Raw genomic sequence first — 54,443 nt, forward strand, 5'->3', positions numbered from 1 at the left:
GAGGCCGCCGCCCACGGCATTGGTATGGTTCACCAGGAGCTGAACCTGTTTGAAAATCTTAGCGTCGCGGAAAATATCTTTCTTGGCCGCGAGCTACAGCGCGGGCTTACGCCGATTAACGAAGCAGAGCAGGAACGACAAGCCGCGGAGCTGTTGCAGCGACTCGACCAGCCGATCTCGCCGCGGGAGCTGGTGGGTAACCTGAAGGTCGGTCAGCAGCAGTTGGTCGAGATAGCCAAAGCGCTGGCGGAAAATGCGGACATTCTGATCCTTGATGAGCCCACCTCCGCCTTAAGCAAAACCGAGGTGGATATCCTGTTTCGGGTCATCCGCGAACTGACGCGTCAGGGGGTGTCCATCATCTACATCTCACACCGTCTGGAGGAGCTGATGGCCATCGGCGACGTCATTACCATACTGCGTGACGGCAAATTCCAGGCGGAGGCCAGGGTGAGTGAAATTGATGTGCCATGGATCGTCCGTGAAATGCTGGGAAGCGATCCGGTAAGCCATTTTCTTCCTCCGGATCGCCGCTTCGGCGCCCCACTGCTGGAAGTGGAAAACCTGACCTGCGTGAATGCCGCGGGCAATACGGTGGTGGATAACGTCAGTTTTAAAGCACATGCCGGTGAAATTATTGGGATCTACGGCCTGATGGGCGCCGGGCGAACCGAGCTGTTTGAATGTCTGCTGGGGACTGCGCGCCACTACTTTGGCAAGATCTGGCTGGACAGCAAACCGGTTCCCCAGCGGTTAACCACGGCCGAACGCATCCGCATGGGCATGAGTCTGGTGCCGGAAGATCGTAAGCGGACCGGGATTTTTCCTATCTCGTCAGTCGCCAGCAATCTGACCATTGCCAGCCTGTGGCGTCGTCTTCAGCGCGGGTTAACCATTGCCAATAAAGAGGAAGAGGCCGTCGTCGCCAGCACGATTGGCAATCTCTCCATTAAGGTCTCATCACCAGAGGTCGAGATCCAGGCGCTCAGCGGCGGCAATCAGCAAAAGGTGGTGATTGGCCGTTCGCTGTTAACCAATCCGAAGGTGCTGTTTCTTGACGAGCCTACGCGTGGAATCGACATCGGCGCCAAGGGGGATGTGTTTCGCATGATGGTGCAATTGTCGCAGCAGGGAATGGCGGTGGTGTTCTCCACCTCCGATTTAAAAGAAATCATGGCGGTCTCTGACCGTATCCTGGTGATGTCAGGCGGCAAACTGACCGCCGATATCGTTCGTGACCAGGCCGAAGAGTCGGCGCTGGTTTCAGCAAGCGCTCAGGGGTTCTAAGATGAAAATGACACAATCGGTCGCACTGGCGCCGCGCGGCGGAGCCTCCCTCTCCCGTGAAAATATCCTGCTGTTGTTATTAAAACTGCGCACCTTTATCGCGCTGTTTCTGATTGTCGGCTTCTTCACGATGACCGTGCCCGGGTTTTTATCCGCTGGCAGCATGGTGATTATGATTAAACACATTGCGATTAACGCCTTTCTGGCGTTGGGGATCACCTTTGTCATTATCACCGCCGGTATCGACCTCTCGATTGGCGCCACGCTCGGTCTCTGCGGAATGATAGCCGGCTGGCTTATCACCAAAGGGATCGTCCTGCCGATGTTCGGCATCGCCATTTTTCCAAGCGTGTGGGTCATTGTGCCCCTGGTGCTGCTGATAGGCGCGCTGATTGGCGCCGTTAATGGCTGGATCATTACCCGCTACAACGTGGCGCCATTTATCTGCACCCTCGGTACCATGTATGTGCTCCGCGGAGCCGCGATGCTGACCTCTGATGGCCAAACCTTCCCCGGGCTCGCGGGCAATCCGCAGCTGGGCAACACGGGTTTCGATGAAATTGGCGCAGGTGCGCTCTTTGGCATCCCGTGGGCCATCTGGCTGATGATCCTCCTGGCGCTGATCATCGCCTATATCGCCCGGCGTTTGCCTTTTGGCCGCCATGTTTATGCGATCGGTGACAACGAGCGCGCCGCCGAGCTTTCCGGCGTGAAAGTGAAGCAAATTAAAGTGCTGGTCTACACGTTGTCCGGTTTTTGCGCCGCCATTGCCGGGATCGTGGTCTCCGCGCAGCTGCTGGCCAGCCACCCGGCTAACGGTACCGCTTTTGAAATGAATGCTATCGCCGCCGTCGTACTGGGCGGAACATCCCTGGCCGGCGGCCGGGGAACCATTCTGGGTACGCTGATTGGTGCGTTTGTCATCGGTTTTCTCGCCGACGGGCTGGTGATGATGGGGGTGAGCGAGTTTTGGCAGATGGTCATCAAAGGGATCGTGATTATTGTGGCGGTCATTATCGATCAGATGCAAAACCGGATGCAGCAGAAAGCGGCGGTGGTCGCTCAGAAGGCGGTCATGGAGAATAAGTAACCGCAAGCCCTCCTGTGGCAACGGCCACAGGAGGTGGCTGCCTGACGCTCGATGCGCCTTTCTCCGAGGCGCTTCGCAAAACCTCATCGAAAAATCCTGCCCGACGGCAAGCGGTGGTAGCATCCCGCCACTCTGCTCTGCCAGGCAAGGAAGCCATGAAAAAACGTCCGCACTCGACCCCGCACGACAGCCTGTTTAAACGCTTTTTGCGCGACAGCGAAACCGCACGCGATTTTCTGGATATTCATCTGCCGCCCGCGCTGCGGCAACTGTGCGACTTAAGCACTCTGCACCTGGAATCCGGGAGCTTTGTTGAGGACAACCTGCGCGCCAGCTATTCCGATATTCTCTACTCTCTGCAGACCAGCAAGGGAGAGGGCTATATCTATGTGGTCATTGAGCATCAGAGCACCCCGGACAGCCATATGGCGTTCAGACTCCTGCGCTATGCCCTCGCGGCCATGCAACAGCATCTTGATCGCGGCCATAAAGCGCTGCCGCTGGTGATCCCCATGCTGTTTTATCATGGCACCATTTCTCCCTATCCCTTTTCACTGTGCTGGCTGGACGAGTTCCCACCTGACTCACCGGCAAAGCAGCTTTATCTCGGAGCTTTTCCGCTCGTCGATGTGACCGATATTCCCGACGACGCCATATTACAGCATCGGCGGATCGCGCTTCTGGAACTGGTCCAGAAACACATCCGTCAACGCGATCTTAGCCATATCCTCCAGCAGTTGGTGGAGGTGGTGCTGATGGGATACACTGACCACCAGCAGTTCAAAACGTTATTTACCTATATGTCGCTGCATGGCAATAGCGCCGACCCGGACAACTTTATCGACCAGCTGGTCGAACGTCTGCCGCAATATGAGGATACCCTGATGACGATTGCCGAGTACCTGAAGCAGAAAGGGCGCGAAGAGGGAAAACAACGCTGGTTACAGCAAGGCCAGCAAGAGGGGCTTCAGGAAGGTTTACAGGCGGGTGAGCATCGCGAAGCCTGCCGCATCGCGCTGATGATGTTAGAGAACGGCATGGACACTGAAACCGTATTGCGGATGACTCGCCTCAGCGCGGACGAACTGGCGACGCTGGCGCGCCAGCCACGCCAGTCTCCCCCCGCTTAGCCCTTAATTAACGCGCGCGCGGTCGGGAAGTCGGTGATCAGGACATCAATATAGTCGCCCTGCAACGCGCCGCGGATGGCGTTCTCTTTGTCCACGCCGCCGGCCAGCGCAATCACCTGCGGACAGCGACGAATTTGCTCAAGCTCCATACCGATCACCGGATCCTCATCCTGGCTCAGTACCGGTTTGCCCGCCGCATCATAGTAATGCAGGCAGATATCCCCCACCGCGCCGCGCGCCGCCAGCAGCTGGAGCATGGTTTCATTATAATAGTTACCGGAGTTTTTCAGCAGCTGCGAAGGCTCCAGTTCACCAATACCGACGATGGCCACATCCACTTCGGCAAATTTCGCCACCACCGCCGCGACGTCCGGGCTGTTTACCAGACGGCTGCGCTCCTCCACGGAGTGCTCAATACTCTGCGACGGCAGCAGCCACGCCGGGCAGCCTAAATGCGCCGCCAGCTGCTGGGTTAAGATGGTGGCCTGCACGTTGCCGTTGGGACCGACGCCGCCCAACAGCTGAATCACCCCGGCGGCGCGAATGTTCTGCGGATGCATCTCATCCACCATACAGCGGATCGTACTGCTCCAGGACGAGATCCCCACGAGGTCTTCCGGCCGCAGCCGCGTTTCAACATAGTGCGCCGCCGCGCTGCCGATGGCATGCTTTACCTGGCTGTAACTGGCGTTCTCGCCCACATCCACGACTATCGCCTGTAGAATGCCAAAACGCTCCTCAATCGCCTTTTCCAGATCGACAAAAATGTTTGTCGGCTGGACCACGGTAATTTTCACCAGCCCCTCTTTCTGACAGCGGGTTAGCGCCCGTGAAACAAAAGACTGGGACAGATGCAGCAGCGAGGCGATCTCGGACTGCTTTTTATTTTCGCTGTAGTAAAGCGTGGCGATCTTCACCAGCAACCGCTGTTCATCCTGCTTCGACATGGCATTCCCCTCTGTTTTCTGCTCGTTATTTTTATGCATCATTGAATAGATAACAAGCGCAGCGCCCTTTTCCCGACGATCCAAATGTGATCATTTTCTCCTTTTTTAGAAAATAGGCCGTACAAATCGTGGACAAACCCCGTCACAGGGCATATCTTACCTATGTGAATAATAAATCAGCAGTGAATATATATTCAATCACTTATTAATACCTTGTTTTGTCGACGATTAAAGGTAGTCAGGATGGGAAGTGTTTTTTTACCCTGCCGGAATATTTATTCATACAAGAATTTACTTTCAAGAGGTGTTTTATGAATCCGTTTTCACTCTCCGTTAAGGAGTTAGAACAAAAAGCACGCGCCATCCGCCGCCGCATCATCGTCTTGAATGCGGAAAGCCCGGCAGGCGGCCACACCGGTGCCGATCTGTCACAAGTCGAACTGCTGACCGCCCTCTACTTTCGCATCCTTAACTGCTCCCCTGCGCGAAAAGAGAGCGACGACCGCGATATCTATATTCAGTCGAAGGGGCATGCTGTCGGCGGTTATTACTGCGTGCTGGCCGAAGCAGGCTTTATTCCCGTTGACTGGCTGGCAACCTATCAACACGCCGACTCGGCGCTGCCAGGACACCCGGTAAAGCACAAGACGCCGGGTATTGAGCTGAATACCGGTGCGCTGGGCCATGGTCTGCCCGTGGCGGTAGGCATTGCGCTGGCAGCGAAACGCGATAACAACCCGCGTCGCGTATTTGTCGTCACCGGCGATGGCGAACTGGCGGAGGGCAGCAACTGGGAGGCCGCGCTGGTCGCCGCCCACTACCAGCTGGATAACCTTATTATTATCAACGACAAAAATAATCTGCAGCTGGCCGGTGCGACCAAAGAGATCATGAATACCGATCCGCTGGATGAAAAATGGCGCGCTTTCGGCATGGAGGTTACGCAGTGCAACGGCAACGATATGGCGGAGGTGGTCGCCACCCTTGAGGGCCTGCAGCCGAACGGGAAACCACACGTCGTGATTGCTAACACCACCAAAGGCGCGGGTATTTCCTTTATTCAGGGACGCCCCGAGTGGCATCACCGGGTACCGAAAGGAGAAGAAATTGAACTGGCGCTGGAGGAACTGAAAGATGAGTAATAGCGAACATCTCGCCACGGTGATGGTGAATGCCTTTATTGATGCCGTAGACCGCGGCGTGGATCTGGTGCCGGTGGTGGCCGACTCCACCTCAACGGCGAAAATTGCTCCGTTTATCAAAAGATTCCCTGACCGGCTGGTCAACGTCGGCATCGCCGAGCAGACGCTGGTTGGCGCTGCCGCCGGTCTGGCGCTGGGGGGGAAAGTGGCCGTGACCTGCAACGCCGCGCCATTCCTCATCTCACGAGCCAATGAGCAGATTAAGGTCGACGTTTGCTACAACAACACCAACGTCAAACTGTTCGGGCTGAACGCGGGCGCCAGCTACGGTCCACTGGCCAGCACCCACCACAGTATTGACGATATCGCCATTCTGCGCGGTTTTGGCAATATTGAAATTTACGCGCCGTCCAGTCCCGGCGAGTGCCGGCAGATTATTGATTATGCCCTTGCCCACGTCGGGCCAGTGTATATCCGCCTCGACGGTAAAGCGCTGCCGGAACTGCATGATGAACATTACCGGTTTGTTCCGGGCAACATTGATGTGCTGCGTCTGGGGCGCGATATTGCGCTGGTTGCCATGGGCTCAACGGTACATGAAATTGTGGAAGCCGCCGCACAACTCGCTGCAGAAGGTATTGACGCCACCGTTATCAGTGTCCCATCTATTCGTCCTTGTGATACCCAGGCGCTACTGGCGGCAATCCAGTCCTGTCCGGCCGCGATCACGGTGGAAGAACACAACGTCAACGGCGGCGTCGGGAGCCTGGTGGCGGAAGTGCTGGCCGAGGCCGGGTGCGCGATCCCGTTGCGGCGCTTAGGTATCCCTGACGGGCAATACGCCATTGCCGCCGATCGCGCTGCCACGCGCGCGCGCCATGAAATCGATGCCGCCGGGGTGGTGAAGCACGCCCGCAAGCTGCACATAAAAAAAGCATCCTGAAAAATAACAAGAACATCTTACTGGAGAGAACGCAATGTCCCGAATTCCTCAACAACTCACCATGGGCGTCATTATTGGCAACCGGGGATTTTTCCCCAGCTATCTGGTCGCCGAAGCGCGCGAACAGGCGGTAGCCCTGTTTAGCCGTCTTGGGATTAACACCATTATGCTTGATCCATCCCAGACGGAACTGGGTGGCGTGGAAACCCGGCAGGATGCCAAAATTTGCGCCGAGCTGTTCCGCAGCCACCGCGACAATATTCACGGTGTCGTGGTGCTGTTACCCAACTTTGGTGATGAGAAAGCCATCGCCGAAACGCTGCGCCTCTCCGGTCTCAACGTCCCGGTGCTTGTTCAGGCCGAAGAGGATAATCTGGATAAAATGGGGTTGTCGACGCGCCGAGATAGCTTCTGCGGCAAAATTTCCCTTTGCAACAACCTGCGCCAGTACGGTATCCCGTTTACGCTGACCACCCAGCACGTCTGCGCGCTCAGTGGCGAGGTGTTTGAGCAGGATCTGCGGCGCTTCACGCAGATATGTCGCGTGGTGAACAGTATGCGCGGCGTGCGCGTTGGCGCGATCGGCGCCCGTCCAGCGGGCTTTAACACCGTGCGCTACAGCGAAAAGCTGCTCGAACGTTTAGGCATCGCGGTGGAAACGTTAGATCTGTCAGAGGTGTTTACCAGGATTAAAGCCCTGCGTGATGACGATATTCGTGTGGATGAGAAGCGCCGCCTGCTGATCGATAATGCCGACGCCAGCGGTATTCCGGCAGATAAGCTGGTCACCATGGCAAAACTGTTTGTGGTCCTGAGCGAGTGGATTGTTGCCAACGACATCGACACCACCGCAATTCAGTGCTGGACCTCGCTGCAGGAAAATCTGGGGATTAACGTCTGCTCCATCATGAGCGTGATGTCCGGACAACTGATGCCAAGCGCCTGTGAGGTCGATGTCATGGGCGCGCTCTCCATGTATGCGCTCGCCAGCAGCAACCTGAGCCCCGCCTCGATCGCGGACTGGAACAATAACTTCGGCGACGATCGCGATAAATGTGTGCTGTTTCATTGCGGGAACTTTGCCTCGGCCAGCCTTGAGTCGCCGCACATGGGAACGGCCGATATTATCGGCACCACCGTCGGCAAAGAAAACACCTGCGGTGCCGTGCATGGTCGCATGAAAAGCGGCGCGCTGACCTATTTTCGCCTCAGCACCGACGACCTGACTGGCGAAATCAAAGCCTACGTTGGCGAAGGTCGGTCGGTTGACGATCCCCTCGATACGGTAGGCTGTCGGGCGGTCATTCAGGTTCCCCACCTGGAAAATCTGCTGTCGTGGATCTGCCGCAACGGCTTTGAGCACCATGTCGCGATGAACCATTCCGCCAGTGCCGCAATTTTGCACGAGGCATTTACGCGCTACCTGGGCGTGTCGACCTATCTCCACCAGTAAGGCCGGAGGCCGCTATGTCGGTAAACAAGGATATTATTATTGCCCTCGATGAGGGCACGACCAATGCCAAAGCCGTTGCCTTCGACAGCCACGGGCGGGTAATTGCGCAATTTTCCCGCGCGCTTGAGATCGCTACGCCGCAGGAAGGATGGGTAGAACAGTCAGCGGAGCTTCTGCTTGCCGCGTCGCTGGAGGTGATTTCTCGCGCAGTGGCCGCCGTTGGCGCGGAGCGTGTAGCCGCCCTGGCGATCAGCAACCAGCGCGAAACCGTCGTGGGCTGGTATCGGGAAACGGGCGAGGCTATAGCTGATTAGACTTGAGATAAATGACAGGGGATAAGTGAGATAATTATGGGAAGTACTGGGTCAACATGGGAAGAGACTGGATGGAATATGCAATAACCTTACAGTATGTGAAAATCAGACCGGCCCGAAAAAAACAGAACTCGCACCAGCCTGATTGCAGATATTACTCCTTTTTCCCTGTATCGGCATCAGGTTCGCCATCAAACAGTTTGCCCTGCATCCGATCCAGTTCTTCTTTTCTGACCCGCTTCACCACGCTGTAAACCCACTGTAGTGAAACACCAAATTTGCGGGCCAGTTCGTGATGGTTGCGCCCGTCAAACTCCAGGAAAATTTCCCGGTCGCGCTGGCTGACCTTCCAGACCATGCCCATCGGAAAATAGACGTTTTGCCCACCCCAGACCTGCATCATGCGGTTCGCGACGGCCTGACCAATCTGGTCGGCAACTGCGGGTTCGATATCAATAATCTCGCGGACAGTCTCAGAGGTATGCTGTGCCAGTTCCACCAACAGTTCCGGCCCTTTACTACGAAACTGATTCAGGTCGCTCATTGCTTCACTCCCGCAGCTCTGCGCTGCCACTTCTTCAGTTTCTCAATCACGCTACTTGCCTGCTCATTGCTGAGCCAGCGTAACGCGCTGATGCCGGTTTCCCGTTTAACCCACAGCGCCAGCGCCTGCTCTGAACTGTCACGGACGATGCCTGCGGCAGCCATTTCAAGCCATAGCGCACGGATTTTCTTTGACTGCGGATGGCTGTCGAGCGGTAAGCCGGACTTGGCTTTCCCGGCAGGCTTAATGCGAAAGCCTTTCTTTTTCATTGATTCCAGCACGCGGTTTAGTTGTGGGGTATCCATCCCTTTGGTTGAGGCTTTGCCGGTCAGCCCCTGTAGCATCTGGCGGTAGGTGTCCTCATCCATCTGGAGGTCGCTGCGGGCAATATGAATGAGTTGAATAAGACGCTGCTTAGTCATCATTGCCACTCCTTTTACCTGCGCCACCGATATAGTCGACATATAAAGGAAGCGCGACAGGCCAGCACAGGAACATAACGGCCCAACTGATCCAGTGTCCGGTACCGCTGTAACGTGAGTAAAACCCTGAACGGCGGTGCAGTTCAGCAGTACACCACCCCACGAGACCATACCAGAACAAGGCACATACAATTGATTCAGCCATCATAAGCCACTCCCCAGCTTCCGCTGTTCCTGCCCGCTGACAGGCTGATGTAGACGGACGTTTTCTCCCTCTCTGTAACCGATGTGGCGGGACATGTCCGCGTCACGGGATTTACCGGCTTTGCGGCCAGAGGTTGTTCCTGAATCAGGGTATTTTTGTTCAAGCCAGAGGTTTGCCAGCTCCCGTTCTTCGCGGGACATAGCAAATAAATGAACCTCGCTACGCACGGCCAGAACCCACCCTTCGGCAAATTTGTCACCACGGCTGGTCTTGGTCGTGTTTTTGATTCTTTTATTCTGCTGTCGAATATAGTTTTTACGGGCCATGATTAACTGTCTGGCCAGTACCTCCCATGTATATGAGGCCAGTTCAACCCGGTCTTTATTACCGTAAAAGCCAACGCCGGGTTTAAAGCCGGAGTGAATAATAGACTTAACGCCAAATGCCACCTGGATAATATCCAGCAGACCCAGCATATAACGCGGCGGATTAACGCTACCTGCAGCCCAGTAGTTACTGACGCTTTCATCAATATCACTGAGTGCGAGGTCAGCCTGGGTGATGTTATAGGCCTGCATCAGTTTCTGGGCGCGTTGCAGTGCCAGTGCCGCTTCATGGGGGTTATCGGATTTAGCCAGCGCAAGTAGCTTTTTTAACTTCTCCAGCAGCTTTTCATTATTCTGCGGCATAAGTCACCCCCAGGCGTTCGGCAAGGCGTTCCAGCTTTTTCTGCTTATGAAAATCAATCATCAGGCCCATCCCGTTTAGGCGGAACTGTTCAATCATGATTTCAACGTCAGCCAGTTCGCCTGCCAGATCAACTTCATTGCCCAGTCCGTTCATGTTGCGGGCAGCAGCAGCGGCCAGTTCGGCAGCTTCTTCCATCAGCTTCAGAGCCTGAGCTTCTGGGCCGAAGGTTTTGAGGGCCAGATTGTAGATCGTCGAACGGTTATATAATTTCATGCCTTTCATCTTATCTTCCCCAAATCAATGGCGTGATACGCCGATAACTTTCACGTGGCCGTCCTCAGTAATTTCCAGCTCGTACAGCGGCGGCATTTTTCTCAGGTGGTCACTGGTGGCGTGAAGAACGTAAATAGCCTGATCTAGGCCATTTGTTGCTACGATGGCGTGTGAAGCCATGCTGATTAATTTGATTAATACCTGCCGATATGGTTGGGATTTTCACAACCACATTCACTGATATATTCCGCGACAATTTCACGGGTCCGTTTTTCGGCTTCTTTTGCAGTAATCATTTCTTTGCCTCACAAGGGATGAATTCCATGGCCGGGACTTCGGTGTAGTAATGCTGGCTACAGTGTGGGCATACCAGCGTGATGAGGACGGCTGGTACGCGGTACTTACCGGAGGAAATGACGCTGGCGTCGCTGAACTTCAGGGTGGTGATACCTTTCTGGCAGTTGATACATTTGATGGACATGATTTATTCCTTAATGCTGTTTTCGGCGTGCAGAAGCCCACGGCACTGACGCCGAAATAAAAAGAAATTGAATTAAAATTAAATGGCAGCGATATCTAACGGAATATTAATTAGCTTCCCGTGTTTATCTTTCTCCCGGAAATTAATATAGGTTTTGGACATTGCCACCTGCAGTGATTCCGATATGGCCTCCATTGCCCGGTTCCAGCGCTCGTCCTGAATCTTGACGCGGCGCAGGGAAAGAATACGTCCGGTATTAAGCTGGCCCTCTTTGTCCACCTGAAAAGCATCGCTGATGATGGCCCGCAGGTTGGCGTTCGCGCCTTCCGACCACTCGGTGACGCACTCGTCTATCAGGTCTTTGGCAATCTGCAGCTCTGGCCCGAAGGTCAGGGTTTCCTGCACGCGGATGGTGATCTGCTGAGCACCGTCGAAGCTGCTGAAGGTCACGTTGCCTTTGGCACCGCCACGCGTTCTGCCGTACTTCTCGGCCACAAGGTCAAGCCAGGCATAGCACTCGTCAAAGGCACGACGCTTGAAGTCACTGAGTTCATCGCGTTTAACCTTCGCGGCGACAACCTGTTCTTTAACGAAAGAGTCCATCGCAAGGTCATAGTCAGACACCTGGTCAACCGGCACCAGACGCCCCTTGCGGTCTTTCATGTAGTTTTCTTTATTTACTTCGCTCATCTCTGTTCACCTTATGGTTAATGTAACGACTCTGACCAGGTAATACGGCAGCCATGCAACTCAAAGACGCCCTGACGGAAGCGCCCTGAGCCGTCATGGCCAACATGGGTATAACTCGCTTTGCCCTGCTCCAGCAGGCGGGCACAGTGCCCGTTGCGGGCGATACGGATAACCGGCTTACTGCCAGCAATCATGACGCTCTGCACGGTAGTGTTCATGGCGTTGAGCGCCATAATGGCGGACTGCACCTTGTTCATCTGCTGGTTGATATCGGCGATGGATTTCATGATTAAACTCCTTTGACGACGTCGGCGTTGACCTGCGGAACCCCGATTTCAGCAGCCAGATTCATGGCGGCTATCACCAGGTTACTGACGGCCAGCGGATACAGCAGGCTGACCATGCTTTTACGGCTACCACCCAGATTGCTCAGACGGGCGCGGATGGCTTCCACTGCGCTGGCGTCCATGATGTCGGCCAGCTGCTTACCGGCACGTTGCAGTTTGAACGTCAGAAACTCTTCGAGGCTGTTGTCCAGCGGCAGCAATTCAACCACCTCGCAGCGCTGGACGACCTCACGGACTTCCATGTTGCGTTCGGACAGTTTGTCCGCCAGTTCAGGCTGGCCAATCAGCACGATGGACAGCAGTTTTTTGAAGCCGGACTCCAGTTCGAAGAAGCGTTTAAGGTGCTTCAGCGTCGGAATGGGAAGGCTGTGGGCCTCCTCAATCACCAGAACGTGGCTGAAACCCGCCTGACTGCTGTCCTTCAGGACGCGGTGCAACTGGCGGAAGCGGGCGTCCTGGCTGCGTTTGATACTCTCCAGCGGCGCGATGGTGCTGATGATGGCCTCGGCGATAGCTGCCGCCTTCAGGGTTTTGCCCTTCACGTCGTTGTCTTCCATGGCGATGATGTATGGCTCAATTACAATCACCGGCGCGTTCTCGCGGTTGACGCGTTCAATCAGGTCGCGGCGCAGCGTGGATTTACCCGCACCGGACTCGCCGATAACCGCCAGAAAGCCACCATGGCGGGCGGTCTGGAACAGCGCCTCACGCACGTAGCGGATATCCGGCGTGGTGAACACATCGTCCGCGCCCTGCATGGCTTCATCGGCGAACGGATCACGGAAAAGGCCAAACGCTTTTTTGGTTGCTGGAAATAACACCTGCTTTTTGAGTAACATGTTCTCTTCCTCACTGAGGTTGGTTTTATCGGTAGTACCCGCTGTACGGGGCGTGACAGCGCCCTGTGCAGCATCAAAACTTTTCGCTGTATCAATCCCCTTACTTTCCAGATACAACGCCAGACGCTGGCGTACCTCTTCGGGGCTGGTGCGTGGCCACTCGTTATGGTTCACAATCTGGGCCAGCGTGGCCTCGGAAACGGCGACGGCTCTTGCCACCACCGCCTGCGGGATGCGGGCCTCTTTCAGTTGTTGCTTCAGTACCAGCATGCCTTCCTCCTCAGTTACCGTTAACGATGCTGATAACGCTGTTGCGGGCCGGAGTGGTCAGGGTAACCATCACCTCATCCAGCGCGGCTTCAGGTACGCCATCCGGGTACTGCGCCGTTAACTGGCGGTAATGTTCCGGCGTCCAGATATGGCCGTTAGCGCCAAACTTCTCGCGCAGGGCTTTCGCCGCCTCCACATGGGTCAGCGGACGCTGCTCAATACGCGGCCCGCGCACGTCTGAAGCCTGACCGCGCTTCGGCATATAGGCAGGAAGCGTGGTGTCGTCGATATGTTTGTACGGGTCAAGTCGCCCGCCGAACGGCAGCGCCTTCGCCTTGCGTGCAGCAGCTGCATCGGTGGCGTTATCGGTGCCCGTAACCAGCTCTTCGATTTCTTTTGCCGCCGTCTGCGCCGGGGTCTCCGGCAGGGCTTTGTAGTTTTCGCCAAATACCGCCGCGCTTTCGGCAAAGCCGAACTCGTTCTTTCTGACCTCCTCGACCAGGAAGAACGTCTCGTGACCGTCCTCACCGGTCAGCACCACCTGCGCCACATCGCTGCGCCACGGGTTACGGGTAATCATCAGTTTTTCGCCGACCAGTACGCCCGGTACCGTCGAAACGTCAAACTCATTGCCCCGGAACGAGACGCGCAGTTTTGGTGTGACCTTACGGAGTTCCGGTGCGGCCACCGCCAGTTCGCGGCAAACCTCAACGGATGGCGCTTTTTTCAGCTGGTCAGCAGTAATCTTCAGCCAGATATCCGTGCGGGTTTTACCGTGGCGGCTGTGGACCGCCGTGGCGTTAAAGTGGCTGCGCCATTTCACCGCCAGCGCGTTCAGTTCGTCCAGGCTATGAACCGGCTGGAATTTGAGACCCGGCTCCAGTTTACGTTCGATAATGTCACGGGCCTTTTCCACCTGCCCGGTGGCGCGGGCGTTATGCGGCTTGTGCGCTATCAGATTGATGCCCAGCGAGCGGCACATGTTTTTCGTCATGCCAGCGGTGTTCGCCGAACCGGGATCAAGGTAGAGTATTTTCGGCACGCCGTGCAGCACGTCCGCGCCGCCGCGCTCCTGCATGGCGTTGATAAGCACAGAACAGAGGTTCTCACCAGATTCCGCACCCATCACGTACTCAACGTAAATCCAGCCGCTGGTATGGTCGGTAATCTCGTAACTCCACACGCGGTCACTGGCGATGCGGGCGATGTTGGCAGGCTTGTTCTTGTAGAACTTCGAGCTGTCCATCACCTGCAACCCTTTATGGCCGTTGCTCAGGTAGTAAAGCGTACAAAGTGAGGCATCAATCTCCCAGACGTGATTGGGATGCAGGCTGGCCATCTCGGACGACGGGGCCGGTGCGTCAAGCTGTTCCGGGTGCAGACCATAGTTCCGCAGGGCGCGGCTGATGGTGTCCTCGGACAGCGGGAAAAACTCGCCTGTGGCCTCGTCCGTTCTGCCAGCAGTGATAAAGCCGTTTGACCGCAGGGTCTCCACCGCATCCGCGATGGAATACAGGCGCTTACCGTTCTTACGGGTGGCCTCGCGCAGCGTGGCAGATATCAGCGCGGCTTCGTCGCGGCTCAGGGCACTGCGCCCGGCATCGGCGCGTTTTTTACGTTTGTCAGTCACTGATACCTCCTTCAGCTTGCGCAGCAGGGTGGCGCGGGAAATGCCCAGTTCGGCGCAGGCGGCATCATATATCGCACCACGCTTACCATGCCCCGCGTCACGTGCCGCGCGGGCAACATAAACCAGTCGTTCAGTCAGGGCGGCACTCATGGGTTATGCCTCCTGCCCGTTAATCTCTGGCGTCGGGTCAGTCAGCCATGAAGGGGCGGCGTTGCCTGTCGGCTCGTCCGGCAGGTCAAATGTGGAGCGCAGGCTACGCGCGGTGCTTTCCAACTGGCAGACCAGACCGGCCATAAAGTCTCTGGGGGTATCAATCATATTTTCAGCACAGTATGCGCACAGGGTCTCAAAGGCGCTGGACAGTCGAACGGCGATGGCAGATTCCGCCTCAACCGCTAACGCTGTAACTTCCGCACGCAGCTTCTTCACCTCTTCGTCAGGCTTGGGCGGTTGGATACGGGATTTCTTCTCCAGTTTTGTGGAGAGCGAGTCGATTTTTTCGTTTTTGTCGGCAAGCACGCGCTGTTGTGCTGCGTTGGTTTCACGCGCTTCGCGTAGGGCCGCTTTCAGTTCGCGGCTTGTCATGCGATCAATATCATCGAGGCTCATACCAGCAATCGTGCCGCCATCGGCTAATTCGACGAGGTCTTCGTCATCTTCCGTCATCAACTCAAACAGCTTTGTTTTACCCAAAAGCGCAAGCGCTTGCGCTTTTGGTTCAAGCTTGGGAGACAAATATTTGAGGGATGCTTGCATCATCACCTGCGCGGTACGTTTGGATAGGGACAACTGAGACTCAACGATGTCGATGAAGTCACCATGTGGTTCATTTTCTTTGAGAATTACCAGTCGTTTACCCGCCTCCAGCATGGCTTCAGCACTCTGAGCCATATAAAAACGTGTTTCATGGACAATACGATCACGTTCATACGGCAGGCCATCACCAAACTGCTGCATGATTTCGAGGCGATGTTCGGACATAGCATTAAGACTGACACTGAGACCATCGGTCAGCGGTGCATCTTCCACTAGTTCAACTGGTTGTGATTTTGTGCGTCCCATTTCAACTCCTTAGCGACTACCAGCCATAACACGCTGGTTAATTTCATTGATACGATCCTGCGCCCGCGCCATTTCGGTACTGTGCGCCATGGCGATTTGTAAGAGCTGGACTCCTGGGGCAAAACGCCCGTTATCCAGTTTCAGGGCCAGTCCTTCTTCGATAAGGGTATTGAGCGCCCGATTGATATTCGCCGGGGACTCGCCCAGAGCTGACGCCAGCTCGCCGTTAGAAACACCGTTCAGAGCGTGACCGCGTAAAGCCTTAAGGACACGCAAAATACGGGTACCTGAGCTTGATGTATTTGGTTTACTCATGACGCCTCCTTGAGGATGCCGGGGGTAACTTCTTTGCCTATTGCGACCGAAAGGTCTCGCAAAATCCGATAAGTCAAACGACCGCGTGGAAGTTCGCTTTTGCCTGCCCAGCGGCTGACAGCCTGGGTGACTGTTCGTGGCTCATAGCCCGCGTTAAGCGCGAACTGGCGCAAGCTACTGCCTCTTTCAACCAGCCGTGCCCGAACTTGTTGTTTGTTCATATGCACCGTGTTCCTGTTGGGTTATGATGTACTCTATTGGGTCTATTGTACGCACCCAAACGGGTATGTCAAATTGAGATATGTTCAAATGAGTATAAAAGAGAGATTGCGCGAAGCGATGGATGCTAAGGGTCTGACAATTAAGGCATTGTCAGACTTGTCAAAAATTCCATATCGCTCACTTCAAAACTATCTGCGTGGAGAGAGAGAACCTAATGCAGAGGCTCTTGTTGCGCTAAGCACCCATTTGAACATATCAATAGATTGGCTACTTACTGGTAAAGGGGAAGCTGTTGGGGTAGAGAAAGCACAGCCAGCTAATCAGGAGCAGCATTTCAACCAGTCTGATCTGAAGTTATTGGAGCTGCTCAACCAACTGGAGCCAGAGGTGCGAAAAGAGTTGCTGCGAGGCGCTGAGGAAAAACAGCGAATGATTGATATGGAAAAACAGCTTAAGGAGCTGTCCGCAGCGTTCGAAAGATTAAAAAATACGGGTTAATCTGTTCCTATTAAGAACATTAGAGGTATAAGGACATGACTATGCGCAAATTATTTTTACCGTTGATATTTGTTTTATCTGGGTGTGGAGATAATACCGATCCTGCTGATACGTCCACCACAGCTAAGGAGCACGCGGTTTTTAGCGTTGAAACAGATAATCCGGTTGTAAATCGCGAATTACCGTTTATTCGCCAACAACTCCCCGGCCTGGATAAGTACGCGGACAGTTTTGAAAAAGTCGAAGTATCCGAGGATAGCGAACGCCCGGTGACAACGGTGCAGTTTCATATTAAAGACGAAAATAATATTCCAAGTGACTACATAGCCTCTGGTCATAATTGTTATTTGTTCATATCAAATAATGCCCACGAAGTGAAAATATCTAAATCAGCATGTCAGGCTGTTTTTTTCGATAAAACGGATGTTCCTGGTGGAGACCTGACCGTGAAACTTGATAAGGAAAAAGTTCCTATGACAGATGATGGTAAGACCCCGCGAGCAGGTTGTTTGAAAGCTTATTCACCAGAGCCAGATAATGATTATTGGACTTGTCCAAGGCAGGATTAAATGTTTAGGTGGTGCTGCAGATGCACCACCACCTTTAACTACCTCTTTCAAAAATTACAAATTACCAGCTCTTTCTTCGGGCTGGGTTTGCCTGTTACCTTAAGGTTGTAGCTGATATCAACCGACTGCATGTTCAGACCGTTGAATACCTGCCGCATTTCCGGGATATCGTTCACTGATATAATCATCTTCCCTTTGATCCTTCGCGCTAAATCTGCCATGTGATCATAGTTTTCCAGCCCGAACTCCACACCATAGCCTTCCGTTCCCCAGTACGGTGGGTCACAGTAGAACAGCGTATGCGGGCGATCATATCGCTCTATGCACTGGTGCCAGTCCAGATGCTCTATCAGCGTTCTCGACAGGCGCAGGTGTGCCATCGACAGTTCTTCCTCAATACGCAGCAAATTGAAGCGCGGCGCACTGGTTGTAGAGGTACCGAATGTGTGATCGGCGACCTTGCCGCCAAATGCCTGTTTCTGCAGGTAGTAGAACCGGGCCGCCCGCTGAATGTCGGTGAGCGTTTCTTCCGGCGTATCCTGCAACCATTTGTAAATCTGACGGCTGACCAGCGCCCATTTGAACTGGCGAATAAATTCTTCCAGATGATGCTTGACCACCCGATAGAGGTTCACCAGTTCCCCGTTGATATCGTTAATGACTTCGGTCTTGCTGGGAGTCTTTAGGAAATAGAGCGCAGCTGCCCCGCAGAACGGCTCCACATAGCAGGTATGGGCCGGAAACAATGGTAAAATATGCTTCGCCAGACGACGTTTACCGCCAATCCATGGGACGATGGGTAAAGATTGTTCTTTCATTATCCGTAAGCCTTTTGCAATCAATGAAAATATGGCAGGCTAGTCTGGTCTCGCGAGACTGACTGAACCCTGGTCGGCTCACAGTGCATACCTGTGGGTTGATGACCAGCCTGGTGTTACCGCACCGGGCTGGTCGTTCTTTCAAAGCCATCATGCGGTTCACGTCTGCATCCTCACTATTAACGCTGTTTAAAATCCCTTTCCCCGACCATTTGTGATGCTGTCTCCACTACACAAGGAGACGCTCATGAAAAACCTGAAAAAATTCATTCCCCCTGTTAAAAAGCCACGTCTCAGCGGCTGGCTGCTGACCGCTGTGCTGCTGCTCGGCACCATCGGTCTGGTATCGCCCCAGCAGCTGCCGGTGGTTGTCTACAAGCTATCACTCATCACGCTGGCGGCAGTATTGGGCTACTGGCTTGACCGTTCGCTTTTCCCCAAAGCCCGTCCCGGTCAGTACCTGAAGCATGATGACAGGCTGATGGCTGATGGTCGCTTCCCTGTCCAGACTGGCCTTCACCTGGTCTTTTCTGCTGCGCTAATCCGCCGTGCGCTGATTGTTGCTGCAGTCTGTCTGGCCGTAGCGATGGGGCTTTAATGATGACCCTCTATATGTACTGGCCTCAGGTTGTCTGGGCCGTGCTGGTACTGCTGGGGCTGGGCATCGAACTGGCCCGCCACGGGCAGGCCCGAACGGGTAAGCACAGTTTCTGGTGGCAGCTCTTTGGTTCAGTAACGGTAGCCTGGCTGCTCTGGTGTGGCGGCTTCTTCAGTCAGGCCCGCGCTGCCCAGCCACCGCAGACCGCGCTGCAGTATCGCGACGATGTGATCCGTAATGCCCGGCTTGAATGGGGAATGTCTGCGCCGGTGGCCGACTTCGCCGCGCAGCTGCATCAGGAAAGCGGCTGGCGACCTGATGCGGTCTCGCCGGTTGGCGCTCAGGGACTGGCGCAGTTTATGCCCACCACCGCTGACTGGATAAGTCAGCTGATGCCGGGGCTTAACAGCCGTGAACCGTTTAATCCGTCTTGGGCCATCCGGGCGCTGGTCAGCTATGACCGCTGGCTGTGGCAACGCGTCAGCGCCGTCAATGACTGCGAGCGTATGGCCATGACGCTGTCAGGCTATAACGGTGGTCTGGGCTGGGTACAGCGGGACAAACGGCTGGCCTCGCAGCAGGGGCTGGACAGCACCCGCTGGTTTGGTCATGTCGCCACGGTGAATGCCGGACGCAGCACTGCCAACTGGCGGGAGAACCGTCATTATCCGCAGCGCATCCTGCACGAACTGGCCCCGCGTTATCTCACCTGGGGAGGCGGCAGCTGTGTGGACTAACCTGCTAAAAAATCTGCCGTGGCGCAGTCTGCTGCTGGCGGTGGTCATAAATGCTTTTCTGATTGGGCTTTATTACCTGGGCTACAAAAGCGGGCATGAAAACGCCACGCGCGACGGCGATAAGGCGGTCAGTGAGTTGCAGTCAGCATTCGACACGTACAAAACGGAGCAGGCAACGCTTGAGAACGCTGCGTTGCGGGCTTGGGCGAAACGGTATCAGGAACAGGTAGCCGCCGGGCAGCAGGCTGAAGCCAGTTACCTTGAGCAGATTGCTCAACTGGAGAGCCAGAACAAACAACTACAGGGGCAAATTAACGATGTCACACAGCGCTGGATTGATGAAAAAGGTAAGAGCCATCCCATTGAGTGCGTGTTTACTCGCGGTTTCGTGCGCCAGTACAACGCCGCGCTCGGATATGACAACGCATCCGTCGACACCGGTCATTCAGACGCAACTGCCGCCGCTGGCACCGGCACTGGCGCAGCGTCCGGGCAACCTGAAGCCGCTGACGCCTGGCTACGCAACTCAGGCGTCTCCCAGCGTGATGTCCTCGCCAACATCATCGACAACGCGAAGCAGTGCCGCATCTGGCGCAGCCAGATAAACGGGCTGCTGGACGAACGGGAAGGATTACAGAAATGACGTTGCAGGTTGAATTCTGGACGGTGGTGGGCTTTCTCATCACCTTCATGAGCTTTGTCGGCGGTATGGCCAAGTGGCTGTTCAGTAAAGCGGAGGAGCGCCAGGCGGCGCGGTTCGCCTCTCTTGAGCAGTCGCTGCAACAGTCCGCTTCCAACTGGGGCGAGCTGGAAAAAGAATTTATGCGGTTTAAGGCGGATTTACCGCTGAACTACGTCCGCCGCGAGGATTACATCCGTGGGCAGACGGTCATCGAGGCCAAGCTGGACGCACTCTACAACAAACTGGAAGTGGTACAGCAGTATCGTCATACAGGAGGTCACCATGGTTGATATCGCCCGCGTGCGCCGGGAATCCCTGCGCTGGAGTCTGCTGGTTGCTCTGAACAAAACCCGCCCGTACACCGCCAGCGAGACGCTGCTGCTGGACGTGTCCCGCGCCATCTACCCGGACACCACTCCGCTGGAGCTGCGCCGTGAGCTGGATTATCTGTCCGACCGCAAGATGGTTGATCTGGAGAAAAAACCCTCCGGCGACTGGTTTGCCGACCTGACCCGCCTCGGCGTTGACCTGGTGGAATATACCGTGGAATGCGGCCCCGGTATCGCCCGCCCGGAAAAGTACTGGAGTGAATGATGGCCAGACGCAGCACGATAGAAAAGCTGCCGGAAGACGTGCGTCGCTGGCTTGAGCGGGCGCTGACTGAATCCGGCTTCAGCGGGTATAACGAGCTGGAGTCCCTGCTGCGTGAGCAGGGTTATGTCATCAGCAAATCGGCTATCCATCGCTATGGCCAGAAGATTGAGCGCCGCTATGGCGCTATCCGTGCAGCCACTGAAGCGGCCCGGATGCTGACCGAAGGTGCGGCTGACGATCAGGATGCACGTTCGGAGGCGGTGATCGCCCTGATTCAGACCGAGCTGTTCGAGAGCATCGTCCAGCTGCAGGAAGCGGAAGAAGGCGAAGTCGACCCCAAAGAGCGCGTGGCGCTGTTGTCGAAGGTGGCAAAGAACGTGGCCACGCTGTCCCGCGCTTCCGTCAACCTCAAGAAGTTCCAGTCTGAAGTCCGGGCCAGAGCGCAGCAGGCGGCCAGCAACGCCGAGAAAATTGCCCGTAAGGGTGGACTGTCAACCGATGCGGTACAGGCGCTGCGTCGTGAAATTCTGGGGATTGCCTCATGAGCCAGCTTGCTCCTGTTTTGCCTGACACCTCGGCGCTGGATATCCCCGCCGTTCTGATGCCCTACCAGCAGCGCTGGGTGGCTGACACGTCTCCGCTCAAGGTGATTGAGAAGAGCCGCCGAACCGGTATCACCTGGGCTGAGGCGTCCGATGACGTGCTGACCGCAGCCTCTTCAGCCCCTGCGGGTGGGATGAACGTGTATTACATCGCCTATAACCAGGACATGACCGTCGAATATATCCAGGCGTGTGCGATGTGGGCGCGGGCATTCAACTATGCCGCCAGTGAAATCGAAGAGGGTTTCTGGGAAGAGGACGAAGACGACAAGCATATCAAGACCTACACCATCAAATTCCCTGACTCCGGCTTCCGCGTTGTCGCGCTCTCCAGCCGTCCGTCTAACCTGCGTGGCCGTCAGGGCATCATCGTTATCGACGAAGCGGCGTTCCATGAGCAACTGGACGAACTGCTGAAGGCGGCGCTGGCGATGCTTATCTGGGGCGGTAAAGTGCGCGTTATCTCCACCCATGACGGTGACGATAACCCGTTCAATACGCTTATCGGTGATATCCGGGCCGGGCGTCAGGGGGGCAGCGTACATCGCATTACTTTTCAGGAGGCTGTGTCCCAAGGGCTGTTCCACCGCGTCTGCCTGCGTACCGGGAAAGAATGGTCGGAAGCATCCGAGCAGGCGTGGATGGCATCGGTGTACAAATTCTACGGTGCCGGTGCATCGGAGGAGCTTGACTGTGTTCCGGCCAACGGTGGCGGAGCCTGGCTGTCCCGCGCCCTGATTGAGTCCCGTATGTCGGCTGGCACGCCGGTGTTGCGTCTGACCTGCCCGGAGGGTTACGAGCTGAAGCCCGATGATGTCCGCTGGAGCGAGACGCAGGAGTGGCTTGATACACATCTGAAACCGTTGCTGGAGGCGCTCCCCGCTGACGCACGTTCTTTCCTGGGTCGCGACTTTGGCCGCAGCGGTGACCTGTCGGTGGACTATCCCCTGCTGCAGGAGAAGAACCTGGTTCGCCGCGTGCCGTTCGTGCTGGAGCTGCGCAACGTGCCGTTCAAACAGCAGGAGCAAATCGCCTGGTACCTGATGGATGGCCTGCCAAACCTGATGGGCGCGGCGCTTGATGCCCGTGGTAACGGCTCTTACCTCGCCGAATACGCCATGCAGCGCTACGGCTCCAGCCGGGTTAAGCAGGTGATGCCAACTGAAAACTGGTATCGCGAGCATATGCCGCCGGTCAAGGCTGCGCTGGAAGATGGCAACCTGGTGGATTTACCGAAGGATGAAGATACGCTGGATGACCTGCGGGCCGTTCAGGTGGTAAACGGCGTTCCCCGCGTGCCGGAACAGCGCTCAAAAGCGAAGTCTGACAGTGGCAAGCGTCACGGGGATTCAGCCATCGCACTGGCGCTGGCGTACTTCGCCAGTCGTGAAATTAACAAAGGGCCGGTGAAGGCAAGCTCACGCCGTCGTCGTCAGGCGGCCCGTATGCTGGAGGATTACTGATGGCCCGTGGACTCTGGGTTTCACCCAGTGAGTTCGTCAAATTTGCCGAACCTAATAAAACACTGACGGAGCAGATCGCCTCGCGCAGCCGTTCCATCGACTTCTTCGGGCTGGGGATGTACCTGCCTAACCCTGACCCCATTCTGAAATCTCAGGGCCGGGATATCCGCATCTATCGCGAGCTGCGTACCGACCCGCTGGTCGGTGGCTGCATCCGCAGGCGTAAGGCGGCGGTCAAATCGCTGGAGCGCGGTCTTGAACGTGGTCATGCCCCGGCGCGGGTATTCAGCTTCATCCGGGATATGCTCGACGATCTGGATCTGTCCCGCATCATCGGCGAGATGACCGACGCCGTTCTCTACGGGTATCAGCCCTGTGAGATCATGTGGGGACGCTCTGTTAAATCCTGGGCCATTGCCGATATCGTAGGTAAACCCCCTGAGTGGTTCCAGTTCGACAACGACAACCTGCTGCGCTTTCGCGCCAAGGACGCCGGGCTGGAAGGCGAGCCGGTACCGCTGAACAAGTTTGTGGTACCGCGTCAGGACGCGACCTACGATAACCCGTATGGCTTCCCTGACCTGTCGATGTGCTTCTGGCCCGTGACCTTCAAAAAAGGCGGCATGAAGTTCTGGGTGCGCTTTGCCGAGAAATATGGCTCACCGTGGGTTATCGGCAAGCATCCGCGCGGTACCGCTCAGGGTGAGATTGACCTGCTGCTGGATTCCATGGAGGCAATGGTGGAAGACGCGGTGGCCGCTATCCCCGACGATTCCTCCATTGAAATTAAGGAGGCCGCAGGCAAGGCCGACAGCAGCGATATTTATCAGAACCTGATAACGCTTGCCCGCAGTGAAATCTCCATCGCCCTGCTGGGGCAGAACCAGACCACCGAGGCCAACAGTAACCGCGCCTCCGCGCAGGCCGGACTGGAGGTTACTGATGATATCCGTGACGCTGACGCTGATATCGTGGAAAGCGCGGTGAATCAGGCCATCAGGATGGCGGTATCAATGAACTTTGGCGACGTGGCCAGCCCCGTCTGGAAGATGTGGGAACAGGGAACGGTCGACGATACCCAGGCAACCCGCGACGAGAAACTCAGCCGCGCCGGTGTGGTCTTCACCCCGCAATACTTCAAGCGTGAGTACCAGCTGCAGGACGGTGATATTGACGAGACACCACCGTCAGAACGCCAGAAGAACATGCTGCCGCTGTCATTTGCCGAAGCTATTGATGCCGATATTCAGGCACAGCAGGCCCTGGACGACGCGCTGGATATTCTGATGAACGGAGGCGCGTTAAATGGCACGCTGGAACCCGTACTGGCTCCTTTGTTTAAGCGGGTTGAAGATGGCGTCAATCCGTCTGAGCTGCTGGGCGAACTGGCCGAGCTGTACCCGCAGATGAACGCTGAAGACCTGCAGGAACGGCTGGCACGGATTATGTTTGTTGCAACTGTCTGGGGGCGTCTGCATGAGCGTGACAACGGCTGAACTGGCGTACTGCATGACGTTGCCCCCCAAACGGGCTATCAGTTACCTGAAGTCCAAAGGGTATAGCTTCACGTGGGACTGGGAGGAGATGTGGCAGGATGCCCATGCCCGCGCCTTTACCGTCGCCAAAGTGACCCGCCTTGATATCCTGGAAGATATTCGCGGGGCACTGCAGCAGGCTGTCGATGAAGGAAAAACAGGCCGCTGGTTCCGGCAGGAGCTGGAGCCGGAGCTGCAGCGCAAGGGATGGTGGGGGTCACGTGACACCACCGACCCGGTAACGGGCGAGCCGGTCACCATCCAGCAGGGCAGCCCATGGCGTCTCGACACCATCTTTCGCACAAATATGTCCGTACTCTACAGCGCCGGTCGCTGGGCTGAGCAGATGGAGAACGTCGACGACAGGCCGTACTGGATGTATACCGGCATCAACGACAGCCATACCCGCAAGAGCCATCTGGCGCTGCATGGTCTGGTGCTGCGCTATGATGACCCGTTCTGGCAGGCGTTCTATCCGCCGAACGGCTGGCGCTGCCGTTGTGGCGTGATTGCCCTGAGCGCGGCGGATGTGCGTGCCCGTGGCCTGAAGGTGTCAGGTTCTGGCGCAGCTCTGGGATGGGAGCTGAAGCTGGTCTCAGAGAAAACCGGCGAGATGCAGAACGTCGCCACCTTCAATACCGGCACCACGAAGGTGGCTACCGACGTCGGCTGGTCTTATGCGCCGGGGGCAGCATACCGTCCCGACCTTGCCCGCTATCAGGGGACGCTTCAACCGCTGGCACAGCAGGAACTGAGAGGATAACGATGGCTTCCGATAACCTGGTCAATGTCACCATTAACGATGAATCCCTGCGCCGGAGCCTCCGTGCGCTGGATCTTGCTGCCACAGACCTGGAACCCGCGATGCGCAAAATCGCCGGAACCCTGCTGGCGGAAACGCAGTTTAACTTTCTCGATGAGGGGCGTCCGGGGTGGACTCCCTCGCTGGCAGCGCAGGAGCGCGACGGGCAAACGCTGCAGGATACCGGGCGTCTGATGGGGTCGGTATCAACCGACCATGACGACCGGCAGGCAGCGGTTGGCACTAATGTCGTTTATGGGCCGATTCACCAGTTTGGGGGTAAAACGGGGCGTAATGAGTCCGTTGAACTTCCTGCCCGTCCGTTCCTGCCGCTGACGGGGGACGGTGAGCTGCAGCCTGAAGTGGTTGTCCCTATCCTCGATACGATTGTCCGCCATCTTGAAGCAGCGGCCCGTCGCTGAGTTTTGTCTCTGCAGGCGGGTGATTTATCATTGCCAGCCGCTGAGGGGCTGTATTACCTTTATAAAGGCTTTACAGCCCCCGCTTTGCACCACTATTCGCCCGCAGCGTGACATTCCCCGTACTGATACCCCCGATTTTTTCTAAAGCAGATTAAAAGCGCTGCTGACGCTTTTTCCACAGACTGTCCCCGACAACGTAACGCGGGACAGCAAAATGCCAGCCATTCACATTTTTAAAGCCGGTACTCATACCGATATGCACGGCACGAAACTGCCGTTCACGCAAAGCGATCTTGCCGCCTGCGTGAAAGCCTATGACCCGTCCGTCCATGAAGCACCACTCGTTATTGGCCACCCCAAAACGGAAGACCCGGCGTGGGGCTGGGTGAAATCCCTGTCGCTTAACGGCGGCGATCTGCTGGCTGAGCCTGACCAGCTCGACCCGCAGTTTGCCGAACTGGTGGGCAACGGGCGCTTCAAGAAGGTCTCAGCCTCGTTCTATCTCCCGGACTCACCGAACAACCCGAAGCCCGGCACGCTTTACCTGCGTCATGTCGGCTTTCTGGGGGCGCAGCCACCGTCCATTAAGGGGCTTAAGCAGGTTTCGTTTGGTGAGAAAGAAGAAGGCGTCGTGGAGTTTGCCGACTGGAGTGATATCACCAATGCCTCTTTATGGGGCCGTCTGCGCGATTTTCTGATCGCCCAGTTCGGGCTGGACGAGACCGACAAGGTGCTTCCTTCATGGCAGGTGGACTCCCTGCGTGAAGAGGCTTACCGCGACACCGGGAAGTCTGAACCGGACTTCAGTGAACACAATCCCACCCCTCAAAAAGAGAACAGCACCATGACTGAAGACGAAATCAAAGCGCTTCAGGCGGAAAACACGCGTCTGAAAGCGGAAGCCACCCAGCGGGCGGAACAGGAAGCGAAGGCTAAGCAGGACAAACTGCACGCGGACAACGTCTCCTTTGCCGAGAAGCTGGTTGGCGATGGCCGACTGGCTCCTAAAGCGAAGTCGGTTGTCGTGGCCATTCTGGACGCGGTCTCTGCAGGCGACAAGCCGGTTGAGTTTGCCGAAGGCGATATCCGCACCCCTCTGGCCACGGCGTTTAAGACGCTGCTGGACAGCACTGAGCCGGTACTGAATTTCAGTGAGCACGCGACCAAAGACCGCGTGAACACGGAGATCAAAACGACGTCAGCAGAGTTCGCTGAAGCCGACCCGGAACGTCTGGCGCTGCATCAGAAAGCGCTGGAACTGTCGAAAAAAGAAGGCATCAGCTACGACGCTGCTGTCTCCCGCTGCCTGTAATTAAGGAGAGAACATGTCTGACTATTTAAAGGGTAAGCGCGTTGTTGACCCGGTGCTGACCAGCATCGCTCGCGGTTATAAAAATGCCGCATTTATCGGCGAACGCATCTTCCCCATTGTCCAGACCGATAAGGAAGGTGTGACCGTCCCGACCTTCGGTAAATCCGCCTTTGTTGAGTACGACACCGAGCGTGCCGTGGGGGCTGACAGTAACGTCCTGGTACGTGAGAAGACCGGCAAACTGGATCTGGTTCTTAACGAGCACGATCTGGCCGCGCCGGTGGACTACCGCGAGCAGGCGGAGTCGATGTTCAACGAAGAGGCCAAGGCCATTCGTCGCGTGACCAGTGGCGTCAACCTGAAGCGCGAACTGTATGCGGCCCGTCTGGCGCAGGACAAAAACGTTTACCCGGCATCGTCCGTTAAAGCACTGGCAGCTGCTGAACGCTGGGTCGGTGGTAAAGGTGATCCAATTGGCATCATTGAAGGTGGCATTGAGGCGGTACGTAACAAAACCGGCCTGCGCCCAAACCTGATGACCATGGGGGCCAGCGTCATGTCGCTGCTGAAGTTCCACCCGGCGATTCAGGCCGCGATTGGAGCCAACGAGCGCAAGCGTATCACCATCGAAATTCTGAAAGACCTTTTCCAGTTGGAAGATGTGGTGATCGGCGAGCCGGTCTCTATGGCCTCCATGAAAGATGCGCAGAACAAGGACAAAGTCCCGGCTGATATCTGGGGCGACAACCTGATGCTGCATTACGTCGGCAAACCCCAGCCGGGCACCGACAGCGCCGACGAAAACGAGCCGTCCTTCGGCTACACCCTGCGCCGTAAAGGGATGCCGGTGGCGGATAAATACGACGGCGTCGGCGGCAAGGTGAAGTACTGCCGTTATACCGATATCTACAAAGTCGCCGTGGTCGGTGGCGATGCCGGGTATCTCGTCACCAACATCGTGAAATAAGGAGACGGTCATGGGTACAACACAGCAGGTCATTCTGACCACTACCGTGACGGCCAGTGCGGCGCTGACGCAACAGCGCTTTGTCGGTGCCGATAACGCCCCCTGTCAGGCCGGAGCCGTCGCGCTCGGCGTGGCAGAGGTGGATGCCGCAGCCGGTGATGTAACCCCGGTCAACGTACTGGGCATTGTTGCCGTCGAGGCCGGTGCCGCGATTGCCAGGGGGCTGAACGTTCAGTCGGATGCAAATGCCTGCGCCGTTCCCCAGACAGCAGCATCAGGCGACACCCCGGCAGGTATTTCAGCCGGGATTGCGCTGGATGAAGCACTGGCCGAAGGCGATGTTATCCGCATCCTGCGCGGGGTGTGACATGTACTGCACCCTGGCGGATTTACAGGAACAAGTGCCTGAGTCAACGCTGATTCAGCTCACTAACGAGGTCGTGGATTTCGACACCCCTGCCACGGTGAATGTGACGGTTGTGGACAGCTGTGTTCGCTACGCCGGGGAGTTGATTGATGCGCACCTTCGTGGCCGCTATACCCTGCCGCTGGCAGAAGTGCCTACCGTTCTGCGGGATATTGCCATCACGCTGGTGCGTTACCGCCTGTATGTCCGTCGTCCTGAAGGTGATCTGCCTGACACCGTCAAAGACGACAACAAAGAGGCCCGGCGTCAGCTTGAGGCTATCCGCGACGGGAAGCTGACGCTGGGGCTGCAGTCCACTCAAAAAGACGTACCTGAGTCCGGTGAAATCCGGGCGCGGGCACGTCGCCCCACCTTTGGCGGGCGCGACGGCTTACTGGAGAAATACTGATGAACGTTCTGCCCGTCCTCGATGCTGTGCTGGCCCGGTTGCGCGAGAAGCTGCCCCAGCTGCAGGTGGAGTACTTCCCGGAAAAGCCGTCCGAATACCGTCTGAATCATCCTGTCGGGGCGTTGCTGCTGAGCTATGCCGGTTCACGCTTCGACAAACCCGATGATATTGGTGCGGTGATCCAGCCTCAGACTATCCAGCTCTGCGTCACGGTGGTCTTCCGCCAGCTCAACGGTAAAAGAGGTGCGATTGACGTTCTGGATGCAGTCCGCCGCATACTCGGCGGCTACACCCCGCCGAACTGCCGCCGCCGTATCTGGCTGACCCGTGAGGTGTTTATCGGTGAGGCCAAGGGGCTGTGGCAGTACGCTCTCGACTTCGCAACCGAAAGCGTCTTTATCGAAGACAGCGATTTACCGTCCGGCCCGCTGTTAACCGAAGTGAACTATGAGGAAAGCGAGTGATGAAAGAATACCGCTATTCCGGCCCGGCCAGCGGCGTCACGCTGTCGGACGGAACCGAAATCCTGCTCTGGCCGGGGAAGAATGTTTCCCTGCCGGAGGAGCATGACTATGTGAAGGTACTGGTGGCGCTGAAGCATCTGACGCCGGTATCTGAAGAGACTAAACCCGCCAGCATACCGGCTGTGCAGTCACCAAAGCGCAGGAACGGCGGCGACAGCGATGTGAAAACGGAGGACTCCCATGTCAGCTAACTATCTGCATGGCGTCGAAACCATTGAGGTGGAAAACGGTGCCCGCCCGGTTAAAACGGTGAAATCCGCCGTCATTGGCCTGATTGGTACCGCCCCAATGGGAGACGTCAATACGCTGGTGCAGTGCCTGTCTGAGAAAGATGCAGCGGCGTTTGGCAGCCAGCTCACTGGCTTTACCATTCCGCAGGCACTGGATGCGATCTACGACCATGGGGCAGGCACCGTTCTGGTCATTAACGTGCTTGATCCGGCTGTGCATAAAACCGCTGTGGCCGATGAAGACGTAACATTCGAAAAGGCGACGGGCAAGGCACAGCTGGCTAATCCGGTGATCGCGCAGCTGGTACTGAAACCGGACAGCGACGGTCAGCCTTATGTGGAAGGTCAGGACTACTCGCTTGATGCGCAGACCGGGGTGATTACTAATCTTGGTAAAAGCATTGCTGCAGATGCAACGGTGAAGGCCAGCTATAACTATGCCGATCCGACCAAAGTCACCCCGGCTGATATCATCGGTACCGTTAACGCGGCAGGCAACCGTACCGGCATGAAGTTGCTTAACGACAGCTTCAACCTGTTTGGCTACTTCGCCAAAATTCTGATTGCCCCGGTATTCTGCACCCAGAACAGCGTCTCGGTTGAGCTTATCGCCATGGCTGAGAAGCTGGGCGCGGTGACCTACATCGACGCGCCGATTGGTACCACTTTTGCGCAGGCTCTGGCGGGGCGTGGCCCGGAAGGCACCATTAACTTCAATACCAGCTCCGACCGCGTCCGTCTGTGCTATCCGCACGTCAAGGTGTACGACGCGGCCACCAACAGCGAACGGCTGGAGCCGCTGAGCCAGCGTGCTGCAGGTCTGCGTGCCAAGGTCGACCTGGACAAGGGCTACTGGTGGTCGTCCTCCAACCAGGAGATTCTGGGTATCACCGGCGTGGAGCGCCAGCTGTCGGCAATGATTGATGACCCGCAGAGCGAGGTGAACCTGCTCAACGAACAGGGCATCACTACGGTCTTCAGCAGCTACGGCAGCGGCCTGCGTCTGTGGGGCAACCGGACGGCAGCATGGCCAACGGTCACCCATATGCGCAACTTTGAGAACGTTCGCCGCACCGGTGATGTTATCAACGAGTCCCTGCGTTATTTCAGCCAGCAGTACATCGACATGCCGATTACCCAGGCACTGATTGATGCGCTGACGGAGTCGGTCAACGCCTACGGTCGCAAGCTGATTGGCGACGGTGCACTGCTGGGCTTCAGTTGCTGGTTTGATCCGGCCCGTAATGAAGAGATGGAGCTGGCCGCCGGTCATCTGTTGCTGAGCTACAAATACACGCCGCCACCGCCGCTGGAGCGACTGACGTTTGAGACCGAGATCACCTCGGAATACCTGTTAACCCTGAAGGGGAATAGCTGATGGCAAAGATTGAGATCAACCGCATCACGAATGCCAACATCTACCTGGATGGCGCTAACCTGCTGGGCCGGGCCGAGGAGGTCAAACTGCCTGACGTCTCCATGACCATGCAGGAGCATAAGGCGCTGGGGATGGTGGGCAAGGTGGAACTCCCTGCTGGCTTCGACAAGCTTGAGGGCGAGATCAAGTGGAACAGCTTTTACCGCGACGCGATGCTGTCTGCCGCGAACCCGTATAAGTCGCTGGCGCTGCAGTGCCGTTCCAGCGTTCAGCGCTACAGCTCGCAGGGGCTGATTGACGAAATTCCGCTGGTCACTTTCCTGACGATCATGTTTAAGAAGAACCCGCTGGGGACGTTCAAACAGCATGAGAACGCCGAGTTCTCCAGTAGCTTCACCTGCACGTACATCAAGCAGGTACTGGATGGTGAAGAGTTGCTGGAGCTGGACTATCTGGCCAACATCTTCCGCGTCGGCGGCATTGACCAGTTGACCGACTACCGCATCAACATCGGGGGCTGACGGTGACCGTCGAGATTGAAGATAAAGGCGGGAACTGTGGTTCGATTGGCATGGGGAATGGTACGTGGTTTACCATCCTTGATATTTCAGGGGTGGAAAACCTTTTTAATACCCAGAAAACCAATGACCCGATTGACTGCACACGCTCCAAAGCACGAAAGCTCGCTGACCTGATTGAGGCATGGGAGCCACCTGACCACTGGTTCACCGGCATCGGCAAATCTGAAGGAAAGGTACTTCTTATCGCCTTCCTGCGTAACTGCAAAGGCTTTCGCACTCACTGATATCACAGGGGCTTCGGCCCCTTTCTTCTTAATCCCCTTTAATATCTGCCAGTCCCACCACCAGACATACTGCTCTGAACTTACACAGGAGCACGATCATGTCACAAACCCAATCCGATACTTTTAAGCTGTCTTACCCCTTCACCACCGCTGCTGGCACCAGAGTTGAGCAGGTTGAACTGAAACGCCTGACGGTCAAAGACCTGAAGCAGGTGCGCAAAATCAGTAAAGACCCGGCTGACTGGGACGAGCCGCTGATTGCCCGTAGCACCGGTATTCTTCCGGAAGACCTCGATAATATGGATCTTGCCGACTACATGGAGCTGCAGAAACGATTTCAGCAAGTCACTGGGCTGGGCAAGAGCGACGAAAACGCTGATGCAGGCGCAGGGGCTGCTGGCGAGGTGGTTTAGATTTCAGCCGGGGGAGATTGATGCCCTCGATACTGACGATCTGGAGATGTGGCTGGAGCAGGCTGAAGTGCAAATCAGAAGCGAGTTCGGCGATAATCATTAACTCCTCATCACTTAACAGCCGCTACTCGCGGCTGTTCTGCATGGCTCTCAGACATTTTCCTTCCGTTTTTCCGCTTTCAGAGGATAACCACCGTGGCCAGTGAATTTTCAGTCGGCGTCATTATTGGCGGCATTGTCGGGAGTAGCTTCCGCTCAGCCGTCAGCGGTACCCGACGCGCCCTTGATTCCCTGGGCGATACATCGCGCCGCCTGCAGGAACGCCAAAACGCCTTAACCCGTGCAACAGAACGCTATGGTCAGTTGGGTTCTTCCCGGATGCAGCGCCTCAACAGCGACCTGCTGCGGGTAAGCCGCACAATGGAGCAAATTGAGCGCCAGCAGCGCCGTCTGTCGGCGGTGTCGGCCACCAGTGATGCGCTGAAGTCCAACCGTATGGCGCTCTATGGTCAGGGAGCAGAGACTTACGGCATCGCCCGAACGCTGGGTGCACCGGTCATGGCCTCAGTCAAACAATATGCCTCGTTTGAATCGCAGTTGCGGGATATCAGTGTCACTGGTGATCTGGATTCAAGGCAGGAACGTGCAATTGGCCTGGCTATCAGACAGGCCTCGCTGAAGGTTAACCAACTGCAGGAGTCTCTGTTAGGGGGAGTCGGACAATTAGTTGCTGATGGTATGGCCCCCGAACGGGCAGCAACGTTTGCAGAGATGCTTGGAAAGACCGCTACAGCAACCAAAGCCGATATGACCGACCTTGCCAAAATGACTTATGCCTTCAGCGATGCACTCAGAATCACTGATGCGAAAGAACTTGAACAGGCATTTGGTATTGCGGCAACAGGAGCCAAACTTGGGTCATTTGAGCTGAAGGATATGGCAAAAGCATTACCCGGTATGGCTAAAGCCTTCGCTGCTCGTGGTATTTATGGAAAAGATGCGATTACCCAGATCGTCGCCAGTCTGGAAGTTGGTAAAGGCAGCGGCTCAGCGGAAGAGGCCGTCACCAATATGTCAAACTGGCTGGCGGCGATGGGGCGCGGAGATACCATCCAGAAATATGCTAAAGCCGGGGTGGATTACCAGGGGTCAATGCAGAATTACGTCGCTCAGGGCTTCTCACAGTATGAAGCCTCACTGATGATTGCCAACCGTTTTATCGACGGTAAAGGTAAGGCGTTTTTACAGCAATGGAAAGCAGCAGGCTCAAGAGGCGATCAGGAAGGCCAGCAGAAGCTAATGGAGTCATTTGGTCTGGCAGAAGTCTTCACTGATATTCAGACCGTTAACCATTTACTGTCAATGCGTCAGGGCTGGGATAAATACCTTTCCAGCAAGCAGGAAATGAATACCCCGTCAGCAATGTCTACGCTGGATAAGGATGCTGCAAAACAAAATAATACGCTCGAAGGTCGTTGGCGCAGAACTCAGATTGGTTTTAACGAGGCAGCCATCAGCATTGGTGAGTCACTACGCCCGGCCTTGATCCAACTGGGTGAGACTTTTATTCCTTTAATGGACAGTGTCGGCAAATGGATAGCGGCAAACCCGCAAATCGTCAGCGGCACCATAAAGGTTGTAGGAGCATTACTCGCTTTCAAGATGGCCACTATCGGTCTCAAGCTGGGGCTGAATCTCCTTATTTCCCCCTTTGTTAACGTCTGGAAAAATGCCGTTTTACTGCGGGCCAACTGGCTTCGACTGTCGCTTGCACTCGGTGAAGGCGGTAAGCTCCGCTGGCTGGTGACCGGCTTCAGCGCCGTCGCCAGAGGAGCCAGAACACTGGGTGGTGTGCTGTCAGGTGGGCTGGTTCGCGGCATTATGATCGCCGGGCGGGCCGTTCTCTGGATTGGCCGGGCGCTGCTGATGAATCCCATTGGTCTCGCCATCACCGCCGTCGCGGCAGCAGCTTACCTTATTTATCGCAACTGGGGCGCAGTCAGTAGCTGGTTTAAACAGCGCTGGGCTGACATTAAAGAGGCGTTTAATGGCGGTGTCGTGGGGATTGGTAAGCTGCTGATTAACTGGTCGCCGGTTGGTCTGCTCTATAAAGCCTTTGCGGCTGCGCTGAAATACCTCGGTGTTGATCTGCCAGCGAAGTTCACCGACTTCGGTGGCCATCTTATCGACGGGTTAATAAACGGCATCAAAAACAAATGGGAGTCGCTCAAAACTACCGTCACAGACATGGGCGACAGTGTTGGCGGCTGGTTTAAGGAAAAGCTGGGCATTCATTCGCCGAGCCGTGTGTTTATAGGCTTTGGTGACAACATTGCGCAGGGGGCCGCTATCGGCCTGCAGCGCACCACACCACTTGCTGCACTGGCCGGGCAGCGTCTGGCCACTGAAATGACACCGGATGTTCCCCGTATCCCGTCGCCGGAAATCATGGCGGCGGGATATTCAGGTCGTGGCGCAGCTGCAACTGGCAGCGGAACATCTGGCGGTATCCAGGTCAGCTTTAATCCTCAGTTTTTCCTCAATGGCAAAGAAACCGCAGCGCCTGACGGGTTGACCGGCGTACTGAATATGAGCCTGCATGAGCTGGAGAAAATGCTGGAGCGTCTGCTGGCTCAGCAACAACGCAGGAGGTACAGCTGATGTTTGCAGTATTGGGTGATATTGAGTTTGAACTGATTACCTACTGGGACGGCTTCGAGGTCACGTTCGGCGTCGATTATGCGGAGCATCCCCGTATCGAGGGTAAGCCCGGCCTGCAGTTCGTTGGCGATAAGCTGGACGAAATCCAGATAAGCCTGGTCTTCCATCAGCACTATTGTGTGCCCGACGTGGAGCTGGCGAGACTGCGAACGGCCATGAAGGCCCATCAAGCGCTGGCGCTGGTCTTCGGCAACGGTGACTATCGCGGCTGGTTCGTGATTACCGATGTTACTGCGACCAGCGAGCAGACCGACAGCACCGGCAACGTGCTGGCCGTCAATGCCACCGCGTCTCTCCGGGAGTACATCGGCGACCCGAAAAACCCGCTACAGCCACCCGCAATACGCACGCAGGTTCCCGGCGTCGGGGCGGTCTCCGGTGCCGTTCCTTCACCTTCCGGGGTAGCGCAGTACGTCCGCGACGGCGTCAACTACGCCAAACAGGCGCAGTCTGTTCTCCAGACCACCATCAGTGCCGTTCGGGTGGCGCAGAAAATGAAGGATAACCCCGCCGTTGCACTGACCCGCGTACCGGGGTTGATGAGCGGGCTGGGCAACGTGTCCGGGGCGTTGGGTCAAAGCGTTCCGGCATTTAATGCGCTTTCTGAATCCATGCCTGATGCCATCAGTCTGGCCAGAGCCACCAGTGATGCGGCCACGTATGTACAACAGGCACAGTCTTCACTGAGCGGCGTGGACGGCAGCAATATCGCAGCGGCGCTGGATGCCGTTTCCGGGCAGCTTAACTCCGCCAGCACCACCTTCACCCGTATGTCGCCGGGGTTAAGCACCATGGCAGCCAAAATTCTGGCGAGGAGTGTGTGATGTTTCTTGAACATGTCACCCGTGACGGAGAGCGCTGGGACTCTCTCGCATGGCAGTACTACGGCGACCCGCTGGGCTATCCCCGGATAATTGCCGCCAATCCACACGTGGCCATCACGCCGGTGCTGCCCTCCGGGCTGTTGTTACTGATTCCGGTTATCGAGGCTGAAGAAGCCAGTACAGAAGAGGATATTGCCCCATGGCTGAGATAAACAGCCCTGCACAAGCCGCATCAGCGTTAACCGGCGTCAGCGATGTTCTGAGTCCGGTGTTCACGCTATGGTATCTGCAGAAGAACATCACCACCGATATCGCCCCCTATGTCACCCGCGTAACCTACAGCGATAACATCAAAAGCGAGTCCGATACCATTGAGGTGGAACTGGACGACACCGATGGCCGCTGGCTGGATAAGTGGTATCCGGGCAAGGGTGACACGCTGACGCTGAAAATGGGTTATCAGGGCGAGAAGCTGCTGTCCTGCGGTACGTTCTCTATAGACGAGATCGAGGTGAGTTCGCCCGCGTCCGTTGTCGCTATCCGGGGCGTGGCCACGTCGGTCAACAACGCCCTGCGGACAAAATCCAGTCGTGGTTTCGAGAGCACCACGCTGGCGGCCATCGCCGGACGGATTGCCAAAAAGCATCAGCTGAAGCTGGTTGGCAGTATTGAGTCCATCAAAATTGACCGGGTGACCCAGTATGCTGAAACGGACGTGGGCTTCCTGCGCCGACTGGCCAGCGAGTATGGTTATGCCGTGAAAGTGGTCAGCGACCAGCTGGTTTTTTCTCATCTTGCCACGTTACGCGGTCAGGAGCCGATCAGGCAGTTAAAGCCGCAGGATGTGGACAGCTTTTCCCTGCGTGACACCATCAACCGCGTCTACAAATCCGCGAAGGTAAAACACCAGAAGAGCAGCGATAAAAAGCTGATCGTTTATGAAGCTGATGGCGGTACCAGCGAAAGCGACAAACAAACCAAAGGCGGTAAGGTCACCAGTGCCGACTCACTGAAGGTCAACAGCCGCGTCAGTGATCCGGACAGCGCCCGGATTAAAGCAGATTCGGCGCTGGCCAGGCATAACGAATACCAGCAGAACGGCTCGCTGACGCTGATGGGGACGCCTCAGTTGACTGCAGGCAACAAAATTGAACTGGTGGGTTTTGGTCAGTTATCCGGGCCATGGCTGATAACTACTGCCCGCCATGCGTTTGACCGTAACAGCGGCTACATCACCGAACTGGAAGTGGCACGAGGGCCGGTTACGCAGGGCAAAGCGAAGAAAGGTAAAAAGACCGGAAAAACCCAGACGCTGACCGTCTATAAACCGGACGGCAGCACGTCCACGGTAATAAAGGAGAAAAAATAATGACAGGCGTCACTCGTCAGGTCGGTACGGTCAGCGCCGTCGATGCCGACAAGGTTCAGGCCCGCGTTCGTCTGCCGGAATGCGATAACCTGCGCACTAACTGGCTTAACGTGCTGCAGCGCAATACCCAGGATAACAAGGATTACTGGCTCCCTGACGTGGGGGAGCAGGTTGAAGTGCTGCTCGATGCCAACGGCGAGGATGGTGTCATTCTGGGCGCGGTGTACTCAGAAGTCGATAAACCGCCGTTCAGCGACAAACATGTCCGGGGCACGAAATACGCGGATGGCGCAGAGTTCAGCTATAACCGTGCGACCCATACGCTGACAGTCAAAGGTGGTATCGAGCATGTGGTGATCGAGGTTGCAGTGGGTATCAGCCTGAAGGGGAAAACCATTGATTTGACCGCTGACACCACCACGGTGAACGGCAACCTTGAAATCAACGGCAATGCCCACTCGACAGGCAGCATGCTCTCTGACGGCCCGAACTCTAATCACCATTCCCACTGACCTTCTTAAACGCCTTTAATATCGGCGTTCCCGCACAGGGGCAATACTGCCCCCATGAAAACAACCTCAGTATTCTGGCAACCGGCTCTGCAGGCCCCTGGCGAAATCGTCCGGGGGCTGGATGATATCTGGCAGGCCATTCAAATCATCCTGCGTACTCCTCGCGGCAGCGACCCGCATCGCCCGGAGTTCGGCAGCAATCTGCACCTTTATATCGACTGGCCTATTGACCGGGCTATTCCGCATGTGGTGCGCGAATCCGTCGATGCCATTCGCCGCTGGGAGCCTCGCTGCCAGCTTATGTCGGTTAAACCCGCCGTCGACGGCGAACATCTTACGCTCCGGGTGAGCTGGAAAGGCTCTGACGGACAACCCCGGACTCAGGAGTTGCTATGGCGCTGACAGAACCCGATTTTATTGAACGTGATGCTGACAAAATCACGGCTGAAATGATTGCACAGTACGAAGCCGCAACTGGCAAGACGCTATACCCCGCTCAGGCTGAGCGCCTGTTGATTGACCTGTGGGCATACCGCGAAATGCTGGTCAGGGTGGCGGCGCAGGAAGCGGCCAAACAGAATCTGGTCGCCTTTGCCCGTGAGCCGATGATTGATTACCTCGGTGAACTGGTTGGTGTATACCGACTGGCCGCGCAGCCTGCCACCACCACGCTCCAGTTCTCCGTGGATGAGGAACTGGCCATTGATGTGCTGATTCCGGCAGGTACCCGCGTCAGCGCTTCCGACAGCATTATTTTTGCAACCGATACGGACGTAGTGCTGAAAGCCGGATTGCTGCTTGTCAATGCCACGGCCACCTGTACCGAGCCGGGAGCCGCAGGCAACGGCTGGCAGCCTGCGCAGGTCCGTCAGTTGCTCGATGAGATTGATAACGTCGACCTGCAGGTGACCAATATGGCGGCCAGTTCTGGCGGTTCTGAGCAGGAAGACAATGACAGGCTCCGCGAGCGTATCAAACTGGCCCCGGAATCATTCACCAACGCCGGAAGCCGTATGGCATACCGCTTTCATGCCATGCAGGCCCATCCCAATATTGTCGATGTTGCCGTGCTTTCCCCGGTTCCCGGCACTGTAGAACTGTATCCGCTGCTCAGCACCGGCTTGCCGGACGACAGCATCCTTACGCTTGTAGAGAGTTTATGCTCGGACGAAAAAGTCAGGCCGCTCACTGATACCGTGCGGGCTAAAACACCTGTGCAGGTGGATTACGCCATTGAAGCCAACATCACTATCTATCGTGACCAGGATGCTAACTCTATAAAGGACAACGCCAACAGCGCCATACAGAACTGGGTAGCGTCCCGTACCGCCACGCTGGGGCGCGATATTGTCCCCAGCCAGATTATCAGCGTGCTGTCCGTTGCCGGGGTCTACCAGGTCGAACTGGTGACACCGGTGCTGAAGGTGGTGGCAGAAAACGAATGGGCAAACTGCACGGCGATCACTCTTAACATGACCGGGGTGTCCGATGGCTGAGCCGCTACAACTCCCGCCGCCGCTTGAGGGTGATATCAGCCTCAGAACGCTGGGAAAACTGGCCGGGCGGCTGGATAACATCGACCTGAGCGTACTGATGGTCTATCTCGTCGATATCGTCGACAGTTCCGCGCTGCCATGGCTGGGCGAGCAGTTCTCGCTGTTTGGCGATGGCTGGGAGCTGGCGGAATCGGACGATGTACGCCGCATGCTTATCAAATCTGCTATCGAGCTGCACCGCTATAAAGGGACGCCGTGGTCAATCCGGGAAATTATCCGCCGTTTCGGCTTCGGCGAAGTGGATCTGATTGAAGGCACTGGCCAGATTGGCTACGACGGCAAACACACGTACAACGGGCTTTTCGTCCATGGCGATGCAGAAGCCTGGGCGGTCTATCGCGTCATCCTTCAGCAGCCCATTACTAACGATCAGGCAGCACTTTTACGCCAGACGCTCGCTGCCTTTGCTCCGGCCCGCTGCCATCTGGCGAGCCTTGAGTATCAGTCTGTCGCCATTCGCTACAACAACACCGTCAACTATGACGGTAGCTATAACCACGGGAGCAGTTAATTATGGCAAACCTACCTGAAACCCCGCAGTGGGAAGAAGGCATCTACCAGATTGAGGTCTCTGACCCCGTTCTGGGTGGGCCTGACGGAATTTCTAACCGTCAGGGTAAACAACTGGCCAGCCGCACGCTGTACCTGAAGCAACAGGTTGAAAAAGGCGGTTCTGATCTTGCGAAACACATCGCGGCAGCAGACCCGCATACCCAGTACGCACCGAAAGCCAGCCCGACATTCACCGGCACGCCAACAGCGCCCACGCCTGCAAATAGCGATAACAGCAAGAAGCTGGCGACGACTGAGTTTGTGGCCAAAGCACTTGCAGCGCTTGCAGGCAGCGCCCCTGAGACGCTGGATACGCTTAAAGAGCTGGCGGATGCCCTCGGTAACGATCCGAATTTTGCGACCACGGTGCTTAACAAACTGGCGGAGAAGCTGGCCAAAGACCAGAACGGCGCAGATATTCCTGACCCGGCGCTCTTTGTCAAAAACCTTGGTTTGGGAGATGCGAGCGGATACGTTGGTAGGCTGCTAAAAATACAGGTATTCACTGCCAGCGGGACAGTGACAAAAACGCCAGGCGCAAAAAAATGGCGAATTAAATGTCTCGGTGGGGGGGGCGGCAGTTCAGCTGCACCGGCAACGGGTAGTAACGAGGTTTCCGTGAGTAACGGGGGCGGCGCAGGGGCATATGCTGAGGGCATTTATGACGTATCGTCAATAACAACGGCGTCAGTCGTCATCGGTTCAGGCGGTGCAGGAGGAACGGCGGATTCAATATACGGCGCTGACGGCGGAGCTAGCTCAGTTGGTTCGTTTATTTCATCGCCCGGCGGGAAAGTTGGATTACCCGCCGGCCCGGCAAACCCACCATTTCAGCCCGTGGCCAATACTAACAGCGATGGCCCGACTGGGTGGAATATTGTCGGCTCATCTGGAGCAGGGGCAGAACCAGCCGTAGCTGTTACATATAGCTATGCCGCTGGCTCGCGTGGTTCAAATAGTATATTTGGGGTAGGCGGATCGATTCCTGCAATTAATGACCCGGCAAATCCCGGTGGGGGCTATGGTTCTGGAGCATCCGGCTGTTCGAATGGCTCATCCCAACCAGCTAAATCAGGCGCAGCGGGACGCCCGGGAATCGTAATCATTGAGGAGCTGGCATAATGAGTAATTATGCGCTAGTTAAAAATGGCGTCGTTGAAAATGTTGTTGTATGGGATGGCACTGGAGACATTTTCGATGATTATATTACTGTGAATATTGACGACATATCGGCTGGTATCGACTGGACATATGACGGAGAGGCATTTGCCCCTCCGCCAGAAATTACTCCGCAGGAGGCGTAGGCCATTCAATATCTGGCGCACCGGAAGTATCGACCAGCTCCAGTGCGTCCAGATAATCCAGCCACAAATTATATTGCACCAGTTCCTCACCTTTCAGGCGACCAATCGCCGCTTTACCAGGCCATTGCTTACTGTTTATGTATTCGTTGACCTGATTAATCAATTGCTGCTTTTTCAGTTCGGCTGCGGCAATTTGTTCCTCATGAGTTGGCGGTGGAATATCAATCCATGCAGGCATTCCGTCGATGACACCTCTGTATTTTCCTTCTGGTGCTTCCTTCATAAATTCGGCAGCAACAGTGTCGTCAATTTCGATTCCATCATCGGGCCATTCGCCGGATTCCTGATAAGCGATTTTAAGCTCCACAGGGAAAAACGCATTTTTATCGGCACTGAAAATATATTTCTGCATTTCTACCGTCCTATCGAAATATAACTGAATCTGTATTGCTGTGAGATATCACTGGTTGCCACACGCCACGCTGAATTACTGATATGTTCAAAATTTACAGACAAAACCTGCGGGGCAGGAATCGACGGGTCTGACTGAACGGCATCAGACATAACACTGACTGAAACCATCGGCTGATTAGGGAATGGTATAGGGAAGTGTCCACTGATAAAGCGGGTCGTGTTTCCTGCAAAAGTGCCAAACTGAACAATATATCCACCTGGTAGCCTGAACCATCCCGAACCAGAAGCGAATGCTCCCATATCCGGTATCTGATTATCTCCTGTGCCCACATCCCTTTTCGCCGCTTCTCCCAAACCAAGGTTTTTGGAAAAGCAGTTACACATAGTGAAATCTGTAAAAATCCTCCCACCGCGACATAGAGGAGGAGAATTGATGGCCGTCATTGGTTATATCCGCGTATCAACAATCGACCAGAACAGCGATTTACAGCGTAATGCACTCATAAGTGCAAACTGTGACCGCATTTTTGAAGACCGTATGAGTGGAAAAGTTGCCAGCCGTCCCGGTCTGAAACGCGCTTTAAAGTGCGTTAATAGCGGAGACACCCTGGTCGTGTGGAAACTGGACAGGCTGGGGCGCAGCGTTAAGAACCTGATCGCACTGATATCAGAGTTACATGAACGCGGTGCCCACTTCCGCTCTTTAACAGACAGTATTGATACCAGCACTTCCATGGGGCGCTTCTTTTTCCACGTGATGTCGGCACTGGCGGAGATGGAACGCGAGCTAATCGTCGAACGAACAGTGGCCGGGCTGGCAGCAGCCAGAGCACAAGGACGCGTAGGTGGAAGGCCCAACGCATTAAAACTGCATGAACGAGAGCAGATTGGGCGGCTATTGGCGAAGGGGCACACCCGCCAGCAGTTGGCCATTATCTATGGTGTAGGGTTATCGACGCTTTACCGATACTTTCCGGTGGATGGTCAGAGGAAGGATAACGCAGTAGGAATGTAATTCTTTTGCGAATATTGAAACGCCGCAGCGATGCCATTTATCTCACGGAAATGGGCGCATTTATCGCGCGGCGCATCATCATGGGTATGGGACAGAAACCGCTCCAGCTCGTCATCGTGCTCCACCAGCATCATCAGATGATGGTGATAGGCCAGCCGGAGGCCATAGTCGCGCAGCAGCAGGTCGGCAAAGGTATTTAGCTTGTGGCAATACGCCGCCAGGCTGACACGGCTTAACGGCGGCGAGAGTGAAATAGGCTCATCAAGCGGGGTTTCACCCGGCAGTTGCCCGCACTCGCCGTAAACCATCACCCTCGCGCCGAGCTGCCGGAGGAGTTGCGCGTGCTCCCGCACCGCCTCCAGCTCCGCTTCCACGCTGCGGTCGGCCAGCAAGCCGCTGTACCAGCCGGACGCCAGGCGCAGGTCGGCCGCCGCCAGCAGCGGGCCCAGCTTCTCTGCCTGGCGGGGAAATTTCCGTCCTAATTCAATGCCCTGATAGCCCGCCTCCCGCGCCTCGCGCAGGCAGGTATCCAGGGGAATATCACCGCCTAAATCTTCCAGCACATCGTTAGTCCAGCACAGGGGGCTTACGCCCCACTGCAGATGCTCTGTCGCCATCTTGTTCTCCTTTCCACTCTGTGGTCTTGTCTGGCGTCACTATAAGCAGGCGACGACCGACGATGAAAACGGAGAAATGATGGAAATCCATCATTACGCTGGCGGTATATTCGCTATTTCAGGTAACCCTGAAAAATAAATGGAAATAATGCTTGCCGCCGGCTTATTTTGCGGATAAAAATTACTGGCTTAATAACCCGCTTTCGAGGTTATCCCTTTCATTCGAAATATGATGATAGCAATATGAAAAAAACTCAACACCGCACCGGCGCGGGCTTTTGCCGTGCACCCAGGCCAGGCCTGCTGTTATTTGCCTGAATGACAAATAACCACTTTTAAAACATCAAATAATTAACATTCTCTCTGCAATAATATGACAAGCAGCGGGAAGGTCGGCCTGTAAAATAAGCATTCGGCCTTGATGTTTTACCAATAAATAACCCTTCAGCGTCCTGTTTATTATTTTCAGGAAGGGCTGAGGTTATTTTATTATGACGCCAACGGGAGAATACAACGATGTATATCACTCTCTTTGACCCTGCACGCCGCTATCGCGATGAGAAACAAGAAGATGAATAAGACCTGGCTTTTCACCACCCTGACCCTGACGCTGATCGCCGCCGCGCCGGCCCATGCCATTAGCGCGAAATACCGGGAACAGCTTGAACGTTCCGGCTGCACGCAGATGACCGACGGGACCACCTGCGATATTCATAAATCCAAAGCTGAGAATGCCGCCGCCGCGCAGCACGCCAGCAGCGGCTTCGGCCCTTGGGTGGGCACCTGGTATGTTTATACGGAGTATGGCAATAAAATTGATGAGATTGTCGTCACCGCTAAAACGGTGAAAACCCGCGGCCATCTGGTTGAGGACGCGAAAGCCAGCCAGGGCAAATTGACCTTCCGGGTGCAAAACTCAGCGTTTACCCTCAACGACGCCTTTAACGGCGTCTGGAAAAACGGCAGCCAGCGCGGCACGTTGCAAAAAGTATTGTAATCGCATCGCCCCTGCCGGCCGGCGGGGGCGGAAAGCCGGGTGCGCTAAGGCTTAAAATCCAGTAGCGGATGGTTAAAGATCTGGTAGACCCCTTCGCTGGCAAAAGGCGGGAAGGTTGTGCGCAGTACCGCATCGCTCACTACCGCGCAGAACGCCGGATCGCCCCCCTCCTGCTGCAGTCCGGTCAGTTTTGCACTGCGGTTAAGCGACAGCCGCACGGAGCATATTTTCCCCTGGTAGCGCGCGCTGTTGGGCAATTGAACCATAACCGCCTCTCTGAGCGCGAAGGCGTAGCGCATCAGTTGCTCCTGCGTGGCTTTGCCCGGCGGCAGTGGGTGCGTATCCGGGGCCGCGGCCCGCTGCTGCATCTGGCGGATCAGTTCCTCCTGCGTCGGATGCTTCTCCTTCGCTGCCTGGCAGCCGCTCAGCAGGCTAATAGCCGCCGCGGTCATGAGGGCAATACCGAATTTGCTCATAGCGTCTCCTTGCGAAATGGCCCCTATTGTCGCGCGTCTGGCCACGGCAAAACATCCCGATAAATAGCGGTTAGCGGTTCATAAAGCAGGGAAAACGACAGGAAGGAAATAATGCACACAGGCCCTCCCGGCGCAGGCCGGGAGAGCGTGTAACGGATTACTTCTGCGGACGCATGGCCGGGAAGAGGATCACGTCGCGGATAGTATGGCTGTTGGTAAACAGCATCACCATGCGGTCGATACCGATACCCAGACCGGCGGTCGGCGGCAGGCCGTACTCGAGGGCGGTCACGTAGTCTTCGTCGTAGAACATCGCTTCGTCATCGCCCGCCGCTTTGGCGTTCACCTGATCCTGGAAGCGCTGCGCCTGGTCTTCGGCATCGTTCAGCTCGCTGAAACCGTTACCGATTTCGCGGCCGCCGATGAAGAATTCGAAGCGGTCAGTGATTTCCGGGTTGACGTCGTTGCGGCGCGCCAGCGGGGAAACTTCCGCCGGGTATTCGGTGATAAAGGTTGGCTGGATCAGGTGTGCTTCCGCCACTTCATCGAAGATTTCGGTGACGATACGCCCCAGACCCCAGCTTTTCTCTACCTGAATACCGAGAGATTCCGCCAGCGCTTTCGCTGCGTCGAAGTTATCCAGATCCGCCATGTTGGTTTCCGGACGGTGTTTCTTGATCGCTTCGCGCATGGTCAGTTTTTCAAACGGCTTGCCAAAGTCAAACACCTGGTCGCCATACGGCACTTCGGTTTTGCCCAGCACCGTCTGCGCCAGGGTGCGGAACAGCGACTCGGTCAGTTCGATCAGGTCTTTGTAATCCGCATACGCCATATACAGTTCCATCATGGTGAACTCTGGGTTATGGCGTACGGAGATCCCTTCATTACGGAAGTTACGGTTGATTTCAAACACGCGTTCGAAACCGCCGACCACCAGACGTTTCAGATACAGTTCCGGCGCGATGCGCAGGTACATATCCAGATCCAGGGCGTTGTGATGGGTGATAAACGGACGGGCGGACGCGCCGCCAGGGATCACCTGCATCATCGGGGTTTCCACTTCCATAAAGCCGCGGGCCACCATGAACTGACGCATGGTGGCGAGGATCTGCGAACGGATACGGAACGTATGACGCGACTCTTCGTTGGCGATCAGATCCAGATAACGCTGGCGATAGCGGACCTCCTGATCCTGCAGGCCGTGGAATTTATCCGGCAGCGGGCGCAGGGCTTTGGTCAGCAAACGCAGCTCGGTGCAGTGGATCGAGAGTTCGCCGGTTTGCGTTTTGAACAGTTTGCCGCGGGCGGCGATGATGTCGCCGAGGTCCCATTTTTTAAACTGTTCGTTGTAGACGCCTTCCGGCAGATCATCGCGCGCGACGTACAGCTGAATGCGGCCGCCGACGTCCTGGAGGGTGACGAAGGAGGCTTTGCCCATCACGCGGCGGGTCATCATCCGGCCGGCCACCGCAACCTCAACGTTCAGGGAAGCGAGTTCATCGTTGTCCTTCGCATCGAATTCAGCGTGCAATTGGTCAGAGGTGTGATCGCGACGGAAGTCGTTGGGGAAGGCTACGCCCTGCTCACGCAGCGCAGCCAGTTTTTCGCGACGAGTTTTCAGTTCATTATTAAGGTCAATGGCCTCATCGGCACCTTGTGCTTGTTGTTCAGACATATGGATTCCTCATAACCTTGCTTTCAAACTAGCTTCGATAAATTGAACCAGGTCACCCTTCCGCGCGGCCTGCTCCCGGCCTGACGCCGAAGAACAAGAGTAACGACTCTGGCTTCACTTCAAGCTGATCTCACTCAGCTATGCCTTCACTAACGGTATTTTTTATCGTTGGCTTCCGCGCCTGCCAGAATATCCTCCTCCTGTTCACTACGCTGTGCAAGGAGCGACTTCGCGCTCCGCTGTTGATGTCATGCCCCCGGTCGCGCTGCGCTTACCGGGGCGACGAATCGCGGCCCGGATAAAGCGTTTACGCCACCAGCCGGGACGAGCGTCAGGCGCCGCCGCCGGGAACTTCACCGGCAGCCGCACGGCGTTTGCCGACGCTACAGGCCGCGGCAAAGGCGATAATGACCATCACCGCCACGCAGCCGAGGGTCCATTCGCCCATCTGCGAGAAGAAATGCTGATAGGCGGCAATCGCCGTGTCGCTGATTTGCGATTCGGTGGTTTGTTGGGCGACCACGCCCGCCAGCCAGTTGGCCACCGCGCCGGTGGCCAGCATATAAATGCCGGTTAATACGCCGGTGACGCCGGGCATGTTCAGACGGGTGATTTGCGCCATCGCCACCGGGTCGATAAACAGTTCGGCAAAGCCCATCATCGCCAGCCCGGCGACCATCATGCCCATCGAGGCCTGGCCGTCAGCGGCGCCGTGGCGGGCATTGAGCGCCAGCAGCATAAAGCCGCCGCCCATCAGCAGCAGGCCGAAGGCGAATTTCAGCCAGACACGCAGCACCGAACGCACGCTGCCTTCCGGGCGCATCAGCCACGCCAGCACCACGCCAGCCGCCATCACCGCCACCGCGTTAACCGACTGGAACAGCGCGGTCGGCACGTCCCAGTTCAGCAGGCGACGATTGACGAAGTGGTCGATAAACAGGCTAATTGAGCTGCCGCCCTGCTGCGCCAGCACCCAGAACAGCGTTCCGGCGAGCATCAGCAGGACGATCTGCCACAGCGCGCGACGATGCTCCGGGGCTTTGATCATGATCCGCGCCACCATCTGGGCGGCGAACAGGCAGACGATCGCCAGCAGATAGCCGGACCAGTTGTTTTGCAGGAGCAGCGTGAAGAACACCGGCGCCAGGCACAGCATCACCAGCAGCCAGCCCCAGGTCGGCAGTACGAATTTCACTGCCCGCAGCGCCGGTTTATCGACGCCGCGGGTATGCCGGAAATGGCGACTGCCGCTTAAGAAAATCATCAGGCCGATAAACATACCGATCCCCGCCAGGGCGAAGCCGATATGCCAGCCGTACCACTGCGCCGCCAGTCCGCAGGCGATGGGCGCGGCGATCGACCCGACGTTGCCGGCGGCGTACAGCAGCGAGAAACCGCCGTCGCGACGCGGGTCGTCGTGAGCGTACAGTTCGCCGAGCAGGCAGCTGATATTGGATTTGAACAGGCCGTAGCCGCAGATGATGATCGCCAGCGCGACGTACAGACTCCATGCGGAGGTCGACTCGACGCCCAGCACCACGTGGCCGAGGGTCATTAACAGCGCCCCGGCAATCACCGCCGTGCGGTTGCCGAGCAGGCGGTCGGCAAGCCAGCCGCCGAGAATAGGGGTAACGTAAACTAAAGATGCGTAGGCGCTGAACAGACTGATGGCGTGGCTGTCGTCAAAGCCAAGCTGGTGGGTGAGGTAAAGGATGAGTAAGGCGCGCATGCCGTAAAAGCTGAAGTACTCCCAGATCTGGATCGCTACGATGTAGTAAATCGCGCGCGGCTGTGAGGGTGTTTTCATAGGTTCTCCTTGCAGCGTGAAAAAAGGGAAGTGGCAAGCCACTTCCCTGGTGTGCGTCTATTACTTGTTGTTTTCTTCTTTCAGCACTTTAACGGTGTAACGACCATCCGCCTGACGGTATGCCCCGTGGATATCGGTTTCGAAGCCCGGGTAGTGGGCGCCGATTTCGCACAGCATCTGCAGGAACTCCAGTACCGGGCGGCTTTCTTCGGTGATCATTTCACCCGGCATGACCAGCGGAACTCCCGGAGGATACGGCAGGATCATGTTGGCGTTGACACGGCCGACCATCTCTTCGAGGTAAACCTCTTCCGTCTGACCGTGCAGCTCTTTCTGGAACGCGGCATACGGGGTCATCACCATGGATGGCAGCACTTCAAACGCGCGGAACATCAGGTCCGGCAGGTTGTGATGCTCAACCAGTTTGTGAATGTTCTGCGCCAGGTCCTGAATACGCATGTTTTCATAGAATTCAGGATCTTCACGGTACAGCGACGGCAGCATGTTTTTCACCCGCAGGTTCAGGTCGAACGCGCGTTTGAAGTCGGTCAGCGCACGCAGCAGGCTCAGCGCTTTGGTTTTGTCGATACCGATGCTGAACAGGAACAGCAGGTTGTACGGACCGGTTTTCTCTACCACGATGCCGTGTTCGTCGAGATATTTCGCCACGATGCTTGCCGGAATCCCGAAGTCATCCATGGTGCCGTCTTTCTTCATCCCCGGCGTCAGCAGCGTGACTTTGATCGGGTCGAGGTACATGTGCTCGTTATCGATGTTTTTGAAACCGTGCCATGCGCTGTCGGAACGCAGCGGCCAGCATTCAGCGCCATCGATATGTTCCGGCTGCCATACATCGAAGAACCAGCCGTCAGACTCGCCTTTCAGGCGTTTGATCTCTTTACGGAACTTGATGGAACGTTCGATAGAGCCGTCGATCAGGCGCTTACCGGCGTTGCCTTTCATCATTGCTGCCGCGGTTTCGGTGGAGGCCACGATCCCGTAGTGCGGGGAAGTGGTGGTGTGCATCATGTAGGCTTCGTTGAAGGTCTCTTCATTTACGTCGCCTTTCACGTGGATCATCGACGCCTGGGAGAACGCCGCCAGCAGTTTATGCGTGGACTGGGTTTCGTAGATCACTTTCCCTTCGACGCGGCCGCCGCTCATCCCGCATTTGCCTTCATAGATCGGCGAGAAGTTGGTGTAAGGCACCCATGCGGAGTCAAAGTGGATGGATTTCACATCCAGGGTTTTCTTGATGAAGTCAGTGTTATACAGCAGACCATCATAGGTTGAGTTGGTGATCACCGCGTGTACCGGCCAGGTCGCATTCGGGGTCTCTTTCACGCGCTTGGCGATAGTCGCGTGCTGGAACTCGCTCTGCGGGATGCCGCCGAGGATACCGTAGGCGTTACGGGTCGGACGGAAGTAGATCGGCGTAATGTCGCTCATCATCATCAGGTGAGTCAGCGATTTGTGGCAGTTACGGTCGATCAGCACGGTGCTACCGGCCGGCGCGGAGTACATGCCGACGATTTTGTTAGCGGTAGAAGTGCCGTTGGTGACCATGTAGCTGCGTTCTGCGTTAAAGACGCGAGCGATATACTCTTCCGCTTCTTTGTGCGGGCCGCTGTGGTCCAGCAGAGAACCCAGTTCAGAAACCGAAATGGAGATATCGGATTTCATGGTGTTCGGGCCAAAGAAATCATAGAAGATGCTGCCTACCGGGCTTTTCTGGAACGCGGTACCGCCCATGTGCCCTGGGGTGCAGAAGGTGTATTTGCCTTCACGGACATATTTGAACAGCGCTTTGGTCAGCGGCGGCAGAATGGTGTCGATATATTCGTCAGTGTTCTGTTTGATTTTGTTCGCGATATCTTCCGCGGCGCCCAGCGCATATTCGAAGAAGCGAACCTGCATGCGCAGATCGTTGAGGCTAACGTCCAGGGTAGAGTAGGTGTTAGCGAACGCGTACAGCGGCATGTACTCGTTCATTTTGCTGATTTCTTCGCACAGTTCGAGATTGTATTTATCCCAGTCGAAGATCACGCCGCACAGACGAGAGTTGTTTTCGATCAGTTTTAATAAGTCGTCACGGTCGTTCGGGTAGACAATACGGAAGTCCAGGCGTTCGAGAGCACGATGCAGTTCACGGATGGGTTCTTCTTTGAAGTAAACACCCATGTGATTCATGATTGCAATAACGTTCATAGTCAAATCTCCAGATGTAGAAAGCCCCTCCCGTCGCGTGATGACAGGTGATGGAAGGAGCCTCAGGAAAACGGGTTACTGATTAGTGCGCGTTAGCGGGGCTGTTGTTATCTGATGCGTTGTTCTGGCGCTGGTGCATTTTGCGACCGTAGAACATCAGGATAATCAGGCTAACGATGAAGGTGCCGGCCAGTTCGAAGGAGCTTGCGCCCATCAGCGCGATGAAGCAGAACACGCAACCCAGTACCGAACAAATCAGGCTAACAAAGTTACGGATGTTGATGCCTTCGAAACGAATCAGGTCAACACAGGAGTAGAAGTAAGGCAGCATGGTCAGCAGTACCGCGATACCGGTCAGTTCGCCGAACAGGTCAGAGGCTTTACCACCGGCGGAGTTCATCAGGGTAATCAGCACCATCAGCGCGGTCATTTTCACTGCGGCCAGCAGCAGGCCTTTTTTCGGGATACCGTTGCTATCAACTTCGCCATACACTTTCGGGAAGTTGCCGTCGTTGGCGGCACGTACACCGGCCTGGCCAACCAGCATCATCCACGAGCCCAGAGAAGTCAGGCAAGCGAAGGCGGTGAAAGCGGATACCATCGGCGCAGCCCAGCCGCCGAGGATGGTAGAGGCGCTAATCGCGAACGGCGCACCGGATGCAGCCATCTGAGAAGCAGGATACATCCCGGCGATAACCTGAGTCGCGGCGATATAGACGATACCGGCCATCGCAGTACCCAGCATGGTTGCCAGCGGTACGGTACGTTTCGGGTTTTTCACCATCCCGGTACTCACGGCAGCGGATTCTACGCCAACGAAGGCCCACAGGCAGAGCAGGATACTTTTGATGACCGCGTGGCTATCGGTGGTGCTGGAGGTGTTCCAGTTCGCCTGATAGGTAGCGACATCAAACCAGTGCCAGCCGACAACCGCAGTCATGACTACCGGAATAAGCACCAGTACCAGACCAATGGTGGTCAGACGGCTGACCCAGGTCCCGCCGAGCATATTAACGAAAGTAAAGATCCACACGATGGCAATACAGGCAATACCTGCTGGCACTGGGTTATTTAAAATTGGGAAGAACGTAGAGAGATAAGAAACGGCGGTAATCCCGATGGCCAGGTTACCAATCCAGTTTGCATGATAATAAAGGACACCAGTCTGGAAACCGAATGCCGGAGATATTTCCCCAGCGTAGGCAATAGGGCCGCCCTGCTGCGGGTTTTTAGTCGCCAGTCGGGCATAAACATAAGCCAGCGACATTGCACCAATAATTGAAATTACCCAGCCCCAAATGGCAATACCACCGATGCTGGCCAGGTTCGCAGGTAATAATGCAATACCGCTCCCCATCATATTACCGGCGACGACACCGGTACAGGCAAATAGCCCGATCTTCTTGGCAGAACTCATGGTTGTTTTTCTCCTAAGTTTATTTGGGAGGTACAGATCATGATACAGAACCATTAATTGACCCGACCAACTGCCAACAAGATTACTGATTTGTACGAGATAAGCCCTAAAGATAAAGTGAAATAACAACAAACATCAGACAAATGATATTTTGACCTTTTTCGCTTAACATATAAACATGACAGCAGGGTATCAGAAAAAGATAAACATCGTTTAATTACATGGAGTTAGATGAAGGCGTGAGTGTTACTGAAGTGTTATTTAAAGCCTCCTGAATGCTAAATACAAATAACAACAGGAGACTTCATGAGAAACATAAATTTAACCTCATCATGCCCAAAACCTTGCGCATGATGAGGGTTTACTTATTCTGAAGAGAGAAAATTGTCGAGATACGGTACCACCCGATTAACTGACGTCTGGAAAACACCGTTTTCAATCCAGTACAGGGTATCTTCGCCAGGACGTAAATTAAACGCAGTGATGTAAGAATCGGCAGCCAGTCGGTTCTCTCCTTTCATCTCATAGACTTTGCCTAACAGCACATAATTCAGCCACGACATCTCTAAATCAATCGCGCTGTTAATCGCGGTATTCGCTTCATCGACTTTACCCCTACCCAACGAATCCACCGCTTTTATTTGATAATAAATCGCCATGTCTTTAATACCCGGCATCTCCCCTACCCGCTCAACTTCACTGTAGAGGGCCGCCAGCTGTTTATCGTCCAGCGGCTGTTGCGAATGGCGTAATACATCCACCAGCGTTTTTTCGGCATAGGCGTAAATAAAATCCGGCGCCCGCTTAATCACATCATCCAGCAGGCTACTGGCTTTACTTAATGAATCGACATCGCCCTTCATTAACAGCTGGTGCGACTGGTAGAAATAGGTTAACGCCACGCTCTGCGAAGGCTGATATTGCCTGAGCATCGCCTGCATCCGCGCCGGCCACGGCTGCGCCAGGGCATCCGACAGGCTGTTCATCAGATCGTTCTGGATGGTGAGCTGGTTATCGTTGGTCACAAAGTAGCGTTTATCCAGCATCGTCGAGCTGTCGGCATTGTCCACCAGCTGGACCGACATAAAGCACTGCTGCGCCCGATAGTGGCGCTGATTGACGAACTCGATGGTCAGCGTTTTCCCGGAGCTGCTCGGCTCATTGATGTTGTAGTCCGTTTTGTCATGCACCATAAAGGTCGAGAAGGTGTTCAGCGAGGTGGTGATCAGGCTGGCCAGCCCAACGGCGTAGGAGTGCTGCGACGACCAGTTGGCGCAGGAATTACCATTCACCAGGTGGATATCGATATCGCGCGGATTGAGCAGCAGGCGCGCCTTGTTGACCGGCGGCCGCGACTCCATGCTCGACAGCGCCACCAGCGCCACGCAGGTGCCCAGCGCCAACAGGAACAGCCCCCACACCAGGGCGGTGGTGAGGCGTTTGCGGGCTGACGGCGCGCTGGCGACAGCGGGCGCCGCCGCCGGCGCTGTCACCGGCGCGGTAAGATCGGCGGTGGAGTCGGGGGCTTCTGGCGGCCCGCCGGCAGCCGGTGGCGCGGGGATCGCGGTCGACGGCGCAGCCGCCTGCGTCTCCCCCTGCGGGGCGAGTTCCTCTCCCTCTTCGGTGCACCAGATCACCGGCACCGTGAGTTTATACCCCCGTTTGGGTACCGTCGCGATGTACTCAAGGCTCACGTCGTCGCCGTCTTTGAGCGACTTGCGCAGTTCAGAAATACTCTGCGTGACGACGTGGCTGGTCACAACGTTCCGGGTCCAGACGTTTTCGATAAGCTCGTCCCGGCTTAGCACTTCCCCCGGATGACGGGCAAAAAAGACCAGAAGATCGATTAAACGCGGTTCAAGGGTAAGCTGGCGCCCCTTCCTGCTGATTTGGTTTACAGAGGGGGTTACCAGCCATTCACCGACGCGAACAACAGGTTGTAGCATACAAAAAGCCCCAGACAAAAAGGGAAAGGCGCGATGATAACACATTTGTCCTACCTATTTTTGCCAGGGGTCACTCCCTCAGGCATTAGGTCGGAATCCGCTTTTTAGTGATGAAAAAAGCAATATTTCATTAACATCGTGTTCATGAAATTTATCTATAGCGATAAAAACGCGTTTTCGCTGTTGCCATTGCCAATGGCAATCCCGATCGCAGGAAAAAAAGAAGCCCGGAGGCTTAACGCGCTCCAGGCTCATTGCGTCGCGCGCCGCTATGGCACGCTTTAAAAAAGGTTATTTATACACTTCCGCTGTGGCTTCAAAGTTTGGGCCATGCTCACGCGCAGCGGTGATCACGTAGTACTTTCCGCCTTTCTCATCGGCCAGCTTGGAGAGCTGATCGTGCAGATCGGAAGGCGAAGAGAATTCGCCGCCGGACGGCCCCACCGAGATCGGCCCGACCTTGGTCAGTTTGAAGTGTTTCACTTCTTCTTTGGTGATCAACTGCGCGGCGGACGCGTCAAATGCAACGGCGGAAAGGGCTAACGCGACTATCACTTTTTTCATCCTGCAATCTCCTTGGAATTAGCCTTCAGTCAGGCTCTTTCAGTATAGACGGCGATTTACTGAGCGTGCTACCGATGCGCTTATTTTTTGGTCGAGGCGTTCAGTAACGCGGTGGAACCCCTTCCGGGCGGGTCTTAAAGCGCCGGTGCAGCCACATATATTGCTCGGGTGCCATCAGGATGCATTTTTCAATTATCTGGTTCATCCAGGCCGCCGTAACCTCAGCGCTCGCCAGCGGCGGGGTGCGCTCCGGCGTTAAAGAGATCAATTCATACCCCATGCCGTTGGGCTTGCGCCGCGGAACAAATGGCACAATTGTCGCCCCGGACATTTTCGCCAGCATCCAGGTGCCGGTGGTGGTCGCCGCCTGCTCGACGGCAAACAGCGGCGCAAAGACGCTGCTGGCCGG

66 protein-coding genes and 2 pseudogenes (2 of these 68 only partly in view) are annotated in these 54,443 nt (G+C 55.9%); 42 read left to right on the forward strand and 26 right to left on the reverse strand.

What is annotated here, in order from left to right:
- The 3 genes from B8P98_RS20710 to B8P98_RS20720 all read left to right on the forward strand — a co-directional run.
- On the forward strand, window positions 1–1,287 hold the 3' portion of the coding sequence (locus B8P98_RS20710) for a sugar ABC transporter ATP-binding protein (RefSeq protein WP_004893537.1). 240 nt of this gene lie to the left of the window's left edge; 1,287 of the gene's 1,527 nt are visible here — the last part of the coding sequence; its start codon lies beyond the left edge, outside the window; it ends in the stop codon at window positions 1,285–1,287.
- A gap of 1 nt (window position 1,288) precedes the next feature.
- Window positions 1,289–2,377 carry an ABC transporter permease gene (locus B8P98_RS20715; RefSeq protein WP_004885708.1) on the forward strand — a complete coding sequence of 363 codons (1,089 nt, stop codon included), beginning with the start codon at window positions 1,289–1,291 and terminating at the stop codon, window positions 2,375–2,377.
- Between the two features lie 155 nt (window positions 2,378–2,532).
- Window positions 2,533–3,507, forward strand: coding sequence for an Rpn family recombination-promoting nuclease/putative transposase (locus B8P98_RS20720; protein ID WP_095033389.1), 975 nt, complete (start codon window positions 2,533–2,535; stop codon window positions 3,505–3,507).
- Here B8P98_RS20720 and B8P98_RS20725 read toward each other — a convergent pair.
- A complete protein-coding gene (locus B8P98_RS20725; RefSeq protein WP_095033660.1) occupies window positions 3,504–4,454 on the reverse strand; it encodes a sugar-binding transcriptional regulator in 951 nt (316 codons plus the stop codon). The genes B8P98_RS20720 and B8P98_RS20725 overlap by 4 nt on opposite strands.
- A 311-nt stretch (window positions 4,455–4,765) precedes the next feature.
- Here B8P98_RS20725 and B8P98_RS20730 point away from each other — a divergent pair, with 311 nt between their 5' ends.
- From B8P98_RS20730 to B8P98_RS20745, 4 genes and pseudogenes are all read left to right on the forward strand, one after another.
- Window positions 4,766–5,596 carry a transketolase gene (locus tag B8P98_RS20730; RefSeq protein WP_004893549.1) on the forward strand — a complete coding sequence of 277 codons (831 nt, stop codon included), beginning with the start codon at window positions 4,766–4,768 and terminating at the stop codon, window positions 5,594–5,596.
- Window positions 5,589–6,539, forward strand: a complete 951-nt coding sequence (locus B8P98_RS20735) for a transketolase family protein (RefSeq protein WP_095033390.1) — start codon at window positions 5,589–5,591, stop codon at window positions 6,537–6,539. The genes B8P98_RS20730 and B8P98_RS20735 overlap by 8 nt, the downstream gene beginning before the upstream one ends.
- A 34-nt stretch (window positions 6,540–6,573) precedes the next feature.
- Window positions 6,574–7,992, forward strand: a complete 1,419-nt coding sequence (locus tag B8P98_RS20740; protein WP_095033391.1) for an L-fucose/L-arabinose isomerase family protein — start codon at window positions 6,574–6,576, stop codon at window positions 7,990–7,992.
- A gap of 14 nt (window positions 7,993–8,006) precedes the next feature.
- Window positions 8,007–8,297 (forward strand): annotated as a pseudogene (locus tag B8P98_RS20745) (FGGY family carbohydrate kinase); the annotation flags it as partial.
- Window positions 8,298–8,460: 163 nt separating this feature from the next.
- Here the strand turns inward: B8P98_RS20745 and B8P98_RS20750 are convergent.
- The 13 genes from B8P98_RS20750 to B8P98_RS20815 all read right to left on the reverse strand — a co-directional run bounded on the left by B8P98_RS20750 (window position 8,461) and on the right by B8P98_RS20815 (window position 16,295).
- Window positions 8,461–8,850 carry a Mor transcription activator family protein gene (locus B8P98_RS20750; RefSeq protein ID WP_001281697.1) on the reverse strand — a complete coding sequence of 130 codons (390 nt, stop codon included), beginning with the start codon at window positions 8,848–8,850 and terminating at the stop codon, window positions 8,461–8,463.
- A complete protein-coding gene (locus B8P98_RS20755; RefSeq protein ID WP_000988476.1) occupies window positions 8,847–9,275 on the reverse strand; it encodes a gp16 family protein in 429 nt (142 codons plus the stop codon). The genes B8P98_RS20750 and B8P98_RS20755 overlap by 4 nt, the downstream gene beginning before the upstream one ends.
- Window positions 9,265–9,480, reverse strand: coding sequence for a hypothetical protein (locus B8P98_RS31730; RefSeq protein WP_000967768.1), 216 nt, complete (start codon window positions 9,478–9,480; stop codon window positions 9,265–9,267). Before B8P98_RS31730 ends, B8P98_RS20755 begins: the two co-directional genes overlap by 11 nt.
- Window positions 9,477–10,166 (reverse strand): DUF2786 domain-containing protein, encoded by a 690-nt coding sequence (locus B8P98_RS20765; protein WP_001135926.1) that lies wholly within the window; start codon window positions 10,164–10,166, stop codon window positions 9,477–9,479. Before B8P98_RS20765 ends, B8P98_RS31730 begins: the two co-directional genes overlap by 4 nt.
- Entirely contained in the window at window positions 10,153–10,449 is a 297-nt protein-coding gene (locus tag B8P98_RS20770; RefSeq protein ID WP_001569383.1) for a nucleoside triphosphate pyrophosphohydrolase family protein, read from the reverse strand. Before B8P98_RS20770 ends, B8P98_RS20765 begins: the two co-directional genes overlap by 14 nt.
- Window positions 10,450–10,732: 283 nt before the next feature.
- Window positions 10,733–10,921, reverse strand: coding sequence for a hypothetical protein (locus tag B8P98_RS20780; protein WP_001569384.1), 189 nt, complete (start codon window positions 10,919–10,921; stop codon window positions 10,733–10,735).
- Between the two features lie 78 nt (window positions 10,922–10,999).
- Window positions 11,000–11,611: a DUF3164 family protein gene (locus tag B8P98_RS20785; RefSeq protein ID WP_000005725.1), complete on the reverse strand. Its 612-nt coding sequence runs from the start codon at window positions 11,609–11,611 to the stop codon at window positions 11,000–11,002.
- A gap of 17 nt (window positions 11,612–11,628) precedes the next feature.
- A complete protein-coding gene (locus tag B8P98_RS20790; RefSeq protein ID WP_000835317.1) occupies window positions 11,629–11,898 on the reverse strand; it encodes a hypothetical protein in 270 nt (89 codons plus the stop codon).
- 2 nt (window positions 11,899–11,900) lie between these two features.
- Window positions 11,901–13,067, reverse strand: coding sequence for an ExeA family protein (locus tag B8P98_RS20795; protein WP_032195642.1), 1,167 nt, complete (start codon window positions 13,065–13,067; stop codon window positions 11,901–11,903).
- Window positions 13,068–13,077: 10 nt separating this feature from the next.
- Window positions 13,078–14,847, reverse strand: coding sequence for a DDE-type integrase/transposase/recombinase (locus tag B8P98_RS20800; protein ID WP_011410680.1), 1,770 nt, complete (start codon window positions 14,845–14,847; stop codon window positions 13,078–13,080).
- A 3-nt stretch (window positions 14,848–14,850) separates the two neighbouring features.
- Complete coding sequence (locus B8P98_RS20805; protein WP_006687266.1) at window positions 14,851–15,759, reverse strand: DUF3102 domain-containing protein; 909 nt, start codon at window positions 15,757–15,759, stop codon at window positions 14,851–14,853.
- A 9-nt stretch (window positions 15,760–15,768) separates the two neighbouring features.
- A complete protein-coding gene (locus B8P98_RS20810) occupies window positions 15,769–16,074 on the reverse strand; it encodes a helix-turn-helix domain-containing protein (RefSeq protein ID WP_000042842.1) in 306 nt (101 codons plus the stop codon).
- Complete coding sequence (locus tag B8P98_RS20815; protein ID WP_001041677.1) at window positions 16,071–16,295, reverse strand: hypothetical protein; 225 nt, start codon at window positions 16,293–16,295, stop codon at window positions 16,071–16,073. The genes B8P98_RS20810 and B8P98_RS20815 overlap by 4 nt, the downstream gene beginning before the upstream one ends.
- 88 nt (window positions 16,296–16,383) lie before the next feature.
- Between B8P98_RS20815 and B8P98_RS20820 the strand changes: the two genes are divergently transcribed.
- Both B8P98_RS20820 and B8P98_RS20825 read left to right on the forward strand, forming a co-directional pair.
- Window positions 16,384–16,794, forward strand: coding sequence for a helix-turn-helix domain-containing protein (locus B8P98_RS20820; RefSeq protein ID WP_021544473.1), 411 nt, complete (start codon window positions 16,384–16,386; stop codon window positions 16,792–16,794).
- 41 nt (window positions 16,795–16,835) lie between these two features.
- Entirely contained in the window at window positions 16,836–17,363 is a 528-nt protein-coding gene (locus B8P98_RS20825) for a hypothetical protein (RefSeq protein ID WP_001228474.1), read from the forward strand.
- A gap of 47 nt (window positions 17,364–17,410) precedes the next feature.
- Here the strand turns inward: B8P98_RS20825 and B8P98_RS20830 are convergent, their stop codons facing one another.
- The gene (locus tag B8P98_RS20830; RefSeq protein ID WP_000664222.1) at window positions 17,411–18,181 is read right to left on the reverse strand and encodes a DNA adenine methylase; all 771 of its coding nucleotides are present in this window, start codon (window positions 18,179–18,181) and stop codon (window positions 17,411–17,413) included.
- A gap of 247 nt (window positions 18,182–18,428) precedes the next feature.
- Here B8P98_RS20830 and B8P98_RS20835 point away from each other — a divergent pair, with 247 nt between their 5' ends.
- The 31 genes from B8P98_RS20835 to B8P98_RS20985 all read left to right on the forward strand — a co-directional run bounded on the left by B8P98_RS20835 (window position 18,429) and on the right by B8P98_RS20985 (window position 40,898).
- The gene (locus B8P98_RS20835) at window positions 18,429–18,779 is read left to right on the forward strand and encodes a putative holin (RefSeq protein WP_000793140.1); all 351 of its coding nucleotides are present in this window, start codon (window positions 18,429–18,431) and stop codon (window positions 18,777–18,779) included.
- The gene (locus B8P98_RS20840; RefSeq protein WP_006687274.1) at window positions 18,779–19,516 is read left to right on the forward strand and encodes a transglycosylase SLT domain-containing protein; all 738 of its coding nucleotides are present in this window, start codon (window positions 18,779–18,781) and stop codon (window positions 19,514–19,516) included. The genes B8P98_RS20835 and B8P98_RS20840 overlap by 1 nt, the downstream gene beginning before the upstream one ends.
- A complete protein-coding gene (locus tag B8P98_RS20845) occupies window positions 19,506–20,159 on the forward strand; it encodes a lipoprotein (protein ID WP_006687276.1) in 654 nt (217 codons plus the stop codon). Before B8P98_RS20840 ends, B8P98_RS20845 begins: the two co-directional genes overlap by 11 nt.
- Entirely contained in the window at window positions 20,156–20,488 is a 333-nt protein-coding gene (locus B8P98_RS20850; RefSeq protein ID WP_000175096.1) for a hypothetical protein, read from the forward strand. The genes B8P98_RS20845 and B8P98_RS20850 overlap by 4 nt, the downstream gene beginning before the upstream one ends.
- Window positions 20,481–20,792, forward strand: a complete 312-nt coding sequence (locus tag B8P98_RS20855) for a hypothetical protein (protein WP_000227551.1) — start codon at window positions 20,481–20,483, stop codon at window positions 20,790–20,792. Before B8P98_RS20850 ends, B8P98_RS20855 begins: the two co-directional genes overlap by 8 nt.
- Window positions 20,792–21,337, forward strand: coding sequence for a DUF3486 family protein (locus B8P98_RS20860; protein ID WP_000124057.1), 546 nt, complete (start codon window positions 20,792–20,794; stop codon window positions 21,335–21,337). Before B8P98_RS20855 ends, B8P98_RS20860 begins: the two co-directional genes overlap by 1 nt.
- Window positions 21,334–22,857, forward strand: a complete 1,524-nt coding sequence (locus tag B8P98_RS20865; protein WP_000080258.1) for a hypothetical protein — start codon at window positions 21,334–21,336, stop codon at window positions 22,855–22,857. Before B8P98_RS20860 ends, B8P98_RS20865 begins: the two co-directional genes overlap by 4 nt.
- Window positions 22,857–24,353: a DUF935 domain-containing protein gene (locus B8P98_RS20870; protein ID WP_006687283.1), complete on the forward strand. Its 1,497-nt coding sequence runs from the start codon at window positions 22,857–22,859 to the stop codon at window positions 24,351–24,353. The genes B8P98_RS20865 and B8P98_RS20870 overlap by 1 nt, the downstream gene beginning before the upstream one ends.
- Window positions 24,334–25,155: a phage head morphogenesis protein gene (locus B8P98_RS20875; protein ID WP_006687285.1), complete on the forward strand. Its 822-nt coding sequence runs from the start codon at window positions 24,334–24,336 to the stop codon at window positions 25,153–25,155. Before B8P98_RS20870 ends, B8P98_RS20875 begins: the two co-directional genes overlap by 20 nt.
- 2 nt (window positions 25,156–25,157) lie before the next feature.
- Complete coding sequence (locus B8P98_RS20880; protein ID WP_000135510.1) at window positions 25,158–25,616, forward strand: phage virion morphogenesis protein; 459 nt, start codon at window positions 25,158–25,160, stop codon at window positions 25,614–25,616.
- A gap of 214 nt (window positions 25,617–25,830) precedes the next feature.
- Window positions 25,831–26,928 carry a hypothetical protein gene (locus tag B8P98_RS20885; protein ID WP_032195641.1) on the forward strand — a complete coding sequence of 366 codons (1,098 nt, stop codon included), beginning with the start codon at window positions 25,831–25,833 and terminating at the stop codon, window positions 26,926–26,928.
- A gap of 13 nt (window positions 26,929–26,941) precedes the next feature.
- Window positions 26,942–27,895, forward strand: a complete 954-nt coding sequence (locus B8P98_RS20890; RefSeq protein ID WP_006687289.1) for a hypothetical protein — start codon at window positions 26,942–26,944, stop codon at window positions 27,893–27,895.
- 10 nt (window positions 27,896–27,905) lie between these two features.
- Window positions 27,906–28,262, forward strand: coding sequence for a DUF2190 family protein (locus tag B8P98_RS20895; RefSeq protein ID WP_006687291.1), 357 nt, complete (start codon window positions 27,906–27,908; stop codon window positions 28,260–28,262).
- A 1-nt stretch (window position 28,263) separates the two neighbouring features.
- Window positions 28,264–28,710 carry a gp436 family protein gene (locus tag B8P98_RS20900; protein ID WP_006687293.1) on the forward strand — a complete coding sequence of 149 codons (447 nt, stop codon included), beginning with the start codon at window positions 28,264–28,266 and terminating at the stop codon, window positions 28,708–28,710.
- Window positions 28,710–29,174, forward strand: a complete 465-nt coding sequence (locus tag B8P98_RS20905; protein ID WP_006687295.1) for a Gp37 family protein — start codon at window positions 28,710–28,712, stop codon at window positions 29,172–29,174. The genes B8P98_RS20900 and B8P98_RS20905 overlap by 1 nt, the downstream gene beginning before the upstream one ends.
- A complete protein-coding gene (locus B8P98_RS20910; RefSeq protein ID WP_021544466.1) occupies window positions 29,174–29,425 on the forward strand; it encodes a hypothetical protein in 252 nt (83 codons plus the stop codon). Before B8P98_RS20905 ends, B8P98_RS20910 begins: the two co-directional genes overlap by 1 nt.
- Window positions 29,415–30,842 carry a phage tail sheath subtilisin-like domain-containing protein gene (locus tag B8P98_RS20915; RefSeq protein ID WP_032195640.1) on the forward strand — a complete coding sequence of 476 codons (1,428 nt, stop codon included), beginning with the start codon at window positions 29,415–29,417 and terminating at the stop codon, window positions 30,840–30,842. The genes B8P98_RS20910 and B8P98_RS20915 overlap by 11 nt, the downstream gene beginning before the upstream one ends.
- Window positions 30,839–31,363: a phage major tail tube protein gene (locus B8P98_RS20920; RefSeq protein WP_164965982.1), complete on the forward strand. Its 525-nt coding sequence runs from the start codon at window positions 30,839–30,841 to the stop codon at window positions 31,361–31,363. Before B8P98_RS20915 ends, B8P98_RS20920 begins: the two co-directional genes overlap by 4 nt.
- Before the next feature lie 2 nt (window positions 31,364–31,365).
- Complete coding sequence (locus B8P98_RS20925; RefSeq protein WP_021553505.1) at window positions 31,366–31,647, forward strand: hypothetical protein; 282 nt, start codon at window positions 31,366–31,368, stop codon at window positions 31,645–31,647.
- 98 nt (window positions 31,648–31,745) lie between these two features.
- Window positions 31,746–32,060, forward strand: coding sequence for a phage tail assembly protein (locus B8P98_RS20930; RefSeq protein ID WP_000084225.1), 315 nt, complete (start codon window positions 31,746–31,748; stop codon window positions 32,058–32,060).
- Window positions 32,026–32,163 carry a GpE family phage tail protein gene (locus tag B8P98_RS20935; RefSeq protein ID WP_095032859.1) on the forward strand — a complete coding sequence of 46 codons (138 nt, stop codon included), beginning with the start codon at window positions 32,026–32,028 and terminating at the stop codon, window positions 32,161–32,163. Before B8P98_RS20930 ends, B8P98_RS20935 begins: the two co-directional genes overlap by 35 nt.
- Before the next feature lie 92 nt (window positions 32,164–32,255).
- A complete protein-coding gene (locus B8P98_RS20940) occupies window positions 32,256–34,721 on the forward strand; it encodes a phage tail tape measure protein (protein WP_006687302.1) in 2,466 nt (821 codons plus the stop codon).
- The gene (locus B8P98_RS20945; RefSeq protein ID WP_006687304.1) at window positions 34,721–35,605 is read left to right on the forward strand and encodes a phage tail protein; all 885 of its coding nucleotides are present in this window, start codon (window positions 34,721–34,723) and stop codon (window positions 35,603–35,605) included. Before B8P98_RS20940 ends, B8P98_RS20945 begins: the two co-directional genes overlap by 1 nt.
- Window positions 35,605–35,817 carry a tail protein X gene (locus tag B8P98_RS20950; protein WP_021544461.1) on the forward strand — a complete coding sequence of 71 codons (213 nt, stop codon included), beginning with the start codon at window positions 35,605–35,607 and terminating at the stop codon, window positions 35,815–35,817. The genes B8P98_RS20945 and B8P98_RS20950 overlap by 1 nt, the downstream gene beginning before the upstream one ends.
- Complete coding sequence (locus B8P98_RS20955; protein WP_032195639.1) at window positions 35,805–36,974, forward strand: phage late control D family protein; 1,170 nt, start codon at window positions 35,805–35,807, stop codon at window positions 36,972–36,974. The genes B8P98_RS20950 and B8P98_RS20955 overlap by 13 nt, the downstream gene beginning before the upstream one ends.
- Window positions 36,974–37,486: a phage baseplate assembly protein V gene (locus tag B8P98_RS20960; protein WP_006687308.1), complete on the forward strand. Its 513-nt coding sequence runs from the start codon at window positions 36,974–36,976 to the stop codon at window positions 37,484–37,486. Before B8P98_RS20955 ends, B8P98_RS20960 begins: the two co-directional genes overlap by 1 nt.
- 54 nt (window positions 37,487–37,540) lie before the next feature.
- On the forward strand, window positions 37,541–37,888 hold the full coding sequence (locus B8P98_RS20965; protein ID WP_000859115.1) for a GPW/gp25 family protein: 348 nt from the start codon (window positions 37,541–37,543) through the stop codon (window positions 37,886–37,888).
- Window positions 37,879–38,982, forward strand: a complete 1,104-nt coding sequence (locus B8P98_RS20970; protein ID WP_032195637.1) for a baseplate assembly protein — start codon at window positions 37,879–37,881, stop codon at window positions 38,980–38,982. The genes B8P98_RS20965 and B8P98_RS20970 overlap by 10 nt, the downstream gene beginning before the upstream one ends.
- Window positions 38,975–39,553 carry a phage tail protein I gene (locus B8P98_RS20975; protein ID WP_006687313.1) on the forward strand — a complete coding sequence of 193 codons (579 nt, stop codon included), beginning with the start codon at window positions 38,975–38,977 and terminating at the stop codon, window positions 39,551–39,553. Before B8P98_RS20970 ends, B8P98_RS20975 begins: the two co-directional genes overlap by 8 nt.
- Before the next feature lie 2 nt (window positions 39,554–39,555).
- Complete coding sequence (locus B8P98_RS31935) at window positions 39,556–40,716, forward strand: glycine-rich domain-containing protein (RefSeq protein ID WP_323807387.1); 1,161 nt, start codon at window positions 39,556–39,558, stop codon at window positions 40,714–40,716.
- The gene (locus tag B8P98_RS20985) at window positions 40,716–40,898 is read left to right on the forward strand and encodes a hypothetical protein (protein ID WP_050485498.1); all 183 of its coding nucleotides are present in this window, start codon (window positions 40,716–40,718) and stop codon (window positions 40,896–40,898) included. The genes B8P98_RS31935 and B8P98_RS20985 overlap by 1 nt, the downstream gene beginning before the upstream one ends.
- Here B8P98_RS20985 and B8P98_RS20990 read toward each other — a convergent pair.
- Window positions 40,879–41,310: a tail fiber assembly protein gene (locus B8P98_RS20990; protein ID WP_032195635.1), complete on the reverse strand. Its 432-nt coding sequence runs from the start codon at window positions 41,308–41,310 to the stop codon at window positions 40,879–40,881. The genes B8P98_RS20985 and B8P98_RS20990 overlap by 20 nt on opposite strands.
- 2 nt (window positions 41,311–41,312) lie before the next feature.
- Window positions 41,313–41,756, reverse strand: coding sequence for a gp53-like domain-containing protein (locus tag B8P98_RS20995; protein WP_032195634.1), 444 nt, complete (start codon window positions 41,754–41,756; stop codon window positions 41,313–41,315).
- Here B8P98_RS20995 and B8P98_RS21000 point away from each other — a divergent pair.
- On the forward strand, window positions 41,746–42,327 hold the full coding sequence (locus tag B8P98_RS21000; protein WP_006686032.1) for a recombinase family protein: 582 nt from the start codon (window positions 41,746–41,748) through the stop codon (window positions 42,325–42,327). The two genes, B8P98_RS20995 and B8P98_RS21000, sit on opposite strands and share 11 nt — an antisense overlap.
- Window positions 42,328–42,401: 74 nt before the next feature.
- Here B8P98_RS21000 and B8P98_RS21005 read toward each other — a convergent pair.
- Window positions 42,402–42,944 (reverse strand): annotated as a pseudogene (locus tag B8P98_RS21005) (IolE/MocC family protein); the annotation flags it as partial.
- Between the two features lie 571 nt (window positions 42,945–43,515).
- On the opposite strand from B8P98_RS21005, the gene B8P98_RS21010 reads away from it, so the two are divergent.
- On the forward strand, window positions 43,516–43,941 hold the full coding sequence (locus B8P98_RS21010; protein ID WP_025714890.1) for a hypothetical protein: 426 nt from the start codon (window positions 43,516–43,518) through the stop codon (window positions 43,939–43,941).
- Between the two features lie 44 nt (window positions 43,942–43,985).
- On the opposite strand, the gene B8P98_RS21015 is transcribed toward B8P98_RS21010, so the two are convergent.
- From B8P98_RS21015 to B8P98_RS21050, 8 genes are all read right to left on the reverse strand, one after another.
- Window positions 43,986–44,417, reverse strand: coding sequence for a cell envelope integrity TolA C-terminal domain-containing protein (locus B8P98_RS21015; protein WP_087806312.1), 432 nt, complete (start codon window positions 44,415–44,417; stop codon window positions 43,986–43,988).
- A 157-nt stretch (window positions 44,418–44,574) separates the two neighbouring features.
- Window positions 44,575–46,092 carry a lysine--tRNA ligase gene (gene lysS, locus B8P98_RS21020; RefSeq protein WP_004202393.1) on the reverse strand — a complete coding sequence of 506 codons (1,518 nt, stop codon included), beginning with the start codon at window positions 46,090–46,092 and terminating at the stop codon, window positions 44,575–44,577.
- A gap of 331 nt (window positions 46,093–46,423) precedes the next feature.
- Window positions 46,424–47,899 carry a dipeptide permease DtpD gene (gene dtpD, locus B8P98_RS21025; protein ID WP_025714892.1) on the reverse strand — a complete coding sequence of 492 codons (1,476 nt, stop codon included), beginning with the start codon at window positions 47,897–47,899 and terminating at the stop codon, window positions 46,424–46,426.
- A gap of 60 nt (window positions 47,900–47,959) precedes the next feature.
- A complete protein-coding gene (gene cadA, locus B8P98_RS21030) occupies window positions 47,960–50,107 on the reverse strand; it encodes a lysine decarboxylase CadA (RefSeq protein ID WP_061155471.1) in 2,148 nt (715 codons plus the stop codon).
- 82 nt (window positions 50,108–50,189) lie between these two features.
- Window positions 50,190–51,524: a cadaverine/lysine antiporter gene (cadB, locus tag B8P98_RS21035; RefSeq protein WP_087806314.1), complete on the reverse strand. Its 1,335-nt coding sequence runs from the start codon at window positions 51,522–51,524 to the stop codon at window positions 50,190–50,192.
- A 365-nt stretch (window positions 51,525–51,889) separates the two neighbouring features.
- On the reverse strand, window positions 51,890–53,470 hold the full coding sequence (gene cadC / locus B8P98_RS21040; protein ID WP_080924876.1) for a lysine decarboxylation/transport transcriptional activator CadC: 1,581 nt from the start codon (window positions 53,468–53,470) through the stop codon (window positions 51,890–51,892).
- A gap of 291 nt (window positions 53,471–53,761) precedes the next feature.
- Window positions 53,762–54,034, reverse strand: a complete 273-nt coding sequence (locus tag B8P98_RS21045) for a YdgH/BhsA/McbA family protein (RefSeq protein ID WP_095033392.1) — start codon at window positions 54,032–54,034, stop codon at window positions 53,762–53,764.
- 100 nt (window positions 54,035–54,134) lie between these two features.
- A protein-coding gene (locus B8P98_RS21050; RefSeq protein ID WP_095033393.1) for a Kdo(2)-lipid IV(A) acyltransferase crosses the window boundary here: on the reverse strand, window positions 54,135–54,443 show its final stretch. The gene runs 612 nt beyond the window's last position; 309 of the gene's 921 nt are visible here — the last part of the coding sequence; its start codon lies off the right edge, out of view; the stop codon is at window positions 54,135–54,137.

Source organism: Klebsiella quasivariicola (assembly GCF_002269255.1).
GTDB classification, from domain to species: Bacteria; Pseudomonadota; Gammaproteobacteria; order Enterobacterales; family Enterobacteriaceae; genus Klebsiella; species Klebsiella quasivariicola.

Coding starts and splice junctions, on each gene's coding strand:
- B8P98_RS20975 (WP_006687313.1), top strand. CDS start 38,975: ATGGCTGAGCCGCTACAACTCCCGCCGCCGCTTGAGGGTGATATCAGC.
- cadA (WP_061155471.1), bottom strand. CDS start 50,107: ATGAACGTTATTGCAATCATGAATCACATGGGTGTTTACTTCAAAGAA.
- B8P98_RS21010 (WP_025714890.1), top strand. CDS start 43,516: ATGAATAAGACCTGGCTTTTCACCACCCTGACCCTGACGCTGATCGCC.
- B8P98_RS31935 (WP_323807387.1), top strand. CDS start 39,556: ATGGCAAACCTACCTGAAACCCCGCAGTGGGAAGAAGGCATCTACCAG.
- B8P98_RS20915 (WP_032195640.1), top strand. CDS start 29,415: ATGTCAGCTAACTATCTGCATGGCGTCGAAACCATTGAGGTGGAAAAC.
- B8P98_RS20770 (WP_001569383.1), bottom strand. CDS start 10,449: ATGAAAGGCATGAAATTATATAACCGTTCGACGATCTACAATCTGGCC.
- B8P98_RS20890 (WP_006687289.1), top strand. CDS start 26,942: ATGTCTGACTATTTAAAGGGTAAGCGCGTTGTTGACCCGGTGCTGACC.
- B8P98_RS20950 (WP_021544461.1), top strand. CDS start 35,605: ATGTTTCTTGAACATGTCACCCGTGACGGAGAGCGCTGGGACTCTCTC.
- B8P98_RS20855 (WP_000227551.1), top strand. CDS start 20,481: ATGGTTGATATCGCCCGCGTGCGCCGGGAATCCCTGCGCTGGAGTCTG.
- B8P98_RS20825 (WP_001228474.1), top strand. CDS start 16,836: ATGCGCAAATTATTTTTACCGTTGATATTTGTTTTATCTGGGTGTGGA.
- B8P98_RS20865 (WP_000080258.1), top strand. CDS start 21,334: ATGAGCCAGCTTGCTCCTGTTTTGCCTGACACCTCGGCGCTGGATATC.
- B8P98_RS20870 (WP_006687283.1), top strand. CDS start 22,857: ATGGCCCGTGGACTCTGGGTTTCACCCAGTGAGTTCGTCAAATTTGCC.
- B8P98_RS20910 (WP_021544466.1), top strand. CDS start 29,174: ATGAAAGAATACCGCTATTCCGGCCCGGCCAGCGGCGTCACGCTGTCG.
- B8P98_RS20835 (WP_000793140.1), top strand. CDS start 18,429: ATGAAAAACCTGAAAAAATTCATTCCCCCTGTTAAAAAGCCACGTCTC.
- B8P98_RS20830 (WP_000664222.1), bottom strand. CDS start 18,181: ATGAAAGAACAATCTTTACCCATCGTCCCATGGATTGGCGGTAAACGT.
- B8P98_RS20840 (WP_006687274.1), top strand. CDS start 18,779: ATGATGACCCTCTATATGTACTGGCCTCAGGTTGTCTGGGCCGTGCTG.
- B8P98_RS20935 (WP_095032859.1), top strand. CDS start 32,026: ATGCAGGCGCAGGGGCTGCTGGCGAGGTGGTTTAGATTTCAGCCGGGG.
- B8P98_RS20885 (WP_032195641.1), top strand. CDS start 25,831: ATGCCAGCCATTCACATTTTTAAAGCCGGTACTCATACCGATATGCAC.
- B8P98_RS20735 (WP_095033390.1), top strand. CDS start 5,589: ATGAGTAATAGCGAACATCTCGCCACGGTGATGGTGAATGCCTTTATT.
- cadB (WP_087806314.1), bottom strand. CDS start 51,524: ATGAGTTCTGCCAAGAAGATCGGGCTATTTGCCTGTACCGGTGTCGTC.
- B8P98_RS20995 (WP_032195634.1), bottom strand. CDS start 41,756: ATGACGGCCATCAATTCTCCTCCTCTATGTCGCGGTGGGAGGATTTTT.
- B8P98_RS21000 (WP_006686032.1), top strand. CDS start 41,746: ATGGCCGTCATTGGTTATATCCGCGTATCAACAATCGACCAGAACAGC.
- B8P98_RS20795 (WP_032195642.1), bottom strand. CDS start 13,067: ATGCTGGTACTGAAGCAACAACTGAAAGAGGCCCGCATCCCGCAGGCG.
- B8P98_RS20880 (WP_000135510.1), top strand. CDS start 25,158: ATGGCTTCCGATAACCTGGTCAATGTCACCATTAACGATGAATCCCTG.
- B8P98_RS21045 (WP_095033392.1), bottom strand. CDS start 54,034: ATGAAAAAAGTGATAGTCGCGTTAGCCCTTTCCGCCGTTGCATTTGAC.
- B8P98_RS20970 (WP_032195637.1), top strand. CDS start 37,879: ATGGCGCTGACAGAACCCGATTTTATTGAACGTGATGCTGACAAAATC.
- B8P98_RS20730 (WP_004893549.1), top strand. CDS start 4,766: ATGAATCCGTTTTCACTCTCCGTTAAGGAGTTAGAACAAAAAGCACGC.
- B8P98_RS31730 (WP_000967768.1), bottom strand. CDS start 9,480: ATGATGGCTGAATCAATTGTATGTGCCTTGTTCTGGTATGGTCTCGTG.
- B8P98_RS20725 (WP_095033660.1), bottom strand. CDS start 4,454: ATGTCGAAGCAGGATGAACAGCGGTTGCTGGTGAAGATCGCCACGCTT.
- B8P98_RS20945 (WP_006687304.1), top strand. CDS start 34,721: ATGTTTGCAGTATTGGGTGATATTGAGTTTGAACTGATTACCTACTGG.
- dtpD (WP_025714892.1), bottom strand. CDS start 47,899: ATGAAAACACCCTCACAGCCGCGCGCGATTTACTACATCGTAGCGATC.
- B8P98_RS20960 (WP_006687308.1), top strand. CDS start 36,974: ATGACAGGCGTCACTCGTCAGGTCGGTACGGTCAGCGCCGTCGATGCC.
- B8P98_RS20905 (WP_006687295.1), top strand. CDS start 28,710: ATGAACGTTCTGCCCGTCCTCGATGCTGTGCTGGCCCGGTTGCGCGAG.
- B8P98_RS20955 (WP_032195639.1), top strand. CDS start 35,805: ATGGCTGAGATAAACAGCCCTGCACAAGCCGCATCAGCGTTAACCGGC.
- B8P98_RS20875 (WP_006687285.1), top strand. CDS start 24,334: ATGAGCGTGACAACGGCTGAACTGGCGTACTGCATGACGTTGCCCCCC.
- B8P98_RS20860 (WP_000124057.1), top strand. CDS start 20,792: ATGGCCAGACGCAGCACGATAGAAAAGCTGCCGGAAGACGTGCGTCGC.
- B8P98_RS20740 (WP_095033391.1), top strand. CDS start 6,574: ATGTCCCGAATTCCTCAACAACTCACCATGGGCGTCATTATTGGCAAC.
- lysS (WP_004202393.1), bottom strand. CDS start 46,092: ATGTCTGAACAACAAGCACAAGGTGCCGATGAGGCCATTGACCTTAAT.
- B8P98_RS20720 (WP_095033389.1), top strand. CDS start 2,533: ATGAAAAAACGTCCGCACTCGACCCCGCACGACAGCCTGTTTAAACGC.
- B8P98_RS20900 (WP_006687293.1), top strand. CDS start 28,264: ATGTACTGCACCCTGGCGGATTTACAGGAACAAGTGCCTGAGTCAACG.
- B8P98_RS20965 (WP_000859115.1), top strand. CDS start 37,541: ATGAAAACAACCTCAGTATTCTGGCAACCGGCTCTGCAGGCCCCTGGC.
- B8P98_RS20765 (WP_001135926.1), bottom strand. CDS start 10,166: ATGCCGCAGAATAATGAAAAGCTGCTGGAGAAGTTAAAAAAGCTACTT.
- B8P98_RS20790 (WP_000835317.1), bottom strand. CDS start 11,898: ATGAAATCCATCGCCGATATCAACCAGCAGATGAACAAGGTGCAGTCC.
- B8P98_RS20895 (WP_006687291.1), top strand. CDS start 27,906: ATGGGTACAACACAGCAGGTCATTCTGACCACTACCGTGACGGCCAGT.
- B8P98_RS20815 (WP_001041677.1), bottom strand. CDS start 16,295: ATGAACAAACAACAAGTTCGGGCACGGCTGGTTGAAAGAGGCAGTAGC.
- B8P98_RS20850 (WP_000175096.1), top strand. CDS start 20,156: ATGACGTTGCAGGTTGAATTCTGGACGGTGGTGGGCTTTCTCATCACC.
- cadC (WP_080924876.1), bottom strand. CDS start 53,470: ATGCTACAACCTGTTGTTCGCGTCGGTGAATGGCTGGTAACCCCCTCT.
- B8P98_RS20750 (WP_001281697.1), bottom strand. CDS start 8,850: ATGAGCGACCTGAATCAGTTTCGTAGTAAAGGGCCGGAACTGTTGGTG.
- B8P98_RS20930 (WP_000084225.1), top strand. CDS start 31,746: ATGTCACAAACCCAATCCGATACTTTTAAGCTGTCTTACCCCTTCACC.
- B8P98_RS20715 (WP_004885708.1), top strand. CDS start 1,289: ATGAAAATGACACAATCGGTCGCACTGGCGCCGCGCGGCGGAGCCTCC.
- B8P98_RS20785 (WP_000005725.1), bottom strand. CDS start 11,611: ATGAGCGAAGTAAATAAAGAAAACTACATGAAAGACCGCAAGGGGCGT.
- B8P98_RS20800 (WP_011410680.1), bottom strand. CDS start 14,847: ATGAGTGCCGCCCTGACTGAACGACTGGTTTATGTTGCCCGCGCGGCA.
- B8P98_RS21015 (WP_087806312.1), bottom strand. CDS start 44,417: ATGAGCAAATTCGGTATTGCCCTCATGACCGCGGCGGCTATTAGCCTG.
- B8P98_RS20985 (WP_050485498.1), top strand. CDS start 40,716: ATGAGTAATTATGCGCTAGTTAAAAATGGCGTCGTTGAAAATGTTGTT.
- B8P98_RS20820 (WP_021544473.1), top strand. CDS start 16,384: ATGAGTATAAAAGAGAGATTGCGCGAAGCGATGGATGCTAAGGGTCTG.
- B8P98_RS20755 (WP_000988476.1), bottom strand. CDS start 9,275: ATGATGACTAAGCAGCGTCTTATTCAACTCATTCATATTGCCCGCAGC.
- B8P98_RS20990 (WP_032195635.1), bottom strand. CDS start 41,310: ATGCAGAAATATATTTTCAGTGCCGATAAAAATGCGTTTTTCCCTGTG.
- B8P98_RS20810 (WP_000042842.1), bottom strand. CDS start 16,074: ATGAGTAAACCAAATACATCAAGCTCAGGTACCCGTATTTTGCGTGTC.
- B8P98_RS20805 (WP_006687266.1), bottom strand. CDS start 15,759: ATGGGACGCACAAAATCACAACCAGTTGAACTAGTGGAAGATGCACCG.
- B8P98_RS20780 (WP_001569384.1), bottom strand. CDS start 10,921: ATGTCCATCAAATGTATCAACTGCCAGAAAGGTATCACCACCCTGAAG.